The organism is Ethanoligenens sp., assembly GCF_047718355.1.
Lineage (GTDB): Bacteria > Bacillota > Clostridia > Oscillospirales > Ethanoligenentaceae > Ethanoligenens.
The window spans coordinates 1-53,584 of record NZ_JBDNLG010000007.1 but is presented as its reverse complement, the minus strand read 5'-3'; the positions used below and the strand labels follow the sequence as shown (position 1 = coordinate 53,584).

Here is a 53,584-nt window from a genome sequence, read left to right as displayed (position 1 = left end):
CCGCAACCATCCTTATGTGCGACACCAACTTGCACCAGCGGGAAACCAGCCTTCCCCGCGAGCGCGCGTTTGCCTATAAGATGAAGTTGGAGGCAATGAAGCACCAGGGGGCGCGAACAGATTTGACTTCTGGACCAATGGTCCAGAAGTCCAGAAAGTATTCGGTTGAAGTGCTTGCAGATCAGACAGGCGAGAGTTACAAGCAGGTACAGCGCTACATACGCCTGACGGAACTGGTGCCGCCGCTGCTGACCATGGTGGATGAGGGCAGCGTGGCGTTTCGTCCGGCAGTGGAGCTTTCCTATCTCAAAAAAGAGGAACAGCAAACTCTTTTGGATGTGATGGAAAGCGAGCAGGTTGCCCCATCCGTGTCTCAGGCACAGCGCCTGAAAAAATTCAGCCAGGATAGCAAACTTGACCGCAACTCCATGGAAGCCATTATGACCGAGGAAAAGCCAGAGGTTGAAAAGCTCACCATTCGCGGGGATAAGCTGCGCAAGACTTTTTCTGGCCTGTTTCCGCGCGACGCAACGCCCCAGCAGATGGAAGATACCATCGTAAAAGCCCTCACGCATTATCAGAAATTCCAACAGCAGAACCGCCAGCAGCATAAAACGCACGCAAGAGACATGGCGCGCTAAAGGAGGGTAAATCATGCTGGAACCAATTGAAGGGGCGGACGGATACATTCGCCTGCCACGCATTCTCTTTACAAGCGAGCAATATAAAGCGCTGTCCACCGCCGCAAAAATTCTGTACGGCTTGCTTCTTGACCGTTTGCATCTTTCCATTAAGAACGAATGGAAAGACCCGGACGGGCGGGTATACATCCGCTACAAGGTCAAGGACATTGAAAAAGCCTTAAACTGCGGACACGACAAGGCAATTCAGCTTTTGAAACTGCTGGAGCGGGAAGATATTGCCCTTATTAAACGTGTGCATCAGGGCAACGGCAAAACAGACCGTATCTATGTGCGGGATTTTATGGTGGAAGGAAAATTGCCGCCGCTTCCGCCGTCTACACCCCCACATAAGCCGTGCGCAGATAAAGAACCTATCGGGTCGGAAAACAAGACTTCTGAAAACAAGACCAATACACCCGCCACCTCCGCAGAAGTCCAGATTTCAGAAGCACGCAATCCGGTGACATCGGAAATGCCGCAGGTAGCACTTACTTCTCCACAGCTTTTTCCACAGCCTTTTCAACAGGCCGTACATGAAGTCGGAAATGTAGAGCCAGTGCGGTCTGATTATCCGAATGGTGCGGATAACATTCTACTCTTTCCACCGAGTTTTCAACATGGAAAAGCGGATGTCTGCTTTTCCGATGCGGGAAAACCGGAAACAGACCCAAAATCAGGTGCAGGCAACCTAAAAACTGGACAAGCGGGTACGGATATCCGACCGGCGGGTCTGGAAACCCGACACCATAGTTATATAGACTCTAATTACTGTGTTAAGTACTCTCCCCCTCCTCTTGTTCCCCCTCAGCAAGCAGGCAGCTTGAAAATGGAGGAGGTGGCGGATATCCGCACCTCCGTGATAAAACAGATCGATTACGACGTCCTGTGCGAACGGTTCCCCGCAGACACGCACTATTTACAGCTCATTGTCTCGCTTGTCACGGATTTGCTGCGCAGTCAAAAGCCCACGCTGCGGGTCAATCAGGAAGACCTGCCGGCAGAAGAGGTGCTGGAGCACCTGCTCCAGCTGCGGGATGAGCATATCGAATACACGCTACTTGTTCTCGCGGAACAAAAAAACATCGGCGCTCTGCGCGGCTACCTGCTCACCGTGCTGTATAACGCGACGGTTCCCGGCGCGCTGGAAGCCTATTACGACAACCGAGTGAAACGCGATCTGGAACTGGAATGGGAGGCCGCAAAACCGGCCTATGCCGTCTGACGGAGGAACGAAAATGGCAGATTATCAGAAAATGTATTTTACGCTTTTTCACGCGACGACCGATGCAATCAACCGGTTGCAGGAGGCACAGCAGAAGGCAGAGGAACTTTACATACAGTCCGGCGAAACCCCACTGACGACTTTGCGCGCGGAGCAGGAAGCCGCCGTGACTGTATCCGATACGCCTGACACTCACATGCCCGGCGCCAAAGAGCAGCCGACCCATAAGCCGTTGGATTGCCCGCGCCATGAAAGGCTTGCCGGAAAAAGCCACCACAAAAATGACCCGTGCAGATAGGGGGCAAAGCAGAATGAGCAACAATGACATTCTCTTCGTGCAGGTAGATCCGGAAAAGGCTTTTATTCCGCGCCTGCTGCTACACCGCCAGATTCCGGAAAGGCAAAAGGAGATTCGCATGAAATGCAATTTGTATAGACGCTGCCAACGGGACGTACATAACCCGCACACCCTAACATCAGCCGAGCAAAAGGCGGTGCGGAAGGCTGTGCAGAAGATCATGGCAGACGTGATGGCTCCCATTTCTGCCGCTTTTTCCACGGGCAGAAACAGGAGCGTAAAAAGATGACCTGGCGCATGGTCGGCACCTGTACGTTTTACGCCCTGATCGTTGCGGCCGCGGTCACACTGGGATTTTGGCATTAGCTGCTTTCCATGGCAAGGAGGTGATATCCGTAAAAGTACTGGCTTATGTGGGGCTGGCCGCCTTTGCCGCAGCCGCACTTTTGAGCATGGCTCTTATATTTGTCCTGACCAGTTAAGTATGACATGCGACATGAAGAGGAGGAGGCAATTGAATACCGGTACGTGGATACACTTTTGGGCAGTGCTCTCCAGCTGTTTGCTGGTAGTGCTGCCACTTTTATACGCAGGAATTGTAGATGCGAAAACGCGGCAAATTCCAAACCGTGTCTTGCCATTTCTGATCGCTTCCGGTGTCATCCATCTGATGATGATCGGTTTTTCACCGTCTGCCGACTTTTGGGCAATATGTGGCTTTTTCGCCGGGGGGCTGCCGCTGCTCATTCTGGCATTCTTCACCAAAGGGAAATGCGTCGGATTTGGTGACATCAAGTTGGCGGCCTGCGCAGGCTTTGCGCTGGGCATAGCCAGTTACCCGGTGCTGATGGCCGCGCTTTGTCTGTTTTTGATTGGCAGTTCCGTCTTTTACGCCGCCAAAAAGACGCGAATGAACACCCCGCTGCCATTTGGCCCGTATTATGCCGCCGCCGCATTGGTGGTATATAGCACAATAGCCGTCGCTACATTTTTCAGAGTTTAGGGAGGTATCATCCGATGAACAAAAAGAACAAACAGACCATAGGCGTGCTTTGCATCGCCGCCGCTGTCGCCGTGGGCGGCCTCTACTGGTATGCCTTACATGCAAACATGGCAGGGGTATCCGTCGTGCGCGCAAAAACGGAAATCCCGGCAGGCACAAAAATCACATCCGAGATGCTGGAAACCGTGGAAATGGGCAAGCTCAACCTGCCCGCGAACATTACCGGCAACGCCGGTCTGGTGGTTGGGGCTTACGCTGACACGCAGCTTTCCCCACATCAAATCATCACCGGCAACGATTTATCCGGCCATCAGCCCACCTATGCCTTGAGCGACGGGGAAATGCTCTACAGCATCCCGATGAAAAACCTTGCGGACAGTCTCAGCGGCAAGCTGCAAGCGGGCGATATTGTTCGCGTTGTCGTGCCCGCACAATCCGTGGCAGGCAATAACACGGTTGCGCAGAATAACAATCTGGCCGCGCTGCAAGACGTCCGGGTGACGTCCGTAACAGGCTCCAATGGGCAGGAAGTAACACAGACCGCCCCGTCGCAGACCACTTCCGGCGGCGCGTCTTCCTCTGCCAATCAACCCGCAACCGTAACGCTACTCGTTGATCAGCAGCAAGTTAACGCCATCGCGGCTCTCGACGGGCAGGAAATCCAGCTCGCACTCGTGTCGCGCGGCAACGAAAAACAGGCGGAGTCCTTGCTTGCCCAACAAAGCGCGCTGTTAAAGGGGGCAGACTGATGCTGCAAAATCTGACGGCGGTCTGCGGGATAAACGGCTGCGGCAGCACGACGTTTGCAGCAGCACTTGCTGCACATCTTGCCAAATCCGGTACGCATACCCTGCTTATCAGCCCGGATACGCACGTTCCGGCATACAGCCTCTGGAAGCCCGATATGCCGCCTGTGGAAACGAAAAAAAGCGCGAAGTCGCTTGGGCAGCTGTTTGCCGGTGAGCTGACCGTGGAACGGATTGCGGAGCACGTCTATATTCCACGGGGCTTTCATCAAAATCTTGGACTGCTGGGCTATCTGGCAAAAGAATCGGCAAATGAGTACGTGCCGGTAGATATGTCCACGGCGGACGATTTTCTGAAAATGGCCGCAGATATGTCGGATTGGCAGATTATCCTCGACGCCTCGCACGATGCGGGCGCGATCAGCACGCTCGGCGTACAGAACGCCGCGCTGATCATCCGTATCGTGGAACCCGATTTGCGAGGCGCATCCTATCTCCACAGTCAGCCGCCCGAAATCCTCAGTGGCGAAACACGTTGGCTGTCATGCGCCCGCAGCATGGAAGACGTGACCGAAACCTTTGCAGAAAAACTCGGCATTTCGTTTGCGGCGGAAATCCCGTTTTTGGAAGAAGCCCATGTCAAACTCATGGAGGGCAATTTGCTGCAACCGTATGGGAATCGGGAGTATCTCGCCGCCCTTACTGCTGTCGCACAGGCGATAAAAGGAGGCGCGGTATCGTGACGGACCGTTTTACCTATCCGAATGGAACCGCCCTCGACTATCCGTCCATGCTGGCGCGGATACAGGATTTTGTTTCGCACGAACGCACAATTGCGGTGAAAAGCGTAGACGACTTGTGGCCGGTCATTGCCCAGCGTCTTATATCTCAGCAGATTGCAACCGTGCGTCCCATACCGGAGATTGCAGCGGACATGGCACAGGACATGGCTGGTATTGGCCGCATCCTCGCAAAGTACCTGTTGCATCTTGATGACTATTCCACGCTTGAAGAAATCAACGTAAACGGATACAACAGCCTCTGGCTGCGCTTTACCGACCGGCCTGATGTGCGAATCAATGAAACCTTTTCAAGTCCAAAAGAGTTGGAAAACCTCATCACCCGGCTGTTATCCGATAGCGATTCCGAACCGATGAACCGTTCCACGCCGGGCGTTGTCAGCGCGGTTCCCGGCCTAAAAGGCGTTCGCATGACCGTTCTTGGTTCACCGATTGTCCCGGACGGTGCCGGCGCGTATGCATCCATTCGTATTGTGCGCCCTAACGTTGTGACGGGCGAGAAAATTCTGGCAAGCGAAGAGCTGTCCCCGGATATGCTGCGTTTTTTGCGCATGTGCGTGAAATACCGGGAAAGCGCCACCATCTCCGGTGAAAAGGGCGCCGGGAAAACGTCTTTACTAAACTATTTGAAATCCCTAATCCCTGGAAAATACCGCATCGGCGTCATCGAAGAAGGCGCGCGCGAACTGTCCACCAATATTCTGGACGATGCCGGCCTGCCCATCACGCAGGTTCTCAGTATGCTGACCCGTCCAAAAGCAGACCCGGATGAAAACTACGACGCCTCGCGCCTGCTCGAACTTTGCCTGCGCTTTGATCTGGAATACCTAATTCCGCAAGAAATGCGCGACAAAGAAGCGTATGGGGCGCAGGAGTGCGCACGTACCGGGACAGCGGTCTATTCGACTCTGCATTGTAACGACGCAAAGGGGACGTATCCCCGCATCGTCACGCTTTCACAGAAAGCGTCCAGTGAACGGGCGTCTATCTTGATGGGCTATGCGGTCGAGGCGTTCCCAATCAGCGCTTATATGCAGCGGATGCCGGACGGGAATCGCCGCTGCCTCGAAATTGTGGAGGCGGTTGGAGTAGATGAGGGACGGGTGGTCAGCGTGCCGTTGTTTCGATATATCGTCGAGGACAACACCGTGGATGAAGACGGTACCGTCCGCACGCTGGGACGCTTTGAGCAGGTCGGGCACATTTCAGATCGGCTGCGCGACCGGATGATTGCGCGCGGCGCGTCTCGCGCACAACTGCAAACGTTTCTTTGAGGCAGAAAGAGGTGTGAATTCATGGATTTATTTTTCACTGCCCTGGTGACGGTGAGCATAGCGGCCGCTTTTGTTTTAATTACGGGGATTTCTCCGGGCGAAACCGTAGCGGCCCTGTTCTCACGCCAGAGGCAGCCATCACTGGAAGCGGAACTTTTGAACATCCGCGGCTTAAAAAAGCAGAACTTCATTGAGCGTCAATTTTCCCTTGCAAAAGCAATATTGGAAATCACGGAACGCGGCAATGAGTATGCAAGATATAAGCGCCTTTCGATACTGTTTGCGGCAATCGGAGCCGGCATTGGCGCGGTGCTGCTCAACCCGTTTCTCGCCGCTGTTCTTTTGGCGGCCGGACTGCTTGGGCCGATGTTTGCCGTCCAGCTGTCCGTAACGTCCTTTCAGGCGGAAAGTCGGGAAACGCTGTACGCCGCCATTTCCACGGTCACGGGCAGCTTTGACCAGCTGAAGGATTTGCCGGCGTCTGTCAGTGCAAACATCAATCACATGGGCGCGCCGGTGCAGGCGGTCTTTCAGGAATTTTTGCGGCAATGCACCATCATCAACCCCAGCGTGGCCCGCGCGCTGACCATCGTAAGCGGCATGATTGACAGCGACAACTGGCGGGAATGGTGTGATACCGCGCAGATCTGCATCGAGAACCCTTCTAAAAAAGAGGCGCTGCGGGAAGTTGTGGAGAAGTGCAATAAGCAAAACCAGATCCACGCGGAGCTGGATATGATTCTCCGCAGGCCGTTCCGGGACATGATCAAGATGGCCTGCATTGTGATTGGCCCCATTCCTTTTATTTGCTTCATCTTTCCGGACGCTGTCCCGGTGCTTTTTGGCACCTGGCAGGGGAAAGCCGCGTTGGCGATAATCGCCGCGGCGGTTCTCCACGGGTTCTACCGTGCGGTCCACGCTTCAAGGCCGTTGGGAAAGGCGGTGGAGGCATGAACCTGTTCTCTACCGTTTATCTTTGGCTTTTGTTCAGCGCTTGGCTGGGCGCCGGCGTTTATATGCTGGTTTCTACTTACCTGCATCTGCCGTCCCACCGTGCCAAAAAGATGCTTGCGCTGCAATGCGACGACAGTAACATTGCTTTGAGCGAAGCGCTTTATCAGCCGGTTGCAAAGCGGATCGCAAAATGGATTCCGCTGGGCCGTTTCCGAAAGCGGCGGCTTGCCAGGCAGCTTTCCGCCGCGGGCGTGGATATGACGCCGGAATACTACGTGGCCGGAGCGCTGACCATGGGCCTGTACCTGTTTGCGATTGCGGCAATTTTGCTGCTTCTCTCTATGCAGGGCGGCCTGCTATTTCTGTTAATGGGCATATGGATGGCATTTATGGCGGTCATGATGACCAGACAGATGCTGCTCCGCGTGCGCAAGTGGACACAGAGCTACCACCGGGCGCTGGAAACGGACCTGCCAAAATTAGGGTCTGCCGTCCGACAGGCAGTCAAAACAGACCGCAACCCGGATATGTACTATGTCATTGAGCAGTACATTCCAAGGGCCAATCCCGCTATGAAAGCGGAGCTTACCGTCCTGTTGGCGGATATGCGCACCGGTGCGCGTATTGCTGCTTTGGACCGTTTTGAGGCGCGTCTGAACAGCACCCATGCGTCCACGCTGGTAAAAGCGATGATCGGTATCGAGCGCGAGGGCGGCGCACATATGCAGGAACTGTTCGACGGTCTGGATAGGCAGCTGCGCGAATGGGAAATCCTCCAGCTTCGAGAAGAGGCGCAGAACCGCCCCGGCGAGTTTAACCCGGCGTATATCGGGCTGCTACTGTCTATGCTTCTGTTCTATGCCGCCCTGTTCGGTACGGTGCTGCTAAACGCTCTGCAACTGTTCAATCAATACTAACCTTTTTGGGGAAGATTGGCCGGCTTATTCGTGCGTAGAAGACCTCATTGCTCAATTCGCCGATGCGATACAGCATTCCAGTGTGACGCTGGTTTATGCTCATCAGCCATCAGGCCGTAAAAAAGGAGGCTCATAAAACCCCCGCTTTTTTTATGCCATATAGGGAGGTGATTATTATGCGCCGCCGTTACCAAAGGCGGCTGTATTTTGGTGTTTTGATCAGACCGTATTCACTGCGACACAAGGAGAATCTTATGATTTCGAAAATCAAAACCGCCGCTGTACGGGTGACCGCGTTTGCAAAAAAAGCAAACGACAAAATGCTGCTCACCGGTATCCATGCCAATCACATGATGGGGCGCGCCCGTAACGCTGTGCTGGCGACGGACGGCGCCATGTACGTCGATGAAGGCGGCAACATGCTCATTGCCGCCGTGGTTGGAATGCTGCTGCTCGTCAGCATTTATTCCCTGTTTAAGACCGGCGTCATCCCGAATGTGAACACCAAAACCAATGCCATGTTTACGTATTCCAACTAAAAGCGTTTCTGTTTTCTTTGCAGCTGCCTTTGCTTTAAAGGCCACCTTTTTGGGGGGTGGCCTTTCTTTTGAAAATTCCGCATGTTGCGTTTACATATTCGAAATTACAAGAGTGAGGAGGAATGAGCCATGCGTAAATGGTGGGTCCGGCTGATTCACGATAAACGAGGGTCGATGTATCTGGACACCGCCGTCTTTGTTTTGTTTGCCTGCATGGGTCTGGCGCTGACCATATCTGTGCTGGCAGTCAGTTGGAGGAAGACCAGCGCGCAGGATATTGCCGATTACGCGGCAAGACAGATTGCGGCGGACGGCGCGTTCTCAGGTAGCACAATCGAGAAGCTGACGACGGTGGCGGGCAGCGGGCACTTTTTGATCGAGGTAAAAACCGACAGCGGGTTGGACGTGTCCGTGCCGGTCAGCTCATCGGAAACCGGATATGCCTTGCAGGAAATCCAACAGGGCACAGGTTTTTCCGTCTCCATCACATCCACCGATCAGAATGTCATCGGGGTTGGCGGCATACAGACGAACAACACATCGGTTTACGGCGCGGCAAACGGCGTTTCCGCTACCTATTGGAAGGGGTGACCGGTTATGCCCAAATGGTTAGTTCGGTTTCTGCACAGCAAGGCTGGAAATATGTATCCGCTGGTCGCCGCGTATCTGCTGCTCGCTATGTTTCTGCTCGCTGTGAGCATGGAACTCTGGCGCGGTCACGCGGTCACAACCGGCGCATACAATGCCGTCCGTTCCGCCGTCTCCGATACAGTCACGGAAAACGCGGCAAACCTGTACAGCGCGCAGACGGATATGGCAGCCGATGCTTATGCATACGCAGATAACGGGTGGATGGCACAGGCAGACACCAGTGCCATTACCAATATGCTGCAAAACCATCTTGGCCTGCGGCAAAGCGGCAGCGACTGGGTTTGCTATGATGGGGACGGACACGAACTGTACCGGCTGTCCGGATTGGCTGTGCAAATAACAAACCCATATGCCCCGCAAGGAAGCCCTTCATCGGCGTCCAAATTTACCGTTACAGTGACATGGACGCTCGATTATACATTTTTAAACATCATGCCAATGTCTACGCCGATGAAAGTTGCTGTCAGCTCCAGCGGCAAATTCTAACACGACCGTAGAAACACAATGCGAAAGGAATCGGTATCACGATGAAAATGAGCTTTACAGTTGAGGAAAAAAACACAATGGAACGCGCGTTGGATATGCTTGGGCAGGAAGATCTGTCCGCAAAACTCCGGGTATCCGCCTCACCGGATTTATCCACACAAGAGATGCAAACCATCCGCACTGCCGCCATGGAGGCGGGAAAGAACACGGAAGGCATTGCAGCCACAAGCCCACGGCAGATTATTAAGCGGCTGGATACCGCAATGGCGCAAATGGAAGATGACCTGCACAATTCGCCGTCTGTTCATCAAAAGGCAGCAACCGCAAAGCTGTCCTTGACGCCCGAAGAACAAGATGCACTTGGCAATGCTTTGGAATCCCTTGCGCAGCCGCGAGGTGTGGACGCAGACGCGGCCAGGAACGCGCGGGATTTGGCGGCGAAAGTACGGTCAGAATCCACACCAAATTTAAGCGTAAATGAAGTGAAGTCTGTCCGGGCGGTGGTGCGGAATCTGTCGCGTATAGGTTTCAAGGAATTTTTTGGTTCTCCGGAACTGACCGCAAAACTGGACGCCGCAATTTTGCAGGCGGAAAACTCCCAAAAAGCAGCCTTGCCCACGCCGTCCATTATGAAGGAGCCGGCCATGGTCGAATTGCTTACCGGGCTTTCCAACGCCCGCAATGCGGAACAGTTTGCCAATGTGGCCGATCTGATGACATCGGTTGACGCCTTGGAAGAACAGCTAAACGCCGCTTTTGTACAGTTAGAAAGCATGAAACGGCAACTAAACGCGTTGAAAGGCACCGTGCCGCAAAAGCAGGAGGGTGTGGTGCAGCAGGCTGTCCAACATGCCGATCAGGCGCTCGGCAAGGTAAAAGAAGGACTGCACGTCGTCAAATCCACGATTGTGAATGCCGCGAAGACTGCTGTAAAGCGCGCCAAAAGCGCTGGATGGGGCGCGATTGGAAAGCTCCTAAACTTTGTCGACCTGTCGGAAAAACTCGGCCACCTGCAAAATCTGCTTGGCGACGCCGCCAAAACTCTGGAATCTGGAATTAAGCGTGTGGAACTGGTTGGAAAAGAATTTTACCGGTCGGACGCGCACATGGATAATGCGTTTCACATTCTTGTCGGTCGCGAAGGCAAGACTGTTGACCCAAACGGAATTTCCACCGGTGCCCAGTCGGTATCCGGCTTGATGTACGGCGCGCTCAAGGCAGTCCACAAGATGGAGGCAATTACGGGTGGTGCAATAAAAGGCGTGCAAAATGTGGAACGGTTTGCCAGCGCGGCGGAAAAGAAACCTTCGCTTTTGAAAAAATTACACGCCAATCAGGAAAAGATTGTTGCCAAAGCGCAGCCGGAAAAAGTGCTGGCAACGCCGAAAAAAGAGCGCTAATGCTTTTGGACGGTGACTTTTTTACAGTGAGGTGAAAATTGTTCATGGAAAACGCACAAAATATGCCCGGCATATACATCGCACTAGAATTTCTGAGTGGATGGACCAAATTCGCTTCAAGAAACATGCTGCCTGAATTCATGCCGCTTGTTATTCTTTTGGCTTTGTTGATATCTCTCCTTCTTATTGCGGGAATTGGGGCGCTGGTCGTGTTGACAGAGAATCGCAAGTTGATGAAAAAGGGTGCGCAAATTAACACCGCAGAACACAAAAATTTGCATGACAGCCTAAGCAAAATGGCGGATGAGTGGCAGCGCCTGAACAGCGAAAACAAAGAGCTGCGCACGGAGAACACGCGCCTCCGTGAAGAAAACCTGCATCTAACAACGGAAAAAGAGCGCGCGCAGGCACAGCATTCCAAACAGCACAGACCGCCCGACAAGTCCAGATGATCTTTTCGTGTGACAACATTGACGGTTTCGTTTCAGCGGCTTAACATAGAGGCAGAAAAACATTGATAACGTCTGGAGGAAATGCACATGCGTACATTTTTAAAAATTCTTCAAGTTCTGCTGGTTCTGCTTCTGTTACCGTTAATGTTTCCGTTGATTTCGCTGCTTAACTGGCTGTTTCAAAAGATTCCGGATGTGGATGAGACTACCGGGTCTTCAAAGTCTTCTGATTCTTCCTCGCAATCCGAGCCTGAACCGCCCAAGCAGGAACCCCACGCGCAGTCGGTGCCGGATTGCTTTCGCGTTTTGGGCATTACCACCGCGTCATGCACGGCAGATGAAATAAAACACCAGTATCGCCTAATGGCTATGCGCGCGCACCCGGACGTGGGCGGAAGCGAAGCGGAAATGAAGGCGATCAACCTGGCCTATGAGCAAGCGATGGCCTATTGTGCGTAAATACGAATTTGTCAACAGCGTTGACAGGTAAACACCAGCAGTGTAAGATAGAACCAGAAACAGGAAATGTATGGGGAATTTAAGGGGAATTGAAATGATTGTCTTGAAAATCCTGCTTCTGGTTGTGCTTGCTCCGGTGCTTGCTGTTTTAACGGTCATACGGGGTATCCTTCAGGTATTTGGCCCAATTATCAAGATTGTTTCAGCGCTTGGAGCAGTCATAACGGCTTTCATTGCTACAGGGTCTTTGATTCTATATTTTGTAAGCCCTCCAAAAAATACGCACGGGGTTTTAATTGGGATTATCTTTTTGTTCGTTCTGGTGTTTGCGTTTAGTTCGTTTGGTATTCCATTTTTAAGTGATGCGCTGATAAACTGGACTGATTTGCTTAGACGCCGTATCCAGTCCCTGTATAGCCGGTCATTTCTTCGTGGGTGGAAGACATATGAGTCAAGTTCCTATGAATACGCATATGAAAGCAACGAATACGCAGACGATGGCAATCCGTTTCGTGAGCAGTCTTATGCTGACACGGCAGAAGATGAACCTAAAGTTCCCGAATGTTTTCGCACATTGGGATTTACCCAAATGCCAACGGAAGTTGAAAATGTGACCCAGCGCTACCGGCGTTTTGCTAAAATTGTTCATCCGGATGTCGGAGGCAGTGATGAAGAAATGGCCGCACTCAACAGCGCTTATCATAAGGCATTAGAATTTTTCAAATAAAAGCATGGAGGAATCATTATGAAAAGCAAGAAGAGCAAAGGAACACACACCAAACTGGCAATCGTCACAGCTGCCGCCATTCTGGCGGTTGCCATATCTTCAACCGGTATTGTGTATGCGCAGGCCGTGCCAATCCAGCCGATTATCACGGCCTCTGGTGTGCAGCGGCTGCAAAGCGTTTCCGGTGGGATCACGGATATTGATGCACCTAACAGTGCGGTTTCCGGTACGATGACTGTTTCCGGTTGGGCATTAAATGCATCCGGTATCAGCCGCGTAGATATGTATGCATTCGACAGTGCCGGATCAGCGCATTGGCTTGGTTCGGTATCTGCCAATGCATTGACTGCTCGCCCGGATGTAAAAGCCGCGTTCCCGGATTATAGTACATTGAACAGCGGCTACAGCCTGTCGGTAGATACGACCAGTTTTAAAGCAGGTACTTATACGCTTGGTGTGGCGGGCATCGGTAAAGACGGCACTGTGCAATGGACGACCAAAACCATCACAATTGGCCCTGCACCGTTAACCGACATTGACGCACCATCTGGCGAACAGGATGGAAGCTTTACCGTGTCCGGCTGGGCACTTGACAAGTCCGGTATTAACCGCGTAGACGTGTACGCATGGGACAGCACCGGCGTGGCACACAGTCTTGGCTCCGCGCCGGTTGCGTCCTTGACTGCGCGGCAGGATGTAGAGAATGCATTTCCGACCTTTGGTACACTGGACAGCGGCTACAGTGTGACGGTAGCAGACAAGACCTTGGGAGTCGGAAAGTACACGCTGGCAGTCGCCGGCATCGGCAATGACGGAGATGTGCAGTGGGCGACAAAAAGTATTACGGTCGGTCCTGCTCCGTTGACAGACATTGACACGCCGGACTGGACGCGGGTGACGGATGGAAAGTTACCTGTTTCCGGGTGGGCGCTGAACAAGACCGGCATCAGTCGCGTAGATATGTATGCATTGGACAATTCCGGACATTATCACAGCCTTGGTTCGGTGGGCAGCGACAAGCTGACCGCGAGACAGGATGTCGAAAGCGCGTTTCCGTCATTCGATACCCTTAACAGCGGGTACAGTTTGACCGCTGATGTGAGTTCTCTTTCTGCTGGCAGCTATACGCTTTGCGTCGCTGGTATTGGCAACGATGGTTCGGTACAATGGGCAACGAAACAGTTTAGCATTCCGGGTACTACTACTGCCGCGCCGATCACCGACATCGATACACCGTCTCAAACATATACCGGAGTCATCCCCGTATCCGGCTGGGCGCTTAACAGCTCCGGTATCAGCCGTGTGGATGTTTACGCCTATGACAGCAACGGCACACCGCATAGTCTTGGCTCGGTATCCGCCAATGCACTTTCTGCACGGCAGGATGTACAAAACGCATATCCTTCTTATGGCATCCTCAACAGCGGTTACAGCCTATCTATTCCGGCAGGTACATTATCTGCGGGCAACTACACACTGGCAGTCGCCGGTATTGGCAATGATGGTAGCGTCCAATGGGCAACACAGGGGGTCACGGTGGCCCAGGTTGCAAATTACCAAGGGACAAATGTCACCAAAACCTATACGGACGAGATTACCGGCATCCAGCAAACGGTGCATTTCCAGGGTGTGGGCGCAGGTTACTGTGAAGTGGCCGGAGGATATGCCGATATCAACACCACTGCCGAAATGGGTATGGCTCATAAGGGACCTGCAACATTTTCAGTAATTGGGCCTGCTCAGCAATCAACGCCCAATGTGGTTGCGGGAGACGGACAAAATGGTGGGGCTGTCTTCTCAAATCTGACTACGGGAGCCTATACTTTTCAGCTTACCGCTGGTGATGGTACTGTGGTAGCCCGGTATCATTTTACCGTGGATGCCCACGGCAACGTGGAGTAAACAGGAAGGGGAAAATGAATTGTGAAAAACAGGTTAATCACTGCATGGAAGTCCGCCAAAGGGCGCACGGTCATAATTTCGGGTGGAAGTGCCATTGCCGGTATCGTTTTAGTAGCAATCATTTTTGTTAACATTGGCGCAACGTCAACGGTCGTAGGCCGCAAGTTTACAATAGGGAATTCTGCAAGCAGTACATCTTCAGCAGCAAGCGCGTCTGCTACAAGCAGCAGTATTCCAGTTGTCAGCGCTGCCCCTGCTCCCAGCAATGCGGCGCCTACAGCCGCAAGTGCACTGCACACTGTCCCAGTCACATCTGTGGATTTTAACCACCGTTCTTTGTCGTTAAAAGTCGGGGCTACCGCACAGCTTACCGCCAACATCACTCCTGATACTGCCACAGATAAGTCCCTTGCATGGACTTCTACTAATACGAATGTAGTTACTGTAGACGGTAGTGGTGTGATCACAGCTAAGAACGCGGGGACTGCTTCTGTACGGGCAACGAACCCGGATGGACAGCGTGATACCTGCACGGTCACAGTGACGGGCGATGCTGGTAATGCTGGTGGAGGCTCCAACAATACAGGTAATACTGGCGCTGGTGGTGCAAGCAACGGCGGTGGTTCTGGCAATACAGGAAGTAACAACAACGGAGGAGGAACACCTGCGGCACAGTATGTGCGAGTGGATGCAACACATACCTACACAGACGAAATTACAGGTATTGCTCAAACCGTCCACTTTCAAGGCGTGGGTTTTTCCAACGAGATTGCCGGGGGATATGCAGACATCAACACTACTCCAGAAATGGGCATGGAACATAAGGGGCCTGCAACATTTTCAGTAATTGGGCCAGCTCAGCAATCAACGCCCAATGTAGTTGCGGGAGACGGACAAAATGGTGGGGCTGTCTTCTCAAATCTGACTGCGGGAACCTATACTTTTCAGCTTACCGCTGGCGATGGCGCTGTGGTAGCCCGGTATCATTTTACCGTGGATGCCCACGGAAACATTCAATAAAAGACTGCAAATAATAAAGCAATTAATGCTCCCTCAAAGGGGGCATTTCTTATGCAAAAATGTTGGGAGGAATGATTTTGATTGTAATGCAGTGGATACAAAAGCGATGCCCAAAACGGAAAATAAAGCGAGTAATTGGGCTAAGCATTTTATTGGCACTTGTGTTCTCCATTTCGGTTCTAGCGGCAGGGAATGGGGCAAACCAGTGGCCAAGCGGAAGAATCGGGTACAGACTGGATACCCATTATGGACAGGTGGCGGCAAATGCGCCCAGCATCCCCCTTTATAGCGATGCTGCCTGCACCCAGCAGATCAACCATTACTTATTGCCCGGCGATTGGGTTGTAGCATATTTTAATTCAGACGGCAGTTTTACTGGCGCTGTGACATATCCGATCACGGTTGCGCAGACCGGCGGCGATGATGTAAATTTGGAATTCACTACGCACTACATTCCTGCCGGATATTTACCGTATATCGTTTCTGGTACCGGCAGTTTTAGCGGCACAGACTGGAACCAGGATACCTGGTGGAATCAGTTGCCCAGCAACATCAGCTATACCAGCAAAATTCCAGGTAACGGGGATACAGTTTGGGTTGGAAATAGTTCGGATGGCGGTGTCGGTGGAGGTTTCAATATAATTTCCGTTGGAAATGGCTATTATAAACTGATGTCTGGTGATTGGATACACACCATTATGTCTGCTTCGCCATCTCAGTTTTGCTACTATGATTCATCTCGTTCGGATTATGTGAATGCCGATTATTCCTGGAACCTGACTTCCCAGCCGTGGAGCACCGTAGGCCTGCATCAAGGCAGTAACCTAATCTCCTTTGCCGGAATGGATGCAAGCGGTAACTACGCCACTGGCCAACGATGGCTTAAGTGGGATACACTTGCACCAATTATGGCGACCAATCTTACGGCCATTCAAAATTCAAGCGGGCATACCGGATGGCTCAATTTGGCCGATTTCAACAGTGACGAAAACGTTATCATCATTTCAAATGAGGATACCAGTCAAACCAACGATGTTTCTGGTTTGAACCCTGCATCCTTGCAAACGTACTTTGACGGCACGAACCATTGGGGCAATAGCGCAGGCTATCAAGGCTTTGATTCGTATACCAGTAACAACGGGACAAAGTATTACTCTTTACGCTCTGTCATGCAAGCCATGGGTGTGCAGGCAGACGGCACAGGCGGGCAAGGTTCGCATAGTTATATGTTTTCAAGCATCGATCAAGCATGGAATACCGCTGCTATTGGCAATTCTGTGCAGATCGATACGATCCCACCGACGTGTACGGCTTCTACCGGCGCGGCAAGCTGGCAATCAGGGTCATCTCCGATCACCCTCAACTATTCGGACAATATGTCCGGCATGGCTGTGGAGTGGTATCGCTGGTCACAATCTGCAACAGATAATGGTCCTTATCAAGGCTATTCCGCAGGACAGCAACTCACCCCTCCGGGCGATGGCACTTGGTATCTGCACTGGTATGCACAGGATGTCGCCGGTAACACCAGCAGTGGAGTATTTGGGCCGTACAGCAACAACGCGGGCATGTCCGTGGTCGTTCAGCAACCGAATGCCGCCTATTTGACCAATGAGGATGTTATTTCATCTGCCACAGTGGCAGATAACAGTGCGACACCGGTGATCCCTGATAATTCTGCAACCGTAACTTTGACTGTCAAAGCATCCGATGGCAGCACATATACAACACAAGCCAAACCAGTTGTTGTCCCATCAAACGATCAAAATTTAATCTGGTTCCGTTGGCATACGCCGCCCACAGCAGGAACATATACCATCACAGCGGCTGTCACAGTTCCAGGCATCACACCGCAAAGCAGTTGGACAAACACCATCTCGGTACCAATTAAGGACGAAACAGAAAACACGCCGCCCATGACTGGCTTGAAAGACCAGAAGCCTTCCTATTTCTCGCCTCAAACGCCCAACTCATCCGGGTATTCATCTTCTCTGTCATGGAATGAGTGGGAATACACCGGCGGAGCATTCCAAAAACATACATATACCGCCAAACTGAACGCTTCTCTGAAAATTAACCCGACAAAAATGGCAAATGGCGATTTGCGGATTGTCACTGCATATCAGAATGCATCTGGCCAATGGGTCATGAAATCCGGGTATGGAATTAACGAGAATGTTTCATCCAATGTATCGGTGACATCCCCAACCGGATCTGTCGTTGACCCGTTGAGCACAACATCTGCCCAACTCACGGAAGGCAGATACCCGGAATTCAACTATTGGTATGCCGGTTATTTCCGCTTGTTTGAAAATCTCGGGAGCGGGAATTTCGATTTACAGGCAAACAAATATAGCCAGTACGGATTTCACAGTCACTATACACCTATCTGGTTTCCAGATGGGCCTTATACCGTTTTGACAACAACTTCGCAAGCCTGGACACCTGCGGGTATGCTCGGCAACGACCAGACCGGCACGATCCAGATTCAGGGCTCGCTACCGCAAGATTGGTATGTACGGGAATACCCGTATCAATAAATATTCAACTTTGAATGGAGGATTTTCTTATGATTCCCTTACAGTATGTTTTCGTGTTCGCTACCGTTGTGGTGATCTTCTGCCGCTTCCAGTTTAAAGCACTGCTGAAAAAGCAGAAAAATGAAAAAATTCGCAGCAAACTCAAAAAGCGCATGATCTTTACCACCATCGCAGCCGTTGGGCTGGTTATCGTGACGGCCGTATCGTATGTCGCCCCGTATCTGCACCATTAACTTGCTTCCTCCGGGCCTGTGCGTGATCAGGCCTGGAACCATCGGGACGCTTCGTCCCGTCCAAATGTTCGATCGCCTGTGTGCCGATAAGCCCGCGGGCTTTTTATTTATGCCAAAATCTTATATAATGGGGGTAAAAAGATGGATTGGAATGATTTTGCCATGTGGACTGCCATTGCGGCATTGATTGCCGGTATCGCTGGAATTGTGGGGGCTCTTATACGGGACGCCATTACAATCAGTGGGAAAATTGGGACGCTCGACAATACGACGCTCAGCGGCCAACACCACCAGATTCAAGAAACGATTAAGCAGTCTTCCGCAGATATGCGCGCGGCAGTCAATCAGTCTGCTGAAAACCTAAAAACGTCATTAGCCGGTGTGAACGCTTCAATTGGGAACGGCAATGAGACATTAAGCTTTATTCAGTCGCAATTGCTACGGGAACAAACCATTAAAGAAATTCGTAATAAAAATATGGATACGAGCCAGGCGGAGATTAAATCCAGCTTTGATAAGCTTCAAGGTTTTGTTCAAAACTGGCAGATGGTAAATGCCGAAAATGCGCGGCTGCGAGAAGAAAACAAAACATTGATTGCTCAAACTGCCGAACTCAACGTGGAAAAGCGGCAGCTAACCGAAAATGTTCAAAAGCTTACCGATCAAAACAAAGAATTGCGGCAGGATAATATCCGCCTGAGTCAAAAACACAAATCCCGGCCGCGCGGGCCGGAACGAGAATAGCGATGGAGGCTTAGCATGAAAATATACACGCTGATCGGCGGCGTCAACGGTTCGGGAAAATCCAGCTTGACAGGCGTATTGAATGCCGACCGTAATGACCTTGGGGCTATTGTTGATCCCGATAAAATAGCCATGGAAGAACAGTATAGCACTGTAGGAGCTGGAAAAGCCGCTATTCGAAGGATCGAAAGTTATTTGCATGACGGGATCACCTTTACGCAGGAAACCACGCTTTCTGGCCGTAGAGTCGTGAACACCGTTAAGAGAGCAAAAGAACTTGGATATCTGGTTCGTTTATTTTATGTCGGACTCAATACAGTTGATGAAAGCTTGAAACGAATACGAAACCGCGTTGAGAGGGGCGGCCATAATATTCCGACCCCGGATGTTGAACGGCGGTTTAACGATCGTTTCGCTACATTGCTTGCGATTCTACCTTATTGCGATGAGGGTACCTTTTTTGATAATGAAAATGGTTTTCAGGCTGTTGCCCAATATAAGAATGGACGGATTGCGACTTTGACAGAACACAAACCGCTATGGCTTAAAGAATTGCTAAAAAAAGAACGAGTCTACGAAAACCAGTTTAAGCGCCCGCCGTCTACTCATCGGGCGCTTCCACACGAAAGATAAGAACGATTTCAAACGCTCACCAGAATCTGGTGAGCGTTTTTGCATCCTACAAAACAGTTTGGCTTTCTACCGTATCTTCAAAGCTTACTATCTAAATAGTGAAGGAGAACGCATCGTGACTAAACAAAACAAAATAAGAACTCAAAAAAAGCACCGGCTGGCAGTTTTGCTACTTGCAATAATTATACCTACGACAGTATTTGCGGCCGGTATTGCATTTGTCCCGGGTTTCCGCAATGCGGTGTTTTCTATTTTTGCATCGCAGAGTGCGGCAGAAAAGAAAAAGCCTGCATCATCCACATCCAGCAAAAAACCATCTACGGGTTCAGGCCCGGACGGCGCGGCGGGCTATGGGGATGACAGTGTGCTTGAATCGCAGGCACAAAGCAATACCACGGACAGAACATCCTATACCCCAACGACTGTTGTATATGGGACATCTGGAAGCACAACTGGGCAATGGAGTGCTACCATCAATAACAATCCAAGTGAGTACCAGCAGGCGGTATTCTATGAATGCACAGTAAACGTTACCTACCAGAAGCAGGCGGACGGTTCCGAAAAGAAAGTCGTAACCAACACGAAAACAACAAGGTTGGGCGAATCGCAAATCATCGGCCCTGGCCAGCATTTTAATAAGATTGTTTGGGACGCGCCTTTATCCGGGCAGACCAGGATCATCTGCGCGGAAATGCACAGCTACAAACTGGTCGGTGGGCAGTACGTTGAAGTCACGCCGTTGTTTGTGCAAAATGTGACGCTGAATATTCAATGAGTAAATGATTTCCTTTTGGCCTTATTTGATTCGATTTTTTCAATCAGTTGTATGACATTAGTATTGTCCCAGCTTATCTTTTGAAATTGTACATTTTGGAGTTCCTTTAAGTCTGCCTTTTTTCCAAACGCAAGTATCATACTTACCGACATAATAAAGCGCCCTAATTTATTTCGGCGAGGATCATTATCGGTATTACAGTTTTCAATTTCAAAATTGCTGTCGCGCAATAGCTTTTCTAAGATGCTAAAATGCTTCGGATACCGATCTGAAAGCTCATAAAGTATCCATGTGGTGGTAAAAAATTGAATGTTTTTGTTGTTGAATCTCTTCGATGCAAGCATGATGGCAGTAGGGAATTGTTTTATGTAAGCCTGTAACACAACCGCCTGGTTCCATTTATGTGCCCATGAAAAGCAGATTAGTCCCATGGAACCCATTGTGATTGTATAAGTTTTTTCTTCGGATTCGCATAAATGTAGTTCCAACAAATCTTGAAGCAAACGAAAAGAGGAATCAATCCGTGAAAAATGGTTTGAAAATGAAAAGTGGGAAAGAAATATTCAACTTTTGGAATAACAAAAAATTTAAAAAGCAAAGCACCGCACAATGTGATAATTCCAGCTATAAGTACAGCAACTATAGATTCCAAAGGGCGCCTCATATTTTGAAACATTTAATCATCATCTTTCTTGTTATAGTTGATTCGTCAGTGCCAATCTTGTGGGTAATATCAACATTTTACCATCTTTCACCGCTGTTCTCTCTCCCGTGTATGCTATCAATAGCAGCTGCCTTTATGTACTTATTTGACACAAATAGACCCCATGGTATCGTAAAAACGGTACTAAGGACATCGTTTCTTATGTGGGCGGTATTTACTATGGGCTTTGCGATGTGGTATGTCGCTGATCTTCTTTGCGTACACTGGAATTTTGCCATCTATGCAGTCAGATGGGATATTGGAAATTGGCCCTTACATTTTGGTCCGTTTGAAACATTGTATAGGCCTTGAAAACATCATAACACAAACAAGGAGGTTATCCAACAAGCTGCTTTCGCTATCAACCGGCCCAGCCGGATGATAAATAAATTTTACAGGAGGGCATTACATGTCCATCATCAATCACGTCCGCCGAAATCTCGGCGGGAAAATCGCCGCTGCGGCTATGATTGCAGCTCTGGCCGCAGGCGCAGCACTGCCTGCATCCGCCGCAACTACACAAACGGCAACCGGAACGGGTAGCGCAGCCGCCAGCGTGCCGATTACCGGCACGATCAACGCAACGACCATCAGCGTAACGGTACCCAACAGCGTGGCCTACACGATCAACCCCGATAGCAACACCTTTTCTGCCCCCGCACTTGCTGTAACCAACAACACGGTGGTGCCCGTGACTATTGGCGTGCAATCCCTGACCGCAGATAGCTCTGACACCTTTACAGACAAGTTGCCGACCGACGAAACGTGGGGCAGCCTGGACGCAGCCGACAGTGCAAAATATATTGCGCTCGGCGTTGGCGCTACCAGCACCGGTTGGAGCACCGGGTACAACAGCAGCATCGATTGGGCAGCAGCCAAATCGCCCGTGACCATTGGCTCCCTTCCCTCCGGCGCTACCGGTAATCTTGCCCTGGCCGCAAACTTTGGCCGCGCGATCAGCAACACGCAGACACCCACCGGCGCCGCAGTTTTCAGTGTTTCCCTGTCGTAATGATCTTCGTTTGCATAAACTTCCGGACGGCTGGGAAACCAGCCGCTTAATTTGATAATTCGCTTTTTAGCTGTACATAAAAAATTATGCAGAAAGGAAGAAGATTGAAATGAAAAGGTATACAAAAAGGCTGACGGCAATAATCATTGCCGTGCTAATTGCTTTGTCTCCCAATCTTAGCCTGATTGCGTCTGCGGATGACTCTGCATCGGACGGTACGACCGGCGGCATATCGTCAATTACGGAGCAAAATTCAAGTGGGTATACCATAAGTGGGAGATTAAACTCACCGGGGACATCCATCAATTTTTACATTCAATTTCGTACATACGCTTCAAATGAATCTGAGTCGAGCGCGAAACTGTATAATGATTCTGGATCACTTTATTATTATATGGGTGATGCGTTTTACTTCCACTGTCGCGTTAATGTTTCTGAGCATAACAATTTTTATGGTCTGTATACGACAGAAGTTTGGAAAATGTATAATGACGGGACGCAAAAGCAACTGGGAGCAAGCACGGTGTATGTAAGCCCAATTACTTGTCGGTACTCTTACAGCATACAAAACAGCAGCACCCTCCCCGTGACACTTAACTACACGGATATAAGCGGAGGAACAATTGCGTCTGAATACTGGATGCCAAAAGAATATGATGATTATGATGCATGGAATTGTGTAAATAATAATCAGGCCACTCCATTCAGTGGAAACACTGTGAGCTTACCAACAAATTTGACCGCCAGCGATAAGATGTATTTTACGATTGTGGGCACAGATACAAATGGGTATAATTTCATGCAACATATTGAGATATCCTCACAGTATCAAGCATCGCTAAGCATCGGGGTAACACAAGAATCTACGAATGCATCGGCATCACCAACCGTAAATGTTATTGCAACTAACACAACAGAAGACCAGAATATCAATAACATCGGGGATGATTACTGGAGTCAGGACAAAATTGATGTTTTTTCGGAATTGTCTGCTGGAAGTGACTCAACCAATCCCGTTCCGAGCAGTAACGAATGGGAATTTAAAATGGACGATAACCCAACAGGAACACAGAATCAAGTCTATGTACGAACTTTATTTCCGCATGTCTTGCAGGATAATGATTATTTCTATGTTGGGTATTGGTATAAGTGTACTACGGTAAATGGAAATTTAGGTGGGCTTGGCTTATGTGGATTTTTTGATAGTGACTGGGATGGCTCTTTATTACAATACTCTTATCCAGATGCAACAGGTTCCCTAATTACAGACGGGGCTTGGCATTTTAATTACGCTTTAGTGCAAGGCAATTGTAATTATCAGGATTTAGGTGCGGATTATTTGGGGATATATGGTACCAGCGATTTTGATTTACACATTGCGGATTTACACGTCACGCGTATTCCACAGGGTTCAGACATTACGCAGGGTGTTACACAAAAGTGGGCTTATGGAGACCAGCCTGTATCGTATTTTGATGCAGGGAATGGCACCACATTTACAGGACATTCTTTTCACGTTACGCAAAACGGAGATGTCACAGTTTATGCAAAATCTGCGGATGGCCAAGAAGCGGTGCGCACTTATAAAGTGAGCAACTATGATCCATATGCGGATGACCACACACCACCGACCGGCAGTTACAATCTTTCCACATCGTCATGGACGACCGGTAACGTGACAATAAACGTCACGGCCGCGGACACACAAAGCGGCGTCAAGTCCATCACGACACCGGGCGGCACGGTGGTAAACGGCAACACATGCAGCTATACGGCTACTAACAACGGCACGTACACCTTTATCCTCACCGACAATGCTGGAAACAGCTGTACGTACCCGGTGACAGTCTCCAACATTGACCGGTCGGTGTCTGTATCGTACACCTCCAGCGCGTCCTATACAATTGACCCCAACAATTTAAGCAGTCCCATGGCGGGCGGCGAAATAACGCTGGTAAACAACAACACCCACATCGGCGCAAAGGTCACGCTGCAAAGCCTGACATCCTCCCTTACTGGCACCAACGGCTTTTTCCTCGGTGCGCAAGTCGAGGAAACGGCATCTGGCAATACAACCTGGTCGGAGATCGACAGCAAGGCGGTACAACTGGCAGGCGGTGCCGCTACCGTGTTGGGCATCTTGTCCCCGGGCGGTACCGGTCATATCAAGCTAGTGGGACAACTCGGCAGCCGACGATGGGTTAGTGCTGAGGGAGATACGGGCAACATGCAGCTGACGTTTACGGCGGTGTCATAAAATTTATTTTAGAAGGAGGATAATACACATGATGAAACAAACTTTACGCGGACAAAGAATATTAGCCGTTGACATGACAGAAATGGGCAGAAACAATCCTAATCCTACAAAAGATATCGCCAAATATTTGGGACAGGAAATCCAATATCGCCGAAAGCAAGTTGGATACACACAAACAGCTCTTGCACAAAAAATCGGAAAAGGCCTCCGCATTGTTCAAAAGTATGAAAAAGGTGAAATTGTGCCCTCTTTATCTGTTCTGGCGGCAATTTCCGATGCTTTGGAAATCCCGCTAAACCTTTTGACAAATCAACATTCCAATGATGCCATGGAGGTTCCCATAGGCAACATGGTTTATGAAATAGAGCAGGATGCTCAAAATATCCGTATATACAGACAGATTCCAGACGAAGAGTATCAACAATGGTACACAGGTGATAAAAACATTTCAAGGCGCGGAGAAATCCGACGCCTTTTTTTAATAGAAGTGCCTCTCGCGCAGGCGGCCGAGATGCTGGTTCACTTGCTTATCTTTCCTCATTCCAAAACAGACAAGGAGTAACACAAAATGGCAAACAAAAAATTGCAACAAGTTCAAAAGAATGCGCCCGAAACGGAGAAACTTCATACCATGCCTATCAAAGCCCGCATAAACGCGCGCCAGCCTGTCAATGCAGGTAAAGGTCAAAAACTCAATCCTCGGGAAGAGGAAACCTTCCGAAGCGAGCCTTGCGATCTTTTCGATGCGGCCACCCCGTTTTTACACATGCTGACCGATCAGCCCATGCAGAGCAATCCGTTTTCTCTAATCCATCGGCAGAAAGATATTGACGCGTTTGTATTTGCACTGGTGAGGATGACCGCGTGGCGCGCCGATGAGTATAATTCATATTGGAATGTTGTCTGCGGCCACCTTTACCATGCGCTGGTGGGCTATGTGTATTATCAAGGAACGCTGGAAGAACAAAATCTCGAAATGATTCTTAAACTGCTCAAAGAAATTTGCGATGAGGAAGACGGCGCTGCCGACCTGCTGTTTCAAGAGTTGGCAAAATCTGCCCCGGACGATCTCACTGTTTTCTATTATCACCAGTTTAAAGACAGTCTCCACACTGCCCGAGAGGGCGTATGGAAAGCGTGTGTTTCCCTGCTTCGGTCTTTTGAACTTTTTCCGGCTTTTGGCGCGGGTGCGAGCGAATATTATCCTATATCCTGCGATACAGCGGACGACGATGAGGAAGACTGGGACGACGGTATCCCAGATGAATACCAGGAAGACGATGATTCATGCGATGAGGAAAAAGACTGGTTATCAGATGACCCGCCAACGGAAGATGACCGGCGTCATGCAAAGGAGCACTTGTCTCCGTTTGTAACGGAAGATCGGATTGTCCGTTCCGCGCAGACGGCTATTGACCTGATCCACAGAGCGCATTGTGTCCATCCGGAAAAGATGCCCCGCACCGATTTGGAAGCACTCAATGTACTTTCTAATCTGCTCACAACAGAAACAACGAGCGCCATCAAAGAGCATTTCCCGGATGAAGCCGAGGATGTAGAGCTGCTTGTATTGCGTGTCCTGAGAAATGCAGCGGAAAGATCAACACTTATGTCCCGTAGAATCTTTTCACGCAGGGATATCCGCGTATTAAACCCTCTTTTGCGTGCCTTGTTCCCCATTCGATTTTAAACCAACCGGCGGGAGGTAAATACGATGCAAGAACATGTACAAGAACGTACCGTGGCGGTTTCCGTCCGTGCACTTAAACTTGGCGGGCGTGGACTGCTCAAGCTGTTTGGGCTGCTCATCCGAGCGCACAAGCAAATGCTGAAAGATAAAGCGACCAGTGGAAAAATGGAGTATAAAGATCTGGTGCGCCTTGGCAGCGGTGTGACCGGTCAGGAGATCCACACCGAGGATACCGCCATTCTGGATAAGATCTGCCGCAAACACGGCTTGCGCTATTCTTTGCGCAAGGACATCACGCAAACTCCTCCGAAATGGACGCTGTGGTGCGAGTCAAAAAACGTTGAGGTGCTGCAACAGGTTCAAAAGGAGCTTGCAAGCCGTTTGCTGAAAAAAAAAGGCAAAAACAAAGATCGGCCGTCGTTGTTGGAAAAACTCAAGAAGCTAAAACAGTTTGTTAAAAGCGCCAATCCCGCAAAGGTGCGTAACAAAACGCAGGAGAAAACCAGATGAATGTTGTGAAGTTGAAAAAATATGTCAAAAAGAACGTTGTTCATTGGCTGCCGTACCTGTTTGTTTTTTGGCTGCTTGACTGGCTTGGACAATCTTACCGGCTGGCGAACGGCAATGGGTTTATTGCAAAGCTGGCTACTCTGCTAAGTGCTCCTCCTTTCCTGCTCAATGAAGCATTTTTCAGTTTTAATCCCAATGACCTGCTGCTTGCGATTGTCGGTACGTTGGCTGTTTTCTTTGCAGTCAAAGCCCATAACCTTGACAAGAAAAAATTCCGCAAAGGAAAAGAGTACGGGGACGCCGGGTGGGGTACGGAAACAGACATTGAGCCGTTTATCGACCCGGTATTCCGCAAAAATATCATCCTCACGCAGACGGAACGGCTGGGCATGGGAAAAGCCCGGCACTGGAAGTACAACCGCAATTACAACGTCATGGTTGTGGGCGGCTCCGGTACCGGTAAGACGCGCTATTTTGTGAAGCCCAATCTCATGCAGGGGCACAGCTCCTATGTGGTTGCCGATCCAAAAGGCACGGTTTTAAATGAATGCGGCTATCTGATGCAGCGGATGAAATACCGCATCAAAGTTTTTAACCTTGTAGATTTTGCCCGTTCCATGCACTACAACCCGTTTAGCTATCTGCACAGTGAAAAAGATATCCTCAAGCTGGTAACGGCGCTCATCGCCAATACCAAAAAAGAGGACAAGACCGGCGGCGACCAGTTTTGGGAGGACGCCGAACGCCTGCTTTACTGCGCCCTAATCGCTTACATCCACTTTGAGGCGCCGGAAGAAGAACAAAATATGTCCACCCTTATTGAAATGATCGACGCCATGGAAGTGCGAGAGGACGACGACGGGTTCCAAAACGCGGTGGATCTGTTGTTTCAAGAGCTGGAGGAAAACAATTCTCGACATTTTGCCGTGCGCCAATATAAAAAATACAAATTGGCGGCGGGCAAGACCGCAAAAAGCATTTTAATTTCCTGCGGCGCAAGACTTGCTCCGTTTGACATTGAGGAAGTCCGTGATCTGACCGCTTACGATGAGCTGGAACTGGACACTCTTGGAGATAAAGGTCAAAAAACTGTACTGTTTATCGTGTTAAGCGACGGTGAAGACACGTTTAATTTTCTTGCGGCCTTGATGTATACACAGCTTTTCAACTTATTGGAAGAAAAGGCGGATAAAGAATATGGCGGCCGCTTGCCTACCCATGTCAGGTTTATTCTGGATGAGTTCGCAAACACCGGCAAAATTCCGAACTTTGATCGGATTATCGCATCGATCCGCAGCCGAAACATGTCCGCCTGCCCTATTTTGCAGTCGCAAAGCCAGTTAAAAGGCATATACAAAGACAAAATGGACACCATTGTGGATAACTGCGACAGCCAGCTATTCTTGGGCGGTCAAGGGCATGACACGCTTAAAAACATGTCCGAGGCGCTCGGAAAAGAGACCATCGATCTGTATACCAACAGCGATTCACGCGGTTCCCAGCGCAGTTATGGGTTTAATTACAACAAAACCGGCCGTGAACTGGCGTCCATAGATGAAATTGCACGGATGGAAGGCGATGAGTGTATTCTTCGCCTGCGGGGCATTCGCCCGTTCAAGTCTAAAAAGTTTGATATTGAGCAGCACCCGTATTACAGATACCTTTCCGACGCTGATCCGGCCAACACCTTCCGCGTGGAACGGTATTTGAACAACCGGCTTACGATTCGCGCAAGCGAACAATATATCGAGTTTGACTACGGGTATCTGGACCAGTACGCTGACCAAGATGCGGGATAAGAAGTGCGATGCAATCTGTATGGGCGTTGGTTTGTTTTATCGCCGGGCTTGTCGTTTTTATTTGCTGGAATCTTATCAATGAACACTATTTGCGCATATTTTAGTCATGCTTTAGATATGGTTAAGGGCTTCGGATGTGCTGCTGCACGACCGAAGCCCTTTTGCTGTATAGAGGCGCTCTTTTGCTGCCAGCCAGAGCCGGGAGGCTTTGTCATATACCGTTTTTTGCATACGACATGGAGGATTAAATCATGGATTTCTTTACACAAGGTATTTCAACGCTTGCAACCATCGTAATGGCTATTGGCGCGGGTTTCGCCGGGTGGGGTATTATCAACCTTATGGACGGCTACGGGAACGATAACCCAGGCGCCAAAAGCCAGGGAGTTAAGCAGGCTATGGCAGGCGGCGGTATCATTTTTGTCGGCCTTAAGCTGATTCCTCTTCTGGCAAATCTGTTTCAGTGAGCGAGGAGATAAGTTATGGGATTTTTGCTCAGCCCGTTGACAGATTGGCTAAACAACTGGCTGAAAGGATTTCTGATCAACGCAATCGAAGGCAGTCTGGCAAGTATTTTTAGTAGTCTCAACACAACGGTGCAGGGTATTGCCCAAGGAGTGGGGCAAACGCCGCAAGGCTGGAACGCGAGCGTTTTTTCCATGGTGCAAAACCTGTCACAGAGCGTCATCACACCGGTGGCGGGCATCATATTGGCGTATGTCGCCTGTTATGAGCTAATTGCACTGCTCACCGAAAAGAACAACATGCATAACGTTGACGGATGGATGTTGTTTAAGTGGATCTTTAAAACAGCCGTAGCCGTTTATTTGGTTTCCCACACGTTTGACATCGTGATTGCGGTGTTCCAGTTGGCACAATATGTGGTTCAACAGAGCGCTGGCGTTATCAATTCGTCCGCCAATCTGCAATTTGCGCTGGACAGTCTGGACACGCAGCTGCAAAGCCTAAACTGCGGACAGCTGCTTGGTGTGCTGATTGAAATCCAGCTTGCGAGGCTTGGCAATATTGTTCTCAATCTTATTATTACCGTTTTAATCTACGGACGCATGATAGAAATCTACATGTATTGTTCTATCGGCCCGATCCCAATGGCAACCCTCACCAACCATGAATGGGGCGACATCGGGAAGAATTATCTGAAATCCCTGTTTGCCCTCGGCTTTCAGGGATTTTTCATGATGGTTTGCGTGGGAATTTACGCCATTTTAATCCAAACGATGACCTTCTCCACGGCGGGAGGCGTAACAGAGGGCATATGGCAGGCAATGGGGTATGCACTGCTGCTTTGCTTCGCGCTCTTTAAGACCGGGGCGCTCTCCAAATCCATCTTTAACGCGCATTAGGGGGTGTGAACCGTGCGTTTTGTGACCATATACAAAGACATCAGCAAAATTGAAACCAAACTCATCAAAAACCTGACCGGCAGGCAGATCGCCTTTTTTGGCGCTGGCGGCGTCATCGGGTTTACCGCTTTCTGGTACTCCCACGCCACAATCGGATACAATGCGGCCATTTACCTGATGTTTGCGATTGTCCTGCCTTTTGGCGCGCTTGCACTTTACAAAAACAAAAAGACAGGCCGAACGCTTGAGAAAAAAATAGCCATTCTGCTGCGGGCAAAATGCATTCGCCCGCAAATCCGCACCTATCACTCCGAAAACATTTATGATTCTCTGCAAAAGCAAATCCACAAGGAAAGAGAGGCGAGGCATCTTGCCAGGATTCAACGAGCAGCTTCAAAAGGGACTCAACTTCATCATCGGGAAACCGCAGGGACCGGCAGAACGAGCCGGTCGAATGGATAATATACCGAAGCATGTTCTGTCCAGCATTCCGTTTGCGGCCATATCCAAAAGTGGCCTGTGCTATGTGGGCAAACGGTACTACACAAAGACGCTTGTGTTCGAAGATATCAACTATCAGCTGGCACAGAGCGAAGAACAGGACCGGGTTTTTGAATTGTGGCGCAAGTTTCACAGCTATTTTGGCAGCAATACCCCATGGCAGCTGACATGCAGCTGTTATTTTGGAAATCCGGACGATATCGGCAGGGCTATCGGCCTTGCGCCCGAAGGCGATGAATTGGACGACTTGCGCAAAGAATTCACCGACATGCTCCACGACCAGCTCTCCAAAGGCAACAACGCCATCATACAGCGCCGGTACTTGACCTTCGGCGCGGAAGCGGATAGTCCGGCCGACGCCCGACGGGTGCTGGAACGCAAAGAGATGGACATCATCGGCAATTTTAAAAGCATGGGCGTGCTTTCCCGGTCCCTCAATGGGTACGACCGGCTGAACGCCCTGTATACGGCTTTTCATCCATACAGCCACAAGAAAATGAAATTCCGTTGGGCGGACGTTGCCCAAACGGGGCTGACCCCCAAAAACTTTATTGCACCCACGTCGTTTGATTTTAGCTACAAAGACGTATTCCGCATGGGAAACACATGGGGTGCGGTTTCCCATATGATTATCAACGCCAGTGAAATGTCCGACGAATTTCTTCCGGACCTGCTCAACATGGAGATTCCCATCACATTTACCATGCATTTTCAGCCCATAGACCATGACCGGGCTGTTAAAAAAGTCAAGCAGGCCGTTTCGGACGTTGCCAAAATGACAATCGACGAACAAAAGAAATCCTTCCAGAACGGCTATAGCATGGACGTCCTACCGCCGGATCTGGAGATGTACGGCGATTCCACCAAACAGCTTTTGGATGTTTTGAATTACCGGGATGAACGGCTGTCCACCGTCACGATCCTTGCCATGCACACCGCGCCGAATCTGAAAAAACTGCGGCAGTACATGGAACAGACGGCGGGCGTCGCGCGCAAATACAACAGCGAGCTGCTGCCGCTGGATTACGAACAGGAACAGGGACTTATGAGCAGCCTGCCGCTTGGCGTCAACCAGGTGGAAATCCATCGTGCGTTCAACACCGCCGCCGCGGCGATTATGGCCCCGTTTTCTTCCAAAGAACTGTTTCAGCTGGAGCAGGCCATGTACTACGGACTCAATCCGATGTCGCAAAAAATGATCCGCGTCAATCGGAAACGCCTAAAAAACCCAAACGGCCTGATTCTTGGGACGCCAGGCTCGGGCAAGAGTTTTACGGCAAAGCGGGAAATGGTGGAGGTCTTTTTCGAAACCGACGATGACATCATCATTGTGGACCCTGAAAACGAATATGGCCTGCTGGTCAACCGGCTCGGCGGGCAGGTCATTGAGATGTCTGTGTCCAGCAAAAACTATATCAATCCGCTTGATCTGAACGAGAACTACGGGGACGATGACGACCCTGTTTCGGCAAAGTCCGAATTTATCCTGTCGCTTTGCGAGCTGATTGTCGGCGGTAAAGACGGTTTGCAATACGGTGAAAAATCCATTGTGGATCGTTGCGTCCGACTGGCCTATCAGGGGTATTTTAACGATCCCCGTCCGGAAAACATGCCTATTTTGGAGGATATCCAGAACCTGCTGCTCGAATTCGGCAAAAACAATCCGGACGCGCTCAACATCGCCAAGGCGCTCGAAATCTATGTGAGTGGCTCTTTCAACGTGTTCAACCACCGGACAAACGTCGATTTGCAGAACCGTCTGGTCTGCTTTGACCTGAAACGGCTTGGCCATCAGCTGCGCAAAATCGCCATGTTAATCTTGCAGGACCAAGCGTGGAACCGGATCAGTTGTAACCGCGCGTCGCATAAAGCCACCTGGTTTTACGAAGATGAATTTCACCTGATGCTCCGTGAGGAACAGACGGCGGCGTATTCGGTGGAGTTTTTCCGCCGATTGCGGAAATGGTTCGGTATCCCGACGGGCATCACACAGAATGTTAAGGAACTGCTGCTGTCGCCGGCCATCGAAAGCATTTTTGATAACTCGGATTTTATTCTTATGCTCAACCAGTCAAAAGCGGACGGCGAAGTGCTGGCCAGACACTTGGGCATCTCCGACCAACAAATGCATTATGCCACACAGGTGGAGCCTGGTACTGGGCTGATGTTTTACGGCAACACCATTATTCCATTTGTCGATCAATTCCCCGAAGACACGGAATTGTACAGACTGATGGACACCAAGCCCAATGAAAAATTACAGAACCGTCCGGAAGTGGGCGCAAAGCATGGATAAGCAACATTTTCCGCGCCGTAATCCAAACCGCGAACAATTCCTTTCGAAAAACCAAACGCCGTCTTCTCCGCGTCTCGAAGAACACGGCAGAATGCCTGTATACGGGCATTCGCCCCCGAAAGTCGCCGAGGGCGGAAGCATATGGCGCAGAACCCGTCCGTCCAGCACAGCGCAACAGACGCAGAAAAGTGATCAGGCGTCCGGCGCGCCGCCGCAGAATCAGCGCCCATCCCGCACTCCTGCCCCGTTAAAGCCCACCGATACGATTAACCCGTACAAATCCAACGCATACAATCCCTATCGTTCCAGCCCCCCAAATCAAAATTCATCCCGTCCGAACCCCGCGCAGCCGCCCTCTCCGCGTACGTCCGGTGCCCGTGCCAACTTCTCACAGGAAGGCATGTACAGCCGAACGCACAAATGGAACGATGCTGAAAAGAAAAATTTAGCCGTGCAACCAAACAACGAAGAGACGCCGGCATTTACACACAAATCTTCGAATTGGGAAACGGGTCCGGCAAAAGCGCCGCCCGCCCTATCCGTCAACAAGCTTCTCCGATATATCCCCTCCAAAGGGGAAGCGCGGGGAAACACAAAAAAGGAGTCGGGCGGCGCGCCGTTTTCTTCTAAAGTAGGAAAAAAACAGCGTTCACCCGTTTCTCGTTCCAGGCGCGATACACCCGCGCACACATTTCGCAATGTCGCAGCCGCGGCTGCGGCTGCGGTGCACGGGGCCAATAAAGACGGCCCTGTGCAGGAGGCTTCTGTCGAGGCAGAACGGACCATCAAAAACACCGCTGCTTTAGCCGCGAAAGAGGCGGCCAGACGCATGGTACGCCAAATGCGACGGCGGCAGTCGGAAAAAGTTTTAACCGGCAGCGCGTCCAAAGTGTTTAAACGCATCTTGCAAGCACTGATTCCCACCAAAAAATCCATGGCGATTGTCGGGGCTGTGATGGCCGTCGTCCTCCTTTTGTTTTTACTTATTTCAGTAACCATGTTGCCTGTGTTTGCCGGTATTACCGGCGCGGCGGGCGGGGTGCAGAGCATTACGTTTGCTGCGTCGGACGCGGACATTGACCAGGCTGACCGGTACTACAGCCAGAGGGAGGCTGATTTACGCACACAAATTGCAAATATTCAAAGCACCCACCCTGGGTATAACGAATACGATTACGCCATTGGCACAATCGGACATGTCCCTTTACAGCTGATCGCTTACCTGACGGCTGTATATGGGGATTTTTCTTTTGATTCAGTAAAACCTCATCTGGATGATTTGTTCAATATGCAGTACCAACTGCACTTAACCGCGCAAACGCAGATGCGAACCGTGACCACCACCGATCCTTCAACCGGGCAATCAACCAGTACGCAACAGCCTTACACGATTCTCACCGTTACCCTAAATGCACAGGACTTTACCTCCATGCTGGCGATTCTGCTTGCGCAGGATGGACTGGCCGATGAATACGCCGCGCTCATGCAGGCCAAGGGAAACCGACAGTATTTCAGCAATCCCTTTTCGTTCGGGTGGTCCATGTATATTACCAGTCTGTCCGCGACCAATGCCGCGGTGCTGGACGTCCCGGTTGGCACACAGGTGACTGCTTCTGTGGCGGGCACCGTTACACAGGCGTCTGGAGGCACGGTGCAAATATCCGGTACGGATGGCCTTGTGGCCATCTATACCGGTTGTGCGTCTATTAAGGCGACGCAGGGGCAGACCGTCGCGTCCAATACCCCGGTCGCGACGACCGGCGCCGGGTTTACCGTCCAGTTTTTTCGCGGTGGAGAGGCGTTAGACCCCTACGTCTTCGTGGACATCGGGGAGGACGCCAGCACAACCTCCGGCTCCATCGCAGTAGGCGGCAATCCCATCGGTGGAAGTGTGGGCACCTATACCGGAACCGTGACGCAGGTAGCCGCGCAATACGGCATGAGCGCTTATGTGAATCTCATTTTGGCGGTCATGCAACAGGAAAGCGGCGGGCAGGGCGGCGATCCGATGCAAGCGGCCGAGGGACCGTTTAATACGCAATACCCAAAATGCCCGAACGGTATTACCAATCCCACATATTCCATCCAGTGCGGTATTCAAGAGCTGCATCAGAACTTGCAGCTCGCCGGCGTTACTTCGCCGGGGGATATGCCCGATATTGAGCTGGCCTTACAGGGCTACAATTTTGGCTCCGGCTTCATTTCCTGGGCCAAAAGTAACGGCGGGTATTCGATGGCGAACGCGCTCGCGTTTTCGCAGATAGAGGCGGTCAAAATGGGCTGGTCCTCATATGGAGACCCGTATTACGTCCCGCATGTCCTGCGGTATTACAAAAACAGTTAGGAGTGGTCTTTTGACTTTCGCGGAAATTGATAAAAAGATTGCCAAATCCAAAGAAAGGCTGGCAAAAGAACAGGAACGTCTTGAAAAATACACGGCCACGCGCAAAGGAATGGAAGACGAGGCCTGCGCGGCGGCCGCGCGGGCAGCCGCGCATGAGTGGAATATGCAGCCCGAAGAGTTTGCAAAATTGTTGCAGACGCTTGGACCGGATGGACTGGAAAAGGCGCGTCCCGGTACATCGGAAGTGCGCAAACCGGATCAAACTCCCCGGCAGAATGAAGAAACGCCCAAACAGGAGGAAACAGCAAAATGATGAAAATCCGAAAACTTTTAATCTCCACGGCGGCTGCATTCGGCGTGGCCGCCGTTTGCGCTTTATCCGCATCAGCCGATACCATACCGGTCAGCGGCACGGGCACCGTCATTGGAAACGCAACGGTGGACGCCTCACAGTGTGAGTTCGAAACAATCAAAACCGCAGATGGCTCTGTGCTCTATCTTGTCGTGGACAAAAGCAACACAACCGGCCAGAACGTGTATCTTCTAACGCCCGTCACTGAGGACACCCTACGCTCCATGATTGCTGGCGCGTCCAGCAAAAACAGTATCATCGGCGGCGGCACGACTTCTTCCGGATCGGGCTTTTTGGGTGGACTTGGCGGTGGCACGTCGTCCACATCGGGCACTGGTACCGTCTCGTCCGCACCGTCGGGCACGTCGTCTGGATCGACCTCTGCGGTAAAAGAAACAAACGCGCAGAAAGTGAGCAACTCGCTTTCCGGCCATTCGCTGCTTTTCGTTCTGGTTATTGCGGCGCTGGGCATCGGCGGCGGTTACTACTTCAAAATCTATAAACCCAAACACGGCAAAAAAATTACGCCGGATGGGATGGATATGGACGACGATGATTTGGAGGACCCCGATGAGGAAGACAATGCTTCCACGAGATCCGGTAGGAGGAAACCGGCCGGTGACGAAGACAAAGAATATTCTCGCAAGTCGTCCACTCGCGAACCTGTTTCCCACGATGACGCGGGGGAACAGCCCAATGAGGAGGAAGGCAATTCGGACGACACCGATGAGGACGCGGATACGCCGCCGTCTCTTTTGCAGAATCTGAACCAGAAAAAGCAGGACGCGAAAAGAACGGAAGCGGAGCGTTCAGACCGGTATGACGAAGAAGATTTCAACGAATAACAGGAGGTGAAAACAATGTCTGTTCTGGTGATCACCGAAAAAAGAAGCGTGGCGGAGTCCATCGCGGGCGTGATCGGCGCGTCAAAGCAGGAAAACGGGTATTTTTCCGGCAATGGATATCTGGTGTCGTGGTGCAATGGGCACCTGTTGGCGCTCGCCGCGCCGGATGCTTATGATCCGGCCTGCTCCAGCTCTTCCAAGTGGACGTTGGACGCGCTCCCGATCATTCCTGATGAGTGGATGTACGTGCAGCCGCCGGATGACGGTAAAGCCAAACGCTTCAAATTGCTCGCCCGTCTGATGGCGGATGATGAGGTCGAAAGCCTGATCTGCGCGACAGACGCAGGGAGAGAAGGCGAGCTCATCTTCCGACTCGTCTATGAGTATTGCGGATGCAAAAAACCCTTTAGGCGCCTCTGGATTTCCTCCATGGAGGAGCAGGCAATCGCGGAAGGTTTTGCGCAACTGAAAGATGGAAGCGCTTACGATGATCTGTATGCCGCCGCGTTGTGCCGGGAACACGCGGACTGGCTGGTCGGCATGAACGGTTCCCGTTATTTCTCCGTGCTGTATGAACGCGCGCTGAGCGTCGGCCGCGTCATGTCCCCTACGATGTGCTTTTTAGTGCGGCGGGAACAGGAAATTTCCGGCTTTGTAAAGGAAACCTTTTACACGGTTGACCTGAACTGCTGCGGGTTTTCGGCTTCCAGCGACCGGATCTCTTCTTTAAAAGACGCCCGTGCGCTGGAACAGGCTTGTGGAAATCAGGGGGAGGCGCTCGTCCAAACCGTGCGCCGGGAGGACAAATTGTCCAGACCTCCAAAGCTGTATGATTTGACGGCCTTGCAGCGCGACGCCAACCGGTTATATGGATATACGGCCAACCAGACGCTGGACTACATGCAGTCTTTATATGAAAAGAAGCTGGGAACCTATCCCCGAACGGACAGCCGGTATTTGACGCAGGCTGCGGGCGCGGAGGTCCCCGCGCTGATTCAGGCGCTTGCGCCTGCCCTTCCGTTCGCGGCCGGGCTGGACTTGACCGTGCATCCGGCGCAAGTGGTCAATGACAGTAAAGTCAGTGACCATCATGCCCTTCTCCCCACAATGGAGGCGGCAAAAACGGACTTGACCGCATTGCCCACGGGCGAACGGAATGTACTAAACATGGTGGCCGCGCGCCTTTTCTGCGCCGTGTGCACACCGCACCGCTACGCGGAAACCACCGTGACCCTGATTTGTGCGAAGCGGGATTTTCACGCGAAAGGGCGCGTCGTGACGGATGTCGGTTGGAAAGCTGTTGAAAAAGCCCACCTTGCCACCATACGGGATAAGCCTAAGGATGAGAAAGTGACGGCGCTGCCTGCGCTGACGGAACGGCAGCTGCTGCGCCCCATCCAAGCCGCCCTGCATAAGGGCTTTACTTCTCCCCCGAAGCGGTATACGGAAGACACGCTGCTCGCCGCCATGGAAACCGCCGGCGCGGAAGACTTCGCGGAGATCCAGGACGCGGAACGGAAAGGACTCGGGACTTCCGCGACACGCGCAGCCACTATTGAAAAACTGCTGGAAAAACAATTGGCGAAGCGGGAGAAATCCAGTGAAAGCAGCAAAACCGTCTATCTGGTGCCCACGCAAAAAGGAGAGCTGTTGGCGGGGGTTTTGCCTGAAATTCTGACGTCTGCGAAACTGACGGCGGAGTGGGAAGCAAAGCTGGCGGACATTGCGCATGGAAATGGAGATTCGGCCACGTTTATGGCGGGCATTGAAGACATGACCCGACAACTGGTGGCGTCTAAAAAAGCGTCGGGCAGCAACCCGTTTCCCGTCGAAAAAGGCAAGCGCGATCCGGTCGGAAATTGCCCCTGGTGCGGGAAACCGGTTTTTGAGACGAGCAAAGGGTTCTGCTGCTCCGGCTATCACGACGCCCCGGTCTGTGGATTCGCGCTCTGGAAGGATGATCGCTTTTTTGCCGCCGCCAAGAAAAAACTGACACGCCCGGTTGTGGCCGCGCTTTTGAAAAAAGGAAGTGCGGACTTGACTGGGCTTTTTTCTGCCCGTACCGGCAAAACCTATAGCGCCACCGTCGTTCTGTCATCACAAGAGGGAAAGAACGGGAAGTTGTGGCCGCATTTTGAGTTGACATTTCCCGCAAGGAAAGGAAAACAGCATGGATAAACGAACCGATGGAAAACATGTCTCGACAGCCGGCCCGGAGATTCCGGTTCGGCACCGACGAATTCCCTATAAAATTGGCGGACTCGACCACCCCGGCTTGCCGGGGTTTGTTTTATCTGACGGTACAATTCTGCCGGAAGAAGCCAGAGACGCTTATGGAAACTACTGGGGCGGCGGTAGCTGCTACCTGCCGGTTCGGGCGGTAGATGGGACGGTTACGGCGTTCCATCGCTTGGATGAGCCGGAAAATTATCTGCGCGGCGTAGAAATGTCTATGGAACAGAATTACGACATGATTGATGGCGTGATCGATAATCTTCCACCTGAACGGGATGAACGTGAAAAGAAGAAGATTCCTCATAAGGAACCGCCCGCGCCGGAGAAACGGCGCCGTCATGATGAACCGGAACGATAACGGAGGATGATGTTGCTATGTCTTCATTGTATAAACAAACGGCGCCTGTATCAAATACTCCCCCGCCCGCCGCCGATCTGAAGCGCTACACAAGGATTCGCCTGTTCGCCGACGCGGGCCGCGCGTCGGCCCAATACTTGTTGGCAAAAATGCTTGTGGAAGGAAACGGCGTCCAGAAAAATGTGTATCTGGCGGATGAATATTTCGTCAAAGCATTTCGCAATTCCCTGGATAATGCGGACATAATGGCAAACACCGTTCGCAATCCGGATCTGTACGACGCTCTGGAGTACGGCGAAGTGCTGTCCGGCGCGGCGGCCTGTTATCGGGTGGGTCGGATGTATGAGAATGGCGAGGGCTGCTTTCAGGATATAGACAAAGCAGTCGAATATTATGAGGTTGCCGCAAAACTGCGGCATGTTCCGGCTGAATATCGCTTGTGGAGGCTGCTTGGTTGTAAGGCGAAAACGTACAGCAATTTTGAACAAGGTCATGCTTATCTCAAAGACGCCGCCATGGGCGGAAGTTTGGCGGCCACTTATGAATATGGGCGGTTACTGCTGATTCATATAGACAACGATTCCAAAAAATATGGGCTGTATCTGGTTCAAAGGGCTGCCAAACACGGCTATGCAAAAGCGGTGGACTATCTAAAGCAAGCGTTTCGTCCGCCCGCACGGCGGGAACAGCAACCGCGACACAGCCATGGTTTGGAGAGGTAGGGGCGATTTTTATATTACATATTAAGGGTAAAACCCTTAGAGAGATCGTGAACAGTCTGCGCTGCAACGGCCATCCGGTGTGCAGCAATCAGAACGGCTATTTTTATGCTTCAGCCCTCATGGATGTCCAAAAAACAATCAATCAGCTGTCTCACCGGATTAAAAAGATGGGAAAAGCGCGCGAGGGGCTACTGTCGTGGGAACAAAAACACGGAAGAACATGAAAACGCTCACACATTTGTCCCTGTTTAGCGGCATTGGCGGTTTGGATATCGCCGGTGAAATGGCTAATGGGTTACCCCGTTGGATGGACGAGCCTGCCATCCCAAGAATAGCCACTGGCATTCCAAACCGGATTGAGCGTTTGCAATGCTTAGGGAATGCCGTGGTTCCACAGCAATCTTATCCGTTTTTTAAATACATAGCCGAAATCGAAAGGATGTGGGCGTGAATATGGCTGAACCAATCAAGACAGTTGTGGTCAACCTTTATGGTGGCCCTGGAGCTGGCAAGCATGGAAATGTGGCGGGGCAAGGCTGGGTGGGCACTACCAATACCCATCGCAAGCGCGACGCACAGGAAAGGTAAAAAGGACGATTACATGAAGAAAAAGCGCCTTTTTGTTGATATGGACGGTACATTAGCCGTCTTTCGTCCCGTAAACACTCTGGAAACGCTGTATGAACGCGGGTACTTCCTTAATCTCTCTCCACATCAAAATGTTGTGGAAGCGGTGAAAAAGCTCATTCAGAGCAAAGAAGCCGAGGTCTTTGTTTTATCCGCATTTTTATCGGACAGCCCTCACGCACTGACTGAAAAAAACATCTGGCTGGATAAGCATTTGCCGGAGATTGACACGGCGCATCGCATTTTTTTGCCGTGTGGTGAGGACAAAAAAGAACACATTCCCGGAGGTATCCGCCCGGATGATTTTCTTCTTGACGATTATACGCATAATCTTGTTCAATGGCAGCCACCGGCACGCGGTATCAAGCTGCTGAACGGCATTAATCACACACACGGCACTTGGCCGCATGACCGCTTGCGGTATGACAAACAACCTTCTGAGCTTGCAACCAATATCCTGCGCATTATGGGCAACCGTGCGAAAATCCGGGATGGCCTGCCGCAAGGTCCGGAGCACGCGCGGGTGTCTTGCAAGAAATGCGCGCGGAAAGGAGAAAGATAGAATGGCCACACCTGCGAAAAGCGAAATTCAATTATTGAATAATGAATGCTGCTTAGTCTTTGACTTTGGGTGCTATTTTCCATATTCAAATTTTGAAATGCTGACCTTTAATTTTTCCTTGGGGTTGGAAGAATTCGACGATTACAAAATAAATCATCGTTATCCAAATAAAAATTATCATACAATATCCAAAAAGTATGGGCGAAAATTAAGCAAAATCGGATACCCCTACATTATGAAACTTGATGAGCAATCACCAATGCTTCTATGTTTGAAAGCGGGTATCAACAAGCAATATATAACCATGATTTTTCCGGTTCAAACAAATATGACAAAAGACAGACCAGTTAGCGGCTTATCCTTACGATATGATTTTGATAAAAGCGAATTTCATTTTACGTCATATAAAAAATCTGTAAATCGCGGGGCGTATCATCCGCACATTTGGCGCAATCATGAAATAGAGGGCGATCGAAAAGGTAATAACGACATACTGTTGAACCCGCCGTGTAAGGTTGGCGGTGGCAGTTGTACGCTCCTCTATGACAATGTTATTGAACCGTGTTCAACAACATTGTCAGATTTGTTGCTATAAAAATATAGAAAGCTCAGCCAACAGCTGTCTAAGTATGAAGAGGTGCGTATGATCACAGAAACCATTACCAATGGTGAAAACACCTATACGGTTGAATTTTCTCCTGACGGTGTAAAAGTTTTTCAAGACGCGATGGAAATAACCGCAGATGAACTCAAAATTATCCGTGAAAAAGGTGCCGTTCCTGTTGCGGAAATTGATTTAGCAGCGGCCGCGTACGATATTGTACATGCCTATGTTTACACGGCTGCCGAGGCAGATACGTGGTAAGCCGAATAGCACCAGCGATTAGGAGAGAAGGCGTTCGTCAATTATGAGTGAAGCACATAACTAATGTAAAATCCATGGCTAAATGTCCGGCATATAGAATTCCACCGCCCTATCTTTGTCTGCTGTCCATCGACTGCTTATATTTTTTTCTTTGCACATAATATAAGCTTTATGCGATAACAATTTTTTCGTCTTCTCTAAATTTGGAAGCCGAACGTGTTCGTGGCGTTTTTCATCATCCCGCCAACCACAGAAGTAAATCTTTTCACTTTCTTCAACATTCGTTATATAGACGGCAATATCATGGGGCTTTGCAACGTTTTGCTTTCGTGCAATATGAGGGATCGCCTTATTCAAGGCTTCAAAAAAATAAATCGGTTTAAACGGTCCGTTTTTTGAATATCTGAAATCAAGAACTTCTATTAATTTCTTATATGTTTCAGGTTCGATTTGGATCTTGATTACAAATCCGCGATCTACCCTTACCTCAAAATACAAATTGTAAGCAATCACCCCTAAAGCCAGCTTGAACGGCTCATTGTCAATGAAGAAAAACGTGTCAAAATTCACGCCGCAATATGAGAAATTGAATTTGTACCGCTGGATTTTTTGTGATTTCATGCTTTTGTATAAATTACGGAGTCCATTTAAAACCATAATACCACCTAAATAATTGAAGGAGTGTTTGTATGATCAAGCAAACCGTTACGGATAGCGAAAACACATATGATGTTGAGTTTACAAAAAAAGGTATCTACGTCTATCGCCATGGCGACAGCAAACACATAATTCTTGCGGAAATAGGCTTGAGGGATGCAGCAGCGCATCTCGTGGATACTTTTATAGATAATGAGCCTTAATAATTTCTAAATACTGCTTTACTCACCATTATACCACCATTAATTTTAAACAGAAAGCAGGAACATACATGGCAAGCAATCTGCAAAAAACATCAGCTCTGTTAGAGCAGACAGCTTTGGATGTGACAAAATCCCCGGAAGCATGGATGAAGTTTCTGGACACGGCTGCCCGCATTTACAAATATCCGTTCACCGATCAACTGCTGATCTGCGCCCAACGCCCAGACGCTACCGCTGTGGCCACTTATCCAATCTGGAACCAGCGGATGCACCGCTGGATTCAGCGTGGAGCATCCGGTATTGCTCTTCTGGATGTAGAAAATGAACGAGTGAAATATGTTTTTGACATATCGGATACACGGCCTGGCAAAGGCGCGCGGGAACCATGGCTGTGGGAGCTGCGGGAGGAACATCACACAGCTGTCATGAAAACTCTGGAGGAAAGCTATGGTGTGACAGAGGGGGACATGTCCCACCGTCTGGCCACCGCCGCCGCAAGCGCGGTAGATAGCTCTTTGGAAATCTATGTGAAGGACTTCCTCCATGCCAGAGATGGCAGCCGACTTGCTGAACAATCGGATGAAAATGCTGTTAATATCCTGTGCCATGTAGCCAGAGCAACCGTCCAGCACCTTGTCCTTGCACGTTGCAGCATCCGGGCGCAGCGCCTTTATGATTCCGAATTTGACGGAGTGGGCTATTTTAATACGGCTGATGCAATAATGGCTCTTGGTCATGTAACGCAGGAAATCTCCGCATTCGTTATTCACCAGATCGAGCGTACCATCAAAACATATGAGCGGGAAAAAGTCCATAACGGACTTGAAAATTCCGAACAGAAGGAATATAATACAAACAGATCGCAATTTAGCGTTGTAAATCGTGAAAGCGAGGTTGAACAGCATGGAGAACAAGACCAAGAACCGGTTCGGGATCACATACACGCAGAACGGGGATTATCTAATCCCGGACATCGTGATGGACCCGCAGCCGGAGGGCACGATCGGGATTTACGGCCGGGCACGCAAGCGGTACCTGAAGGAGTATCACGGAATTCTTTACACACGGATGGTAGCGAAGTGCAACTTGAAAGCTCACCTGCTGGAGATCGACCAGGAAGCACAGGAGATGCAAGACCGGATCGTGGAGCAGATGAAGAAGCAGAGAGGCATCACAGAGCAACTAAAAGCGAACGATCAGATGCGCTGGGTGGGCGAAATGAACAACATCCTGGCATCGGCGCGGGAGATGGTGATGCACGATCTGATCTACGTCTAAACATTGATGCTACGCCTGCAAACGGGATGCATACCCGCGATTGGCATGACCGCAGCACGGAAACTAAAGAACGCCCATTTTTCCATGACCAAGCCTCTATTAACGCTATTTTGAAAGAAACGCCGCACCTCAAGGATGCAAAGCCTGAGATCGCGGCGTTTTTTGCTGCCCATGCAGATGATGAAGAACGCACGGCGTACATTGAGCGCATTTTCAATGACGATTACACGGAGCTCCTAATCGGTTCGGATGAACGGCGCGTGGGTTATAAAACGTATCAAAATGTATTGCATCTGTGGGAGGGCAGTTACCTGTCCCGCACGTCCGAATCCTTTTACGATTGGGGCGTCATCGCCGCCTACTATGGCACGATGCTTGTGATGGGCGAATTTCTGGACGACACCACACCGGATGGTCAGCTGTTATTGACAGCTGTTCCTGAAAAGAAAGCCATCCCGGATGCAGCCATTGATGCCTCGCTGCAACGGAATGGAAGCGGTTTTGAGGGCGGAAAATACCGCATCTATGCCTATTTTTCAGAGAACCATACTGCCCAAGAACGCGCTGACTTCCTGAAAAATGAATTTGGCATCGGCGGAATTTGTCCGGCTCTACCCGGTTCCAGACTCGACGAGTGGCATGATAGCAAAGGAATCCGGTTTACACGGGGAGGTTCGTCTGGCACAAAGGTGGAAATCCGATTGTCATGGTCTCAAATGCAATCCCGTATCATGAGTTTGGTCACTGCCGACCACTACCTGACCCCACGGGAAAAAGCGGACATGCCCGACTATCAGCAGCACGCGGAGCAAAAGAGACGTGAAGCCTCAAAACGCGATGCAGATTGGAAGTCTGCCCATGCGGTATCGCCCGCGGTGCATCCATTTCAGAAACCCGATACGGTTCTGCGGGCAGATGCACCAACAAGAGCCACACCGCCGCCAACCGTACAAATGAGCTTGTTCCCCACAGTAAAACAACAGCAGATTGAAATTGCTCAGGCGGAGGATGCACAATCCTCTGCCTTTTCTTTGGCACAAGACGACATTAACCAGGTGCTTTGTGCAGGTGGCTTGTTCCAAAACGGAAAATTCCGCATTGCAGAGCAATTTGCACGCCATCAAAGTGCCAAGATAAACGCAGATTTTCTCAAAAATGAGTATGGCCAAAGTGGCGGCAGTCTTACATTTTCAGACGAGACATCTGGTCAAGTCCGGTATAACGCAAAGGGCATTTCAATCTATAAAAGCAGGAGAGGTTCCGAACCGGACAAGTTTCTTCCCTGGGCAGATGCGGAAAAGTTGATTCGCGCTCTGATTGAAACAGGCCGTTATCTGACGCCAGAGGAACGCACAGCATATACAGCGTGGAAAAAAGAACGCGCGGAAGCCCTTGCCTCCACCGAACAACTTCATGCGCACAATCGCCGCCCCCATCAAGAAACAACAGCCGAAGAAAGCACGCAGCTGTCCTTTTCACAGGCTACCGATTCGCATTCGGATGTTCCAGACACGCATTCTAAAAATCCAGATGTCCTGGAAAAGATGGGTGCTAATCTCACGATTACTCGTCAGGAAGATGCCATTTTTATCGACCAAGCTGGAACAGAACCGGGTTCGGGCACTTATGTGGACGTAGATATCACGGTGCCGGATGAAGTGGCCGATACCATCCAAGAGCAGATTCCGATTGGCGAAACACTTACGCTGTATGAACGCCAGTTTACCGTTGATTCAGTAAACTATGACAGCGGCAAGGTCAACCTCCGTGACGAAACCTTTGCCGGACACACCGGGTTTCCTATTTTCCGGGTAGAATCTCTGGATTTTGTGCGCGATGCACTGCAAAAGGAAGCTCGCGATCAGGAGAAGGCTACAAACAAAAACGTGCAGCCGCCACAACCGAAAGGCATACAAAAGGAGCCGGAAGCCCCGCTTCAAAACTTCCGTATTACGGAGGACACCTTGCCCGCAGGCGGGCCGAAGGCGCGGTATGCCCGTAATGTTGCCGCTATCCGTACACTCAGACAAATTGAATCTAAAAACCGACCGGCTACAGCGGAAAAGCAAGCGGTCTTGTCCGCTTACGCGGGCTGGGGCGGTGTTGCCCAGGCATTCGACGCAGGCGACCCGAAGTGGCAGTCTGAATATGCAGAACTGAAAGAGCTGCTCACAGATGAGGACTATGCCGCCGCGCGTTCCTCCGTTTTAAATGCGCATTACACATCCCCCACGATCATCCGGGCAATGTATAGCGGGTTGGAACGGTTGGGCTTTCAAGCCGGTAACGTGCTGGAACCGGCTTGCGGTACCGGTAACTTTTTCGGAATGGTACCGGAAAACATGGGTGCATCAAAATTGTATGGCGTCGAACTGGACGATATCACGGGCCGGATCGCCAAGCAACTGTATCCACAGGCGGACATCACCGTGGATGGATTTGAGAACACGGACTTCCCGGATGAGTTTTTTGACTTGGCCATTGGCAATGTACCGTTCGGCAATTACAAACTGCCGGATCGCCGTTATGCAAAGAGCAATTTCCTCATCCATGATTATTTTTTTGCAAAATCACTGGACAAAGTACGCCCTGGCGGTCTGATTGCGTTTATTACCAGCAAAGGCACAATGGATAAGCGCGACAATACCGTGCGCCGGTATATTGCCAGACGGGCTGATCTGCTGGGCGCTGTGCGGCTTCCGAACAATGCCTTTGCCGGTGCCGGTACGGAAGTCACGGCGGACATCATCTTCCTACAAAAACGTGATCGCCTGACGGACGAAGAACCGGATTGGCTGTTCTCTGGTGAAAACGAAGACAGTGTAGCCGTCAACCGGTATTTTGCAGATCATCCAGAAATGGTGCTGGGCAAGATGGAGTATGTTTCCGGACCGTATGGGCAGGAAACTGCCTGCCTGCCGATTCCTGGCATGAATCTCGCAGAGCAACTGGAAAAGGCAATGCGGCGGCTGGAATTACCTGACCGCGCCATCTTTGACATCAGCGTCCCGGAGCCGGACGGAGATTTGGAGGAAGATATTCCTTCTTCACTTCCTGCCGACCCAGATGTGCGCAATTTCAGTTATACGCTGGTGGATGACCACCTGTATTTCCGGGAAAATTCCCGAATGAACCTTGTACACCTGCCTGAAACCACAGAACGCCGTGTGCGTGGCATGATGGAACTGCGTGACTGCACACGCAAGCTGATTGCGCTCCAGATGGAAGACGCAGCAGATGATGTGATCCATCAGACGCAGACACAGTTGAATACTCTGTACGATGCCTATTCCAAAGACTACGGCCTGCTTTCCAGTCAAGGCAACCGGCGCGCTTTTGAAAATGATGCATCCTACAGCCTGCTCACGTCACTGGAAGTGGTGAACGAAAACGGCCGCCTGGAACGCAAAGCGGATATGTTCAGCAAGCGCACCATCCAACACGCACAGCCGGTCACGTCGGTGGATACGGCAAGCGATGCGCTGGCGGTTTCCATCGCGGAACAGGCAGGCGTCGATATGGCATACATGCAGGAGTTGACCGGGTTCTCCGAAGAAAAGTTGGCGGAAGATCTCACCGGCGTTATTTTTCGCAACTTGGGCGACGCAGATCCGGCCACTGTGCCGAAAGCGTTCGTAAAACTGGAAGCCTTCCCCTATGTGATGGCAGATGAATACCTTTCCGGTAACGTGCGCGCAAAACTGCGAATGGCAAAAGCGCTTGCGGAAATGCGCCCCGATTTTGCGGAGCAGATTGTACCCAACATCGTGGCGCTGGAAAAAGTGCAGCCTAAAGACCTGAGTGCCGGTGAAATCGACGTGCGTCTGGGTGTGACTTGGATTGAGCCCATGTATATCGACCAGTTTATGGCCGATGTGCTCAAAACCCCGCGTGTTCTTTTGCTGAACAGTATCCACACACAGTATGCGGACGTGTCCGGCGTCTGGAATATTCGTGGCAAGAGCGCGGACAGTATGGATAACGTTCGTGTACATGCCACTTATGGAACAAAGCGGCGCAATGCTTACTATCTTCTGGAGGACAGTTTAAACCTCAAAGACGTGCGGATTTTTGACACGGTTCTGGATGCCGAAGGGAGAGAGCATCGGGTTTTAAACGGGAAAGAAACCGCGATTGCACAGCAAAAGCAGGATGCCCTGCGTCAGGCTTTTCAGGATTGGATCTGGAAAGACCCGGACAGGCGGCAGACGCTTGTCAAAAAGTACAATGAGCTTTTCAACAGCACCCGCCCGCGTGAATACGATGGGCAGCATATTGTTTTTAATGGAATGAACCCCGAAATCCAACTGCGCCCTTATCAGCGGAACGCAGTTGCTCATGTCCTTTATGGTCACAACGCGCTGCTGGCGCATTGCGTTGGGGCTGGAAAAACCTACGAAATGATTGCGTCGGCAATGGAAAGCAAACGGCTTGGACTTTGTAACAAAGCCTTGTTCGTTGTCCCCAATCACCTGACAGAGCAATGGGGATCGGACTTTCTGCGGCTGTATCCGGGCGCAAACGTGCTGGTGGCCACCCGCAAAGACTTCGAACCGGCCAACCGTAAGCGGTTCTGTGCGCGGATTGCCACCGGCGATTATGACGCGATCATTATCGGACACAGCCAGTTTGAGAAGATACCGGTTTCGCCTGAACGACAGGCGCGCACCATCCAGCGGCAGATTGACGATATCGAACTGGCGCTGGAACAGGTTAGCAACGAGGATGGTCAGCGTTACACCGTCAAACAGCTTGAAAACACTCGCAAATCGTTGGAAGCCCGACTGAAAAAGCTCAACGACACGGAGCGCAAGGACAACGTGGTCACATTCGAGGAATTGGGTGTGGATAGGCTGTTTGTGGACGAAGCGGATACATACAAAAATTTGTTCCTGTTTACCAAAATGAGGAATGTGGCGGGTATCGGTCAGACCGAAGCGCAAAAATCCAGCGACATGTACGCAAAGTGCCAATACATGGATGAGCTGACCGGCGAACGCGGTATTGTGTTCGCCACAGGAACACCCATCAGCAACAGCATGGTAGAACTTTTCACCATGATGCGTTATCTGCAATCGAGCATGTTGCACGAACACGGACTTGACCAGTTTGACAGCTGGGCGGCGGCGTTCGGTGAGCGTGTCACGGCCATGGAACTGAAACCCGAGGGTAGTGGATTCCGAGCAAAAACACGGTTTGCACGATTCTTTAACCTGCCAGAGTTGATGTCCCTCTGGAAGGAGGCTGCCGATATTCAGACGGCGGATATGCTTCACCTGCCGGTTCCGAAAGCGGAATACATCGACGTGGTGACAAAAGCCAGCACCATCCAAAAGGATTTTGTGCAGCAATTCGGAGAACGCGCGGAAAAAGTGCATCAGAATCTGGTGGAGCCTTATGAGGATAACATGCTGGCCATCACGAATGATGGCCGCAAATTGGCGCTCGATCAGCGCTTGATGAATCCGTTGTTACCCGACGACCCGGACAGCAAAATCAACGCCTGCGTAAAAAACGTCCTGCAAGTCTGGCAGGAAACAGCGGAGCAGCGCGGCGCACAGCTGATATTCTGCGATCTATCGACACCACATAACGATGGTAAATTCAACGTCTATGATGACATTCGGAAAAAGCTGACGGCACAGGGTATCCCTGCCGGAGAAATTGCTTTTATCCATGAAGCCAAAACCGAAACGCAGAAAAAAGAGCTGTTTGCGCGTGTCCGCAAAGGACAAGTGCGGGTACTTTTGGGCAGCACGGCAAAAATGGGAGCCGGTACGAACTGCCAGGATCGCCTTGCGGCGCTCCATCATGTCGATTGCCCCTGGCGGCCGCGCGATCTGGAACAGCGTGAAGGGCGCATTCTCCGCTTTGGCAACAAATTTGGCACCGTTCGTATTTTCCGGTACGTTACCCAAGGCACATTCGACGCCTACAATTGGTCTCTGATCGAGAATAAGCAGAAGTTTATCGGGCAGGTTGTGACCGGCAAAAGTCCGGCCCGTAGCTGTGAGGATGTGGACGGCACGGCGCTTTCTTATGCCGAGGTAAAATCCCTGGCCACGGGCGATCCTCGCATTAAACAGAAAATGGATCTGGACATTCAGGTGTCAAAACTGCGGATGTTGCAGGCCAGTTATGCCAGCCAAAAGTATGAACTCGAAGACAATCTGCTTAAACATTATCCCCAGCAGACACAAGCCACTCAGGAGAAAATTGCCGGTTTGACTGAGGATGAAAAACAGGTAGCCGCACACCCGCAGCAGGATGCAGACCATTTTACCATGCAGGTAATGGGAAAAACCTTTTCCGATAAAAAGGCCGCTGGTGAAGCGATTATTGCAGTCTGCCAGCGTATCAAATCGAAGGATGAGGTTGTTCAGCTGGGTGAATATAGGGGTTTCGCCATGCAAGTTGCGTTTGACAGACTGGCCGTCACTTTTAAACTGATGCTGAAACACAGATTGGGACGGTCGGTTGACGTGGGCGCGGACGCACTGGGCAATATCACGCGCATTGACCACGCTCTGGCGAATATCCCGAAACGGTTAAACGAGGCACGCGAGCACTTGTCTGAATTACAGCAGCAGATGGAGATTGCCCGTGAAGAAGTAGCAAAGCCGTTCCCACAAGAGCAGGAACTTGTCGAAAAGGCAGACCGTCTGCAAGCCCTCAACGCACTTCTGAGCACGGAGGATAAAGAACGTCCAAAGGAAGCTGTAAAATCTGCTCGTCCCATTCGACATCGCAACGTAAGACTTGAGAGGTAAACATATGGCAAATCGCTATCGTCCTATCCAGCTTCATGTAATGGTCAGCGCCCGAGAAAAAGAAATTATTGATCTGAAAATGGAGCGCGCTGGTGCGCATAGTATCGGAAGTTATATCCGGAAAATGGCACTCGACGGATATGTTGTGCATTTGGACATGTCCGACGTGCGTGAATTGCTGGCGCTGTTACGAAATATCAGCAATAACGTCAATCAGATTGCCCGCCGCGTCAACCAGACCCACAATCTCTACGAAGAGGACGTTGGGGATATTCGGCACGGCGTAATGGGCATCTGGAAATCCATCAACGTTCTTTTGGACAAGTGGGAGGGCGTTTAACACCGTGGCGGCGGTATAAAACAGGCATCAGGCCGCCAGCGTTCCGGGGTAAAGCCCCGGAGGTTGCAATCAGCAATAGTCGCTTTGTATACCTGATTACTGTATCGTAATTGTGATAAAAATATCAAACGATGTTTGCGAGTGACAGAGTATTTTTATCGGTCCATTTCGTGTTTGTTTTTCTTGTGGAAATTTTTTTCGTGCTTTTTTAAAATATTCTTTTGGGATTCGTCGGCCAACAGGTCAAGTCTCTCGTACATTTTTAAAAATGCGCTTGCAAGTTTGTCGTTGTCAATAAGCTCATCACGCTGTTCTCGTACAATATAATCAAATTGCTCAATTCCCTTATATTCAATCGCACTACGTACCAATGCGAGTGTCTGCGGGGAAAGCGCATCCCAGTACCGGTTGCAGATAAAGGACAGATCATACAAGTCTCGAATTTTATCCCTGCTGGTATATGCGTTTGTTTTCATAACGCACAAAATGTCAATCGTATAAACGATAATCCCGTCAATTCGTGTAGTTTCGGACGTGGGGATATGCTTGCGTCGATAAGACGTTTCGATTTTAAGCGGTTTTTCAGCGTTTCCATAATCAATAAAGTAACGCTGAACGGTATCGGTGTCTTTAGCTGTTCTCCATGTATAGTGCCGCTGATTGCAAAAATGTGAAACAATAACTCCAATTCCCTTTCGACGTCCATCAAGGTCAATATCTTCTGAAAACCGGTTAAGTCCATAACAAGAAAGTAAAGCAGTTCCACCTTTTAAAATAAAATCTTCTGCACTTTTGTTCATGAATTGAAGAAAATCGTGAATGACTTGCCCATGCATTTCTCTCCAATTGCTCATAACGCCCGTTTCTCCTTAAAATCCAGCCACTCTGCATAGTATTCACGCCCCATAAACCGATCAATTTCTGGCCATTTTTCTATGGAACGCAGCATAGCCACTTTTTCAAAAATTTCATTGGTATAGTGCTCGTTGCTAATATAATCCCGGTTCATCCCCTGGGCGATGGTGAATTTTCCGTCTGCTATCAAATCCAGCAAAGCACGTATATGATTGGCTACGTTATAGGTGCCCGCGTGCTCCGGAATGTGTCGGCCGTGCTCGATACCGTAATCGCCAAACAGGCTGCCGCTGCTTTCAGCGAGCCGCGGGCGCCGCCATTGGAGCGCCGATTGGTGCCAGTCACCGCTGGTAGACAGCGAACAAGGTATATTTAAGGCGTGAACGCCTGTGACATATTTCATGTGACAGCTCCTTTCCGCAATGAATGGCAGTCTCTATCTTTATTATACCACATTCAGAAAAGAGGTACACAGCAAATGGCAGTATCAGATCTCAAATGCATCAAGGTGCGCAGCGGTCGCTCCATCGCATACGTGGTAAAAGACCGCATCGATTATTATAAAAATCCCCAAAAAACAGATAACGGTCGGTTGGTATCCGCTTATCAGTGCACACCGGATACAGCCATTGAAGAACTTTTGTCCGTCAAGCACACTTATGAGGCGCGGACCGGCCGAAAACGGTCGAGCAACAACGCCGTCCTGTGGCGCATTATGCAATCTTTTAAGCCGGGCGAAGTCTCGCCGGAAGAGGCAAACAAGATCGGTTACGAGACGGCGGAAGAATTTTTAAAAGGCGAGCATCAGTTTATCGTCTGCACACACACCGACCACAAACATATTCACAACCACATCGTGTGGAACAGCACTGCTCTTGACTGTGAACACAAATGGAATAACTATAACCGATCTGCCATGGCCGCCCGCGCGATCAGTGACCGCATCTGCGCGGAGCACGGCCTGTCCGTTGTCCGCCCCAAAGAAAAAGGAAAGAAGTATGCGGAATGGGCGGCAGAGAAAAAAGGTGCCAGCTGGAAAGAGAGATTGCGCGCGATGATCGATACCATTTTACCGACTTGTACGGATTACTCGGGCTTCCTTACAAAGATGCGACAGGCCGGATATGAGGTGCAAACAGGAAAAAAATACGTTTCCTTTCGTGCGGCTGGTCAGACGCGTTTTACACGGATGAAAACGCTTGGGATGGATTATACCGAGGAGGCGGTGCGGGCGCGCCTGGAGGCAAGGCAGTCTGCTTCCGCACGGCATAAATCGCAAATCCTGTTTGTCAAAAAAATCAATCTGCTCATTGACATCCGCGCAAAGTTACAGGCGGGCAAAGGCACCGGATATGCGCACTGGGCAAAACTCTTCAATGTCAAACAAACGGCCAAAACGCTGTACTATATCCGAGAGCACGGAATTGCGGATTATACCGAGTTGGAGAAGCGCGCAAAAACAGCGGCTGAAAAGCAATCTGCGCTGTCCGCAAAAATGAAATCACTGGACGGGCGTATGAAAGAAATTCAAGATTTGGAATCTCAAATTATTACATATAGCAAGACCCATGCGGTGTATATGGAGTATCAGCGATCTGGATGGAATCCGGTCTTTCGCGCGCAGCATGAAACAGAAATTCTCCAGCACGAGAGTGCAAAGAAAGCATTTAATGCGCTTCACACGGACTCTCTCCCCAAAATGGCACAACTTCAACAAAAATACGCAGAACTGCTTTCTCAAAAGCAGGCGTGGCGCAAGGAATATCAAGAAGCTAAATCCGAAGTTGATGAGCTACGGGTAATCAAGAAAAACATTGATACGGTACTGGATATTCCGGATGATGGAGAAGCTAAGGAGCCGGATATCGAAAATGGCAGACCCAGGCAGTAACAATAAAAATGACGCAATATTATATCACATGGAAAAATATTTTGCAACTTTTTGCAAAAGATTTTTCCATAATTTATGATATTTCATAGG

At 50.4% G+C, this 53,584-nt stretch carries 53 protein-coding genes and 2 pseudogenes; 50 read left to right on the top strand and 5 right to left on the bottom strand.

All coding sequences use genetic code 11. From position 1 onward, the window contains the following. The 24 genes and pseudogenes from ABF463_RS02150 to ABF463_RS02035 all read left to right on the top strand — a co-directional run. Positions 1-641: pseudogene (locus ABF463_RS02150) on the top strand (chromosome partitioning protein ParB); the annotation flags it as partial. Between the two features lie 13 nt (positions 642-654). Next, a complete protein-coding gene (locus tag ABF463_RS02145; RefSeq protein WP_415531893.1) occupies positions 655-1,905 on the top strand; it encodes a replication initiator protein A in 1,251 nt (416 codons plus the stop codon). A 13-nt stretch (positions 1,906-1,918) separates the two neighbouring features. After that, complete coding sequence (locus ABF463_RS02140) at positions 1,919-2,203, top strand: hypothetical protein (RefSeq protein ID WP_415531892.1); 285 nt, start codon at positions 1,919-1,921, stop codon at positions 2,201-2,203. 13 nt (positions 2,204-2,216) lie between these two features. Further along, positions 2,217-2,492, top strand: a complete 276-nt coding sequence (locus ABF463_RS02135) for a hypothetical protein (RefSeq protein ID WP_415531891.1) — start codon at positions 2,217-2,219, stop codon at positions 2,490-2,492. A gap of 225 nt (positions 2,493-2,717) precedes the next feature. Continuing rightward, positions 2,718-3,206 carry a prepilin peptidase gene (locus tag ABF463_RS02130; protein WP_415531890.1) on the top strand — a complete coding sequence of 163 codons (489 nt, stop codon included), beginning with the start codon at positions 2,718-2,720 and terminating at the stop codon, positions 3,204-3,206. Between the two features lie 14 nt (positions 3,207-3,220). Then, complete coding sequence (locus ABF463_RS02125; protein WP_415531889.1) at positions 3,221-3,955, top strand: Flp pilus assembly protein CpaB; 735 nt, start codon at positions 3,221-3,223, stop codon at positions 3,953-3,955. Beyond that, the gene (locus ABF463_RS02120; RefSeq protein ID WP_415531888.1) at positions 3,955-4,695 is read left to right on the top strand and encodes a hypothetical protein; all 741 of its coding nucleotides are present in this window, start codon (positions 3,955-3,957) and stop codon (positions 4,693-4,695) included. Before ABF463_RS02125 ends, ABF463_RS02120 begins: the two co-directional genes overlap by 1 nt. Next, entirely contained in the window at positions 4,692-6,026 is a 1,335-nt protein-coding gene (locus ABF463_RS02115) for an ATPase, T2SS/T4P/T4SS family (RefSeq protein WP_415531887.1), read from the top strand. Before ABF463_RS02120 ends, ABF463_RS02115 begins: the two co-directional genes overlap by 4 nt. A 21-nt stretch (positions 6,027-6,047) precedes the next feature. Beyond that, positions 6,048-6,980, top strand: a complete 933-nt coding sequence (locus ABF463_RS02110) for a hypothetical protein (RefSeq protein ID WP_415531886.1) — start codon at positions 6,048-6,050, stop codon at positions 6,978-6,980. Further along, positions 6,977-7,897 (top strand): hypothetical protein, encoded by a 921-nt coding sequence (locus ABF463_RS02105; protein WP_415531885.1) that lies wholly within the window; start codon positions 6,977-6,979, stop codon positions 7,895-7,897. Before ABF463_RS02110 ends, ABF463_RS02105 begins: the two co-directional genes overlap by 4 nt. A gap of 254 nt (positions 7,898-8,151) precedes the next feature. Next, entirely contained in the window at positions 8,152-8,436 is a 285-nt protein-coding gene (locus ABF463_RS02100; RefSeq protein ID WP_415531884.1) for a DUF6133 family protein, read from the top strand. 129 nt (positions 8,437-8,565) lie between these two features. Next, a complete protein-coding gene (locus ABF463_RS02095; RefSeq protein WP_415531883.1) occupies positions 8,566-9,027 on the top strand; it encodes a DUF4320 family protein in 462 nt (153 codons plus the stop codon). Between the two features lie 6 nt (positions 9,028-9,033). Beyond that, on the top strand, positions 9,034-9,573 hold the full coding sequence (locus ABF463_RS02090; protein WP_415531882.1) for a hypothetical protein: 540 nt from the start codon (positions 9,034-9,036) through the stop codon (positions 9,571-9,573). A 41-nt stretch (positions 9,574-9,614) separates the two neighbouring features. Then, on the top strand, positions 9,615-10,973 hold the full coding sequence (locus tag ABF463_RS02085) for a DUF6674 family protein (protein ID WP_415531881.1): 1,359 nt from the start codon (positions 9,615-9,617) through the stop codon (positions 10,971-10,973). Between the two features lie 44 nt (positions 10,974-11,017). Next, complete coding sequence (locus tag ABF463_RS02080; RefSeq protein ID WP_415531880.1) at positions 11,018-11,425, top strand: hypothetical protein; 408 nt, start codon at positions 11,018-11,020, stop codon at positions 11,423-11,425. Between the two features lie 87 nt (positions 11,426-11,512). Continuing rightward, a complete protein-coding gene (locus tag ABF463_RS02075) occupies positions 11,513-11,884 on the top strand; it encodes a J domain-containing protein (protein WP_415531879.1) in 372 nt (123 codons plus the stop codon). Between the two features lie 103 nt (positions 11,885-11,987). Further along, positions 11,988-12,611, top strand: coding sequence for a hypothetical protein (locus ABF463_RS02070; protein WP_415531878.1), 624 nt, complete (start codon positions 11,988-11,990; stop codon positions 12,609-12,611). A gap of 18 nt (positions 12,612-12,629) precedes the next feature. Then, complete coding sequence (locus ABF463_RS02065; protein ID WP_415531877.1) at positions 12,630-14,513, top strand: hypothetical protein; 1,884 nt, start codon at positions 12,630-12,632, stop codon at positions 14,511-14,513. 21 nt (positions 14,514-14,534) lie between these two features. After that, the gene (locus ABF463_RS02060; protein ID WP_415531876.1) at positions 14,535-15,533 is read left to right on the top strand and encodes an Ig-like domain-containing protein; all 999 of its coding nucleotides are present in this window, start codon (positions 14,535-14,537) and stop codon (positions 15,531-15,533) included. A gap of 77 nt (positions 15,534-15,610) precedes the next feature. Beyond that, positions 15,611-18,073, top strand: coding sequence for a hypothetical protein (locus ABF463_RS02055; protein WP_415531875.1), 2,463 nt, complete (start codon positions 15,611-15,613; stop codon positions 18,071-18,073). 29 nt (positions 18,074-18,102) lie between these two features. Beyond that, a complete protein-coding gene (locus ABF463_RS02050) occupies positions 18,103-18,306 on the top strand; it encodes a hypothetical protein (RefSeq protein ID WP_415531874.1) in 204 nt (67 codons plus the stop codon). Between the two features lie 141 nt (positions 18,307-18,447). Beyond that, positions 18,448-19,050: a hypothetical protein gene (locus ABF463_RS02045; RefSeq protein ID WP_415531873.1), complete on the top strand. Its 603-nt coding sequence runs from the start codon at positions 18,448-18,450 to the stop codon at positions 19,048-19,050. Between the two features lie 15 nt (positions 19,051-19,065). Further along, entirely contained in the window at positions 19,066-19,683 is a 618-nt protein-coding gene (locus ABF463_RS02040) for a hypothetical protein (RefSeq protein WP_415531872.1), read from the top strand. Positions 19,684-19,798: 115 nt separating this feature from the next. Continuing rightward, the gene (locus ABF463_RS02035; protein ID WP_415531871.1) at positions 19,799-20,458 is read left to right on the top strand and encodes a hypothetical protein; all 660 of its coding nucleotides are present in this window, start codon (positions 19,799-19,801) and stop codon (positions 20,456-20,458) included. Here ABF463_RS02035 and ABF463_RS02030 read toward each other — a convergent pair. Further along, entirely contained in the window at positions 20,452-20,841 is a 390-nt protein-coding gene (locus ABF463_RS02030; RefSeq protein WP_415531870.1) for a hypothetical protein, read from the bottom strand. The genes ABF463_RS02035 and ABF463_RS02030 overlap by 7 nt on opposite strands. A 729-nt stretch (positions 20,842-21,570) precedes the next feature. Here ABF463_RS02030 and ABF463_RS02025 point away from each other — a divergent pair. The 21 genes from ABF463_RS02025 (at position 21,571) to ABF463_RS01925 (ending at position 41,500) form a co-directional block, all read left to right on the top strand. After that, positions 21,571-22,173 carry a hypothetical protein gene (locus ABF463_RS02025; RefSeq protein ID WP_415531869.1) on the top strand — a complete coding sequence of 201 codons (603 nt, stop codon included), beginning with the start codon at positions 21,571-21,573 and terminating at the stop codon, positions 22,171-22,173. Positions 22,174-22,282: 109 nt separating this feature from the next. After that, positions 22,283-24,430 (top strand): hypothetical protein, encoded by a 2,148-nt coding sequence (locus ABF463_RS02020; RefSeq protein WP_415531868.1) that lies wholly within the window; start codon positions 22,283-22,285, stop codon positions 24,428-24,430. Between the two features lie 28 nt (positions 24,431-24,458). After that, a complete protein-coding gene (locus ABF463_RS02015) occupies positions 24,459-24,992 on the top strand; it encodes a helix-turn-helix domain-containing protein (protein WP_415531867.1) in 534 nt (177 codons plus the stop codon). A 6-nt stretch (positions 24,993-24,998) separates the two neighbouring features. Next, positions 24,999-26,120, top strand: coding sequence for a hypothetical protein (locus ABF463_RS02010; RefSeq protein WP_415531866.1), 1,122 nt, complete (start codon positions 24,999-25,001; stop codon positions 26,118-26,120). 24 nt (positions 26,121-26,144) lie between these two features. Further along, complete coding sequence (locus ABF463_RS02005) at positions 26,145-26,630, top strand: DUF3801 domain-containing protein (RefSeq protein WP_415531865.1); 486 nt, start codon at positions 26,145-26,147, stop codon at positions 26,628-26,630. After that, complete coding sequence (locus ABF463_RS02000) at positions 26,627-28,429, top strand: VirD4-like conjugal transfer protein, CD1115 family (protein WP_415531864.1); 1,803 nt, start codon at positions 26,627-26,629, stop codon at positions 28,427-28,429. The genes ABF463_RS02005 and ABF463_RS02000 overlap by 4 nt, the downstream gene beginning before the upstream one ends. 251 nt (positions 28,430-28,680) lie before the next feature. Next, on the top strand, positions 28,681-28,896 hold the full coding sequence (locus tag ABF463_RS01995) for a Maff2 family mobile element protein (protein ID WP_415531863.1): 216 nt from the start codon (positions 28,681-28,683) through the stop codon (positions 28,894-28,896). 15 nt (positions 28,897-28,911) lie between these two features. Then, the gene (locus tag ABF463_RS01990) at positions 28,912-29,793 is read left to right on the top strand and encodes a VirB6/TrbL-like conjugal transfer protein, CD1112 family (RefSeq protein ID WP_415531862.1); all 882 of its coding nucleotides are present in this window, start codon (positions 28,912-28,914) and stop codon (positions 29,791-29,793) included. 12 nt (positions 29,794-29,805) lie between these two features. Next, the gene (locus tag ABF463_RS01985) at positions 29,806-30,255 is read left to right on the top strand and encodes a PrgI family protein (protein ID WP_415531861.1); all 450 of its coding nucleotides are present in this window, start codon (positions 29,806-29,808) and stop codon (positions 30,253-30,255) included. Beyond that, a complete protein-coding gene (locus tag ABF463_RS01980) occupies positions 30,164-32,590 on the top strand; it encodes a VirB4-like conjugal transfer ATPase, CD1110 family (RefSeq protein WP_415531860.1) in 2,427 nt (808 codons plus the stop codon). Before ABF463_RS01985 ends, ABF463_RS01980 begins: the two co-directional genes overlap by 92 nt. After that, complete coding sequence (locus tag ABF463_RS01975) at positions 32,583-34,934, top strand: CD1108 family mobile element protein (protein WP_415531859.1); 2,352 nt, start codon at positions 32,583-32,585, stop codon at positions 34,932-34,934. The genes ABF463_RS01980 and ABF463_RS01975 overlap by 8 nt, the downstream gene beginning before the upstream one ends. 10 nt (positions 34,935-34,944) lie before the next feature. Beyond that, complete coding sequence (locus tag ABF463_RS01970; RefSeq protein WP_415531858.1) at positions 34,945-35,247, top strand: hypothetical protein; 303 nt, start codon at positions 34,945-34,947, stop codon at positions 35,245-35,247. Beyond that, positions 35,244-36,131: a CD1107 family mobile element protein gene (locus tag ABF463_RS01965; RefSeq protein WP_415531857.1), complete on the top strand. Its 888-nt coding sequence runs from the start codon at positions 35,244-35,246 to the stop codon at positions 36,129-36,131. Before ABF463_RS01970 ends, ABF463_RS01965 begins: the two co-directional genes overlap by 4 nt. A 15-nt stretch (positions 36,132-36,146) precedes the next feature. Continuing rightward, positions 36,147-38,309 carry a DNA topoisomerase gene (locus tag ABF463_RS01960; protein WP_415531856.1) on the top strand — a complete coding sequence of 721 codons (2,163 nt, stop codon included), beginning with the start codon at positions 36,147-36,149 and terminating at the stop codon, positions 38,307-38,309. After that, positions 38,302-38,724 (top strand): DUF4316 domain-containing protein, encoded by a 423-nt coding sequence (locus tag ABF463_RS01955; RefSeq protein WP_415531855.1) that lies wholly within the window; start codon positions 38,302-38,304, stop codon positions 38,722-38,724. Before ABF463_RS01960 ends, ABF463_RS01955 begins: the two co-directional genes overlap by 8 nt. A 17-nt stretch (positions 38,725-38,741) precedes the next feature. Beyond that, positions 38,742-39,446 carry a tetratricopeptide repeat protein gene (locus ABF463_RS01950; RefSeq protein WP_415531854.1) on the top strand — a complete coding sequence of 235 codons (705 nt, stop codon included), beginning with the start codon at positions 38,742-38,744 and terminating at the stop codon, positions 39,444-39,446. A 196-nt stretch (positions 39,447-39,642) separates the two neighbouring features. Then, positions 39,643-39,897, top strand: a complete 255-nt coding sequence (locus tag ABF463_RS01945) for a hypothetical protein (protein ID WP_415531853.1) — start codon at positions 39,643-39,645, stop codon at positions 39,895-39,897. A 2-nt stretch (positions 39,898-39,899) separates the two neighbouring features. Continuing rightward, positions 39,900-40,034, top strand: coding sequence for a hypothetical protein (locus ABF463_RS01940; RefSeq protein WP_415531852.1), 135 nt, complete (start codon positions 39,900-39,902; stop codon positions 40,032-40,034). A gap of 13 nt (positions 40,035-40,047) precedes the next feature. After that, positions 40,048-40,635, top strand: a complete 588-nt coding sequence (locus ABF463_RS01935; RefSeq protein ID WP_415531851.1) for a 5' nucleotidase, NT5C type — start codon at positions 40,048-40,050, stop codon at positions 40,633-40,635. A gap of 1 nt (position 40,636) precedes the next feature. Then, complete coding sequence (locus ABF463_RS01930) at positions 40,637-41,230, top strand: hypothetical protein (protein ID WP_415531850.1); 594 nt, start codon at positions 40,637-40,639, stop codon at positions 41,228-41,230. A gap of 48 nt (positions 41,231-41,278) precedes the next feature. Further along, entirely contained in the window at positions 41,279-41,500 is a 222-nt protein-coding gene (locus ABF463_RS01925) for a hypothetical protein (protein WP_415531849.1), read from the top strand. A 78-nt stretch (positions 41,501-41,578) separates the two neighbouring features. Here ABF463_RS01925 and ABF463_RS01920 read toward each other — a convergent pair whose 3' ends face one another. After that, positions 41,579-42,157 (bottom strand): DUF6037 family protein, encoded by a 579-nt coding sequence (locus ABF463_RS01920; protein WP_415531848.1) that lies wholly within the window; start codon positions 42,155-42,157, stop codon positions 41,579-41,581. A 32-nt stretch (positions 42,158-42,189) separates the two neighbouring features. Here ABF463_RS01920 and ABF463_RS01915 point away from each other — a divergent pair, with 32 nt between their 5' ends. Further along, complete coding sequence (locus ABF463_RS01915; protein WP_415531847.1) at positions 42,190-42,360, top strand: hypothetical protein; 171 nt, start codon at positions 42,190-42,192, stop codon at positions 42,358-42,360. A 101-nt stretch (positions 42,361-42,461) separates the two neighbouring features. Here ABF463_RS01915 and ABF463_RS01910 read toward each other — a convergent pair whose 3' ends face one another. Then, on the bottom strand, positions 42,462-43,097 hold the full coding sequence (locus ABF463_RS01910; RefSeq protein WP_415531846.1) for a hypothetical protein: 636 nt from the start codon (positions 43,095-43,097) through the stop codon (positions 42,462-42,464). Between the two features lie 166 nt (positions 43,098-43,263). Here ABF463_RS01910 and ABF463_RS01905 point away from each other — a divergent pair, with 166 nt between their 5' ends. The 3 genes and pseudogenes from ABF463_RS01905 to ABF463_RS01895 all read left to right on the top strand — a co-directional run bounded on the left by ABF463_RS01905 (position 43,264) and on the right by ABF463_RS01895 (position 50,748). Then, positions 43,264-43,638: a TnpV protein gene (locus ABF463_RS01905; protein WP_415531845.1), complete on the top strand. Its 375-nt coding sequence runs from the start codon at positions 43,264-43,266 to the stop codon at positions 43,636-43,638. A gap of 1,931 nt (positions 43,639-45,569) precedes the next feature. Further along, positions 45,570-50,408: pseudogene (locus ABF463_RS01900) on the top strand (DEAD/DEAH box helicase family protein); the annotation flags it as partial. Positions 50,409-50,412: 4 nt separating this feature from the next. Beyond that, positions 50,413-50,748 (top strand): plasmid mobilization protein, encoded by a 336-nt coding sequence (locus ABF463_RS01895; RefSeq protein ID WP_415531844.1) that lies wholly within the window; start codon positions 50,413-50,415, stop codon positions 50,746-50,748. 155 nt (positions 50,749-50,903) lie between these two features. Here the strand turns inward: ABF463_RS01895 and ABF463_RS01890 are convergent, their stop codons facing one another. Beyond that, complete coding sequence (locus tag ABF463_RS01890) at positions 50,904-51,602, bottom strand: nucleotidyl transferase AbiEii/AbiGii toxin family protein (RefSeq protein WP_415531843.1); 699 nt, start codon at positions 51,600-51,602, stop codon at positions 50,904-50,906. Further along, complete coding sequence (locus ABF463_RS01885) at positions 51,599-52,006, bottom strand: hypothetical protein (RefSeq protein WP_415531842.1); 408 nt, start codon at positions 52,004-52,006, stop codon at positions 51,599-51,601. The genes ABF463_RS01890 and ABF463_RS01885 overlap by 4 nt, the downstream gene beginning before the upstream one ends. Before the next feature lie 75 nt (positions 52,007-52,081). On the opposite strand from ABF463_RS01885, the gene ABF463_RS01880 reads away from it, so the two are divergent. Then, entirely contained in the window at positions 52,082-53,494 is a 1,413-nt protein-coding gene (locus ABF463_RS01880; protein ID WP_415531841.1) for a relaxase/mobilization nuclease domain-containing protein, read from the top strand. The last annotated feature ends 90 nt before the right edge of the window (positions 53,495-53,584 follow it).

Coding starts and splice junctions, on each gene's coding strand:
- ABF463_RS02085 (WP_415531881.1), top strand. CDS start 9,615: ATGAAAATGAGCTTTACAGTTGAGGAAAAAAACACAATGGAACGCGCG.
- ABF463_RS02025 (WP_415531869.1), top strand. CDS start 21,571: ATGTCCATCATCAATCACGTCCGCCGAAATCTCGGCGGGAAAATCGCC.
- ABF463_RS02140 (WP_415531892.1), top strand. CDS start 1,919: ATGGCAGATTATCAGAAAATGTATTTTACGCTTTTTCACGCGACGACC.
- ABF463_RS02105 (WP_415531885.1), top strand. CDS start 6,977: ATGAACCTGTTCTCTACCGTTTATCTTTGGCTTTTGTTCAGCGCTTGG.
- ABF463_RS01915 (WP_415531847.1), top strand. CDS start 42,190: ATGATCAAGCAAACCGTTACGGATAGCGAAAACACATATGATGTTGAG.
- ABF463_RS01955 (WP_415531855.1), top strand. CDS start 38,302: ATGGATAAACGAACCGATGGAAAACATGTCTCGACAGCCGGCCCGGAG.
- ABF463_RS01995 (WP_415531863.1), top strand. CDS start 28,681: ATGGATTTCTTTACACAAGGTATTTCAACGCTTGCAACCATCGTAATG.
- ABF463_RS02110 (WP_415531886.1), top strand. CDS start 6,048: ATGGATTTATTTTTCACTGCCCTGGTGACGGTGAGCATAGCGGCCGCT.
- ABF463_RS01950 (WP_415531854.1), top strand. CDS start 38,742: ATGTCTTCATTGTATAAACAAACGGCGCCTGTATCAAATACTCCCCCG.
- ABF463_RS02020 (WP_415531868.1), top strand. CDS start 22,283: ATGAAAAGGTATACAAAAAGGCTGACGGCAATAATCATTGCCGTGCTA.
- ABF463_RS01895 (WP_415531844.1), top strand. CDS start 50,413: ATGGCAAATCGCTATCGTCCTATCCAGCTTCATGTAATGGTCAGCGCC.
- ABF463_RS02050 (WP_415531874.1), top strand. CDS start 18,103: ATGATTCCCTTACAGTATGTTTTCGTGTTCGCTACCGTTGTGGTGATC.
- ABF463_RS02005 (WP_415531865.1), top strand. CDS start 26,145: ATGCAAGAACATGTACAAGAACGTACCGTGGCGGTTTCCGTCCGTGCA.
- ABF463_RS02065 (WP_415531877.1), top strand. CDS start 12,630: ATGAAAAGCAAGAAGAGCAAAGGAACACACACCAAACTGGCAATCGTC.
- ABF463_RS02000 (WP_415531864.1), top strand. CDS start 26,627: ATGAATGTTGTGAAGTTGAAAAAATATGTCAAAAAGAACGTTGTTCAT.
- ABF463_RS01925 (WP_415531849.1), top strand. CDS start 41,279: ATGATCACAGAAACCATTACCAATGGTGAAAACACCTATACGGTTGAA.
- ABF463_RS01975 (WP_415531859.1), top strand. CDS start 32,583: ATGGATAAGCAACATTTTCCGCGCCGTAATCCAAACCGCGAACAATTC.
- ABF463_RS01930 (WP_415531850.1), top strand. CDS start 40,637: ATGGCCACACCTGCGAAAAGCGAAATTCAATTATTGAATAATGAATGC.
- ABF463_RS02100 (WP_415531884.1), top strand. CDS start 8,152: ATGATTTCGAAAATCAAAACCGCCGCTGTACGGGTGACCGCGTTTGCA.
- ABF463_RS02045 (WP_415531873.1), top strand. CDS start 18,448: ATGGATTGGAATGATTTTGCCATGTGGACTGCCATTGCGGCATTGATT.
- ABF463_RS02135 (WP_415531891.1), top strand. CDS start 2,217: ATGAGCAACAATGACATTCTCTTCGTGCAGGTAGATCCGGAAAAGGCT.
- ABF463_RS02040 (WP_415531872.1), top strand. CDS start 19,066: ATGAAAATATACACGCTGATCGGCGGCGTCAACGGTTCGGGAAAATCC.
- ABF463_RS02095 (WP_415531883.1), top strand. CDS start 8,566: ATGCGTAAATGGTGGGTCCGGCTGATTCACGATAAACGAGGGTCGATG.
- ABF463_RS01890 (WP_415531843.1), bottom strand. CDS start 51,602: ATGAGCAATTGGAGAGAAATGCATGGGCAAGTCATTCACGATTTTCTT.
- ABF463_RS01905 (WP_415531845.1), top strand. CDS start 43,264: ATGGAGAACAAGACCAAGAACCGGTTCGGGATCACATACACGCAGAAC.
- ABF463_RS02015 (WP_415531867.1), top strand. CDS start 24,459: ATGATGAAACAAACTTTACGCGGACAAAGAATATTAGCCGTTGACATG.
- ABF463_RS02090 (WP_415531882.1), top strand. CDS start 9,034: ATGCCCAAATGGTTAGTTCGGTTTCTGCACAGCAAGGCTGGAAATATG.
- ABF463_RS02145 (WP_415531893.1), top strand. CDS start 655: ATGCTGGAACCAATTGAAGGGGCGGACGGATACATTCGCCTGCCACGC.
- ABF463_RS02125 (WP_415531889.1), top strand. CDS start 3,221: ATGAACAAAAAGAACAAACAGACCATAGGCGTGCTTTGCATCGCCGCC.
- ABF463_RS02010 (WP_415531866.1), top strand. CDS start 24,999: ATGGCAAACAAAAAATTGCAACAAGTTCAAAAGAATGCGCCCGAAACG.
- ABF463_RS02120 (WP_415531888.1), top strand. CDS start 3,955: ATGCTGCAAAATCTGACGGCGGTCTGCGGGATAAACGGCTGCGGCAGC.
- ABF463_RS01885 (WP_415531842.1), bottom strand. CDS start 52,006: ATGAAATATGTCACAGGCGTTCACGCCTTAAATATACCTTGTTCGCTG.
- ABF463_RS02075 (WP_415531879.1), top strand. CDS start 11,513: ATGCGTACATTTTTAAAAATTCTTCAAGTTCTGCTGGTTCTGCTTCTG.
- ABF463_RS01935 (WP_415531851.1), top strand. CDS start 40,048: ATGAAGAAAAAGCGCCTTTTTGTTGATATGGACGGTACATTAGCCGTC.
- ABF463_RS01940 (WP_415531852.1), top strand. CDS start 39,900: ATGGCTGAACCAATCAAGACAGTTGTGGTCAACCTTTATGGTGGCCCT.
- ABF463_RS01990 (WP_415531862.1), top strand. CDS start 28,912: ATGGGATTTTTGCTCAGCCCGTTGACAGATTGGCTAAACAACTGGCTG.
- ABF463_RS01965 (WP_415531857.1), top strand. CDS start 35,244: ATGATGAAAATCCGAAAACTTTTAATCTCCACGGCGGCTGCATTCGGC.
- ABF463_RS01960 (WP_415531856.1), top strand. CDS start 36,147: ATGTCTGTTCTGGTGATCACCGAAAAAAGAAGCGTGGCGGAGTCCATC.
- ABF463_RS01910 (WP_415531846.1), bottom strand. CDS start 43,097: ATGACCAAGAGCCATTATTGCATCAGCCGTATTAAAATAGCCCACTCC.
- ABF463_RS01920 (WP_415531848.1), bottom strand. CDS start 42,157: ATGGTTTTAAATGGACTCCGTAATTTATACAAAAGCATGAAATCACAA.
- ABF463_RS01880 (WP_415531841.1), top strand. CDS start 52,082: ATGGCAGTATCAGATCTCAAATGCATCAAGGTGCGCAGCGGTCGCTCC.
- ABF463_RS02080 (WP_415531880.1), top strand. CDS start 11,018: ATGGAAAACGCACAAAATATGCCCGGCATATACATCGCACTAGAATTT.